Here is a 41,404-nt window from a genome sequence, read left to right as displayed (position 1 = left end):
CTGCACGGCGAGGCCGGGGCGGACGTGATCCGGGGCGGCATCGGCGATGACATGCTGAGCGGTGGCGCCGGGGCCGACCTGTTCATCTTTGCGGCCGGGCATGGCAGCGACAGGCTGACCGATTTTGCGCCGGGCCAGGACCGCATCCAGATCGACATTGCCGGTCAGGACTATGCCGGTCTGGTCATTGCCGACCGGGGCGCGGATACCTGGATCGACACGGGCGGCGGCACCATCCTGCTGCAGGGCCTGGACCCCGGCGCGCTGAGCGCCGGCGATTTCCTGTTTCTGTAAGGGCCCGGCCACGCAGAACCTGAACGGCGACACAAGGTGGCCGCAGGTTCGGCGGCAGGGGCGCGCGCGGCCGACGCCCTGCAAGCCTCGCAACGCGCCGCCCCGGCGGCCAGATGTCCGCAGTTGATTTTTGGGGCGCTCGATGGCGCCAGTCCTCCGTTCGACCGTGGTAATCCCGGCACATTCGGGGGCCGTCTCTGGAGGCGTCTTGTTCTCTTTCCAACTGAAGACTAAGTGCAGATCAGCGCGAGGCGGTTTGCCTCATGCAATGGAGATTTTATGCAAGAGTCCCGGGCCAACGCCCGTTCCTGACACCGCAAGTTTCAGGAATGCCAGACAAGATAGGGACACTCACGCGCGAGGCTGAGTGAGCCCGTTTCTGCACTCTCATGAAATCGAGACACTCCGTTGAATATCTCAAAACACGAACAGCGTGTTTTGCATGAGCTCGCTCGTGGTGGGGCTATCCACTACGAACGACAGGCAAACGGCAAGATACGCGACATCACATGTTACACGCGAGAGGGTCATGTTCTGACCGACTGCACGCTCGACGTGTTCCAGCGCCTTCGAAAACGGCGCTTCATCCATTCGCAAAACGGACATCCCTACCGCGCGTCGCGGTTGGGGATCAAATCCGTTCGCGCGCAACTCGATCAAAGATAAGAAAGCACAGGACAATGACAGACACCAACCCTTCTATCCGTCCCTATCGCGCCGATGATGTCGAACCCGTGATTGCCGTTTGGCAGAAAGCGAACGCGCTTGCGCATCCATTTCTCGCGCCAGAGTTCGTGGCCGAAGTGCATCAGGCGATGCGCGACATATATCTTTGCAACGCGGAGACATACGTGTTGGAAAAAGATGGTGCCGTGGCCGGTTTCATCGCATTGCTTGGCAATGAAATCGGTGGCCTGTTCCTCGACCCATCGCTGCATGGGAAAGGGTACGGCAGGGTGCTCGTGGATCACGCATGCGCGCTCAAGGGGCCGTTGAAGGTTGACGTCTTCCGCGACAATGTTGTCGGGCGTCCGTTTTATGAACGCTACGGCTTTGAATTTGTCGCGGACGAACTTCACGAGCCTTCCGGACAAATGAACCGGAAGATGGCAATGCCCGGGGCATAAATCCAACAGACCGCCTCGCCTCAATTGGGGACGGTCACCTTATGCTATGCCGTGCGGTTGCGGATATCCCCATGTTTTCACATAACATGGATTACAGCGCGGTTTTTTGTGCGCGCAAAGTTAAAGTGTCCCACATCTGCAAAGTAGAAGTGTCACACTCTGCCCCAATGAGAACAGGCCGGGGGATCGTGCTGAGGCCTGGGCGCGATCCGATCTGGCACCCGCAAAGGCAAAAAGGCCGGACCCTGCAAGGTCCGGCCTGAATTCCGGTTCGCCCGGCCGCCCGGTCTTAGTTGGTCGAGGTGGTGGTGCTGGTGTTATCATCGTCGTTGGCAATCATGACACCCGCGATAATCACGAAAGCGGCGATCGCGCCTGCAGTGGCGGCGGTCAGGCCGCTGCCGGCCAGAGCCGCGGGAACCGACGCCGACTGTGCGCGGGCCGGCGTCATGGTCGTGGACAGGGCCATTGTGCCGAGGATCAGCGCTGCAATCGTCTTTTTCATGGTTCAGAACCCTTGCTGGTTGAGTCATTGAATGGAGTCTTGCCCGATACGTACCGCAGTTTTCGCAGCGTTTCAATCACGCAGACGGGCCTGTTGTGCGTTGTCACCACTTTTTTTGTCGCAATTGCAACAGTTTTTCCCGGGCGGAGGGGCGCGCCCCGGGTGATTCTACCCATGCGGGAAACCCGCTATTTCGTAACCTGCCGCAGACGCAGATAGCCGATATGCGGGCCGGCCCATTGCCGCGATTGCCAGATCAGTTGCGCGCGCGGATCGATCCAGTAATCGTTGGTGACCGTGCCGCCGGCCCCGTCGCAGCGTTCCTGCAGATGCCGTGTTGCCAGGGTCAGGCCGATGATCTCTATGGTTGTGGACCCCCGGTCGGTGACGGTGCAGGCCAGGGCCAGTCTGACCTGCTTGTTATCGGCATTGGCCACGTGCAGCACGCGCTGGCCCGAGGCCGGCCCCAGCCCGCCGGGCGCGATCCGCAGCTCGGTGGACAAGAGATCGCCGCCCAGACCGCGGGTGGCGATCAGCACCCCGCCGCGCACGGTCACGGTCTCGTTGGTCTCGGTGCGCCAGACGGTGATCCCGCCGGCGGCATTGTCGCGCCGCTGCAGGCTGGGATAGAGGAACGCGGTCAACGCGTCGCGCTCGCGCGTGACCTCAAGGAACGCGCCGTCCAGCGTGTCCAGCACCGCCCGGGTCAGCGGCGGGCGCTCGGGTTTGGGGGCGGTGCGTGCGGTGACCGCCTCGCGGGCGGCCTCGATCACCTGCAGCTGCAGGGTGGGCGCGTCGGTGCCGCCGCTGCAGGCGGCCAGGCCCAGCAGCGGGATCAGAACCGCCAGCCGGCGCAAAAGGCCGATCATTCCCATACCCTCGCCCATTGACCGGTCAGTGCTGCCTGATGCGCCGTGCGCACCTGGCCATACAGCCGTCCCGGCACGTTGACTTTCTGCCCGCCATCGCGCTGGACCGGGCGGATGGTGGTGCCAAAGGCCTGGCGGCTGGGCTTGCCCAGGAACCAGGCGATCGGGATCCGGAACCTGATGCCCTTGTCGAAGGAACCTTCGCCGAAATCCTCGGCCGAGACATCGGTCTTGGTAAAGAACGCCCCCACCGACCAGCCATTGTCAAACACCCGGTCCAGGCTGAAGGTGGCGCCGATATCGCCGGCCAGATAGCGGCCGATATCGACCTGTCCCAGATAGCCACCGCCGAAATCGTAATAGGCCGAGGCATGGCCGGTGACGACATCGTAATCCTGGAACCCGAACAGCTGGTCGAAATCGCGCTTTTTCACGTAATTCGCCTCGACCCCCAGCGCCAGCGGGCTGCCGACCGGTTTCCACAGCACTTCGCCGGACAGACCGCCATACATGGTTTCCAGATAGCCGCCGGTGACGCGGGCATAGAGATCGCGCCCGGGGCGCCACTGTCTGGCGGCGAACAGGTTGTTCAGCGTGGTGTCATATTGCGCATATTCGACCTGGTCGGTGCGCACATGCGGCAGCACCGAATTCGAAGCCCGCCCGTCCTTGACGTTGCCGGCGATGCGCTGGCGGATACTGCCCGAGATGATCCAGCCCGGCGCCGGCTGATAGCTGCCGCGCAGCGCCAGCCCGACATCCAGCCGGAACGGCCGGTCCGGGTCGAAATAGGCCGGGCTGAAATAGGGCGCCAGCGACCAGCTGGCATCGGGATAGAGATCGGCCGCCGGCATCGCCGCCGTGGCCAGTGGCGGGGCGTCTGAAAAGGCGGTGACCGCCAGCAGCGCGTCGGTGGCGTTGCCGTCAAATTCCAGCGCCTCCAGGTCCGAGCGGCGGATCGTCGTCGCCGACAGCGCCATGCCGTTTGACAGGGGCACCAGCCGCAAGGTCTCGACCGAGGCCGGCATCACCCGCGCCAGCGCCCGCGCCGCGCGCCCGACCGCGTTGGCATAGGACATGTATTGCAGGTTGCGAAAGCGCAGCTCGGCGGTATCGGCGCTGACCGTCAGGCTTTCCAGCACCAGCCCGTCGGCGCGCAGCACCGGGTCCAGGATGTCGCGCAACTGCTGTTTCACGCTCTGGCTGGCGGTCCAGCCGGTGTCCCAGAGACCCGGGTTGGTGTCGCGCGCCGGGCGCTGGGGCACCGGTTGCGGGGCCTTGACACGCATCGGGGTCGCCGGTTGTTTCGGGTTCAGCTGCACCTGCAGGTTCACCCCCAGCTCGCTGCCGTAAAGATAATAGGCCCCCAGCCGCGTGCGCTGGCTGGCCTGGTATTCGATGCCGAAATTGAACGGCGATTTCTTCTGGAACACCGAGGTGGTCTGGGTTTCGGTCACATAGTCGTCGCTGGAATATTCCAGCTTCAGCCCCAGCTTGTCATTGGGCCGCCATTCCAGCCCGGCAAAGGGCGCATAGGGGCCGCGGAACCACTGGTCATAGGCGGGCTCGCCGCCCCGGCCGTTCGGGTCATAGGGCGGGCGGGAGCCGGTGCTGCCGATGCTGCCATGGCTGCCCAGCCGCCCCCAGCCGAGGCCGGCGGTCAGCTTCAGCTGCCCGTCCTGACCGGCGCGCGCACCCCAGCCCGGGGTGGCGAATGTCTTTGTGGCGACGATATATTCACCGGCATAGATCCCGGTGCCGGCGAAATCCTGCAGGCCCAGGGCGACCCCCGGAACGTAGCGGCCTTCCTGCAGCAGCCGGAACCGCACGTCGAAACTGCGGTCGTAATAGGTGCCAAAGCCCCCCATGTTCCAGTTCTGGATGCTGTTGTAGCGAAAGCTGGCCGACATCCAGGGGGTGGCCTGGAAGGTCAGATTGAACCGGGTCTGGCCGCCGAAATAGGAGATGCCGGTGACGAATTGCCCGTCCGGCAGCATCTCGGCCGAGGGCATGTCGACCCCGCCGGGCGAGCCATAGAAATTCAGGCTGGGGGCGGGCAGCGGCAGCAGGCCGGGTTCCGCGGCGATCCCGGGCTGCGCGCCGACTCCGGTTTCGGCCCCCGCCCCGGTTTCGGCCCCCGCCCCGGATCCGTTCAGCAGCAGGCCGCAAGCCAGCGCCGCCGCCAGGGACATGCCGGCCCGACCGGGGGGAAGCCCGCGCCGGATCGACACGCGAAGAATCACGGGAAAAATCACGGGAGGGTCGCCTTTTGCCTGCTTTGACTGCCGAAAGTGCTGCCGGAATTCCTGCCTGCTTAGATCACAAAGCGGTCCGGGTGATCAATGACTGCTGCCGGCGCGGCGCTGTTTCGGCGGGATCGCGGTCTTGCGGCAACAAGCCCCCGCCCCGGCGCGGGTCCTGCGGGTCCCGTCACGAGCTTTTGCGCCCGGCCTCGCTGGGCGCATAGCCCTCGACCCAGCGGGTGATGACGCCGCGCGCGGCCTCTTCGTCGCTGGCCACCAGCGCCTGGCGCAATCCGCGCAGCACCCCGGCCACCTCGATCTCGCTCAGGTAATCCTCGCGGGCGCAGAATATCTTTTGATAGCGCGTGCCGATCAGGTCCGGGTTCAGGGTCAGCTCTTCCTCGATCTTCTCGCCCGGGCGCAGCCCGATGATCTCGATCTCGATGTCGCCCTCGGGATTGTCTGCATCGCGCACCGTGTAACCGGCGCTTTCGATCACCTGACGGGCCAGTTTCATGATCGGCATCGGTATTCCCATGTCCAGCACGAAAACCTCGCCGCCGCGGGCCTCGGCCCCGGCCTTCAGGACCAGCTGCACCGCTTCGCGGATGGTCATGAAATAGCGTTTGACCCGGATGTCGGTCACCGTGACCGGGCCGCCGCGGCTGATCTGGTCCTGAAACAGCGGCACCACCGAACCGGATGAGCCCAGCACGTTGCCGAACCGCACCATGGTGAACACGGTGTCGACATGGCGCGTGGCCAGATCCTGCACCACCAGTTCCGCCAGCCGTTTGGAGGCCCCCATCACGTTGGTCGGGCGCACCGCCTTGTCCGAGCTGATCAGGATGAACCGCTCGACCCCGACCTCGGCGGCCTCGCGCGCCAGGGTCTGGGTGCCAAAGACGTTGTTGGCCAGCCCGGCCAGGGGGTTGGCCTCGACCAGTGGTACGTGTTTATAGGCGGCGGCATGCAGCACCACCTGCACGGCGTGGTCCTGCAGCACCTTTCTGACCTGGCGCGGATCGGTAACCGAACCCAGCACCGGCACCAGCTCGATGCCGGTGCCCTCGGTCAGCTGGATCAGTTCCTGATGCACGGTATAAAGCGCCAGTTCGCTGAGTTCATAAAGCACCACCCGCGCCGGCTGGCAGGCCAGCACCTGGCGGCACAGTTCCGAGCCGATCGAGCCGCCCGCGCCCGACACCAGCACCGCGCGCCCGACATAGCTGTCACAGGCCGTGCCCAGCCCCTCGGCGCGATGTTCGCGGCCCAGGAAGTTTTGCGGCGAGACCGGGGTCAGCTTGTCGATCAGCGCCTCTTCGCCGATCAGCTGGGCGAAACTGGGCAGGGCCTGCACCTCCAGCCCCATCTTTTGCAGCCGCCGGGCGATCTGGGCCTGTTTCGGCTGGCTGAGCGAGGGCATCGCCAGCAGCACCCGGTGGATCTGGCGCTGTTGCACCAGTTCGGCGATGCGCGCCGGCGGAAACACCGGCAGGCTGACCAGCCGCATGCCCTGCAGCGAGGTGTTGTCATCGACAAAGGCCACCGGGTCGATGCCCTCGTGGGCGCGCAGCGCCGAGGCCAGCTGGGTGCCGGTGGTGCCGGCGCCATAGATCAGCACCCGGCAGCGCGGCTCGGCCCGGCGATAGATCACGGTCACCACCTGGTACAGCATCACCCGGCAGGTCACCAGGATCATGAAATAGCTGATGCCAAAGATCACATGGGTGCCCGGCGGCTGGTGCAGCCCGGCGAATTCCGTCAGCGCCGCCGCCGCCCCGGCCAGCCCCACCGACAGGATCGCGGTCAGCCGGACCGCATGGCCCTCAAAGGCTTTCAGCTGAACGTTCGGCAGGCCCAGCCACAGTGCCAGCACCGCGGTCAGCGCCAGCAGATAGGGCAGGATGGGCAGGGTCTGCAGCAATGTTTCGACAGCCGAACCCGGCAGCGCCTGCACCGCATAGGTGAACAGCAGCGCGACCGGCACCAGAACCAGATCGATGCCCAGGAAGACATAGCCCTTCTGTTTGCGCGTCAAAGACCGGATCAAGTTCAACATTCAGTCGCTGTCCCCACGACGGTGTCGGTATGGCGCGGTGTCCGGGCCCCGTCTGCCGTGACGCCGGTTCTGTGACGGGGCCGGTGGCGCGAATGCGGGTCACCAGGCCATCGCCCGGAAGGTTGGGATGCATTATGACATATGTACAGGGTTTCAAAATCCCTTTTGGCGACAAATCGCTGAAACCCCGTACCAAAACCGGCGGACGTGGCGGAAATGCCGAAAAATACGCCGATCCGCGGGCGCCGGTTCAGCGCCGCCGCGCAAACAGGTTGCCGATGGTCTGGAACACCAGGTCGAAATCGTAGCACATGTTCTGGTTGCGCTGATAGATCAGGTCCAGCCGTGCCTTTGCCGGCACACAGATGCGGCCATAGACGGCGTCGGTCTCTTCGGGGGTCGCGCAGCGCGACAGCAGCGCGTCCTCGTGCCGGTGATAGACGATGCTGGCCAGCCCGGTGACCCCGGGGCGCGATTTCAGCACCTTTGCATAGATCTCGGGATGGGCCTCGACATACTGGCGCAGGGGCGGGCGCGGGCCGACAAAGCTGAGATCGCCCCTGAGGATGTTCCAGAGCTGCGGGAACTCGTCCAGCCGGCGGGCCCGCAGCCAGGCTCCGGCGGGGGTGATCCGCGCCGTCTTGTCCCCGCCGGACACGCCGGAATCCGTGTCCACCACCGTCATGGTGCGCAGCTTCCACAGCATAAAGGGCCGGTCCACCCCCTTCATCCGCTCGGCGACATAGAACAGCGGCCGGCCCTGGCGGATCAGCAGCCACAGCAGCAGCCCGATCAGCACCGGGCCCAGGATCACCACCAGCAGGCTGGCAAAGAACAGGTCGAAGATGCGTTTGCGCCAGGTCATTCCGTTTCCGCCCGTCCCCTGTCGGTTCCGTCCGGATCGGACGTCAGCCGCCGCCATTCGGCCACCATCGCCGCCGCGGTGCTGTCGGCGGGGGCAAAGCGGGTGAACCGCTGCAGCCGGTCGGTGCACAGCCGCACGTCGGGGATGGCGGTATCCGGTGCCGGGCGCGGCGTCCAGTCCAGATCGGCGGCCTGCAGCAGGGCGCCCATCCGGATCGCGCCCGGGGCGGCGATATTCAGCACATCCGGCAGGTCCGCGGCGGCCAGCAGCTCGCCCAGCACCCGGGCCAGCGTGATCGCGCCGATATAGCTGCGCCGGGGCGTCGTGCCGTCGGCAAAGCGGTCCAGCTGAAACCCGGGGGCCCAGCCGCCCAGGATCGCGTCGACCCCGGCGACATTGCCGATGCGCAGCGATGTGACCGGCACGCCCAGTTCGCGCCCCAGCGCGGCGGCGCGGGCCTCCATCGCCGCCTTGGCGCGGCCGTAATCCGAGACCGGCGCCAGCGCCATGTCTTCGTGCAGCAGGCCCGGTGCGGCGCCATAGACCGCCGCGGACGAGGCCAGGAACACCCGCGATGGCGCCCCGCCCTGCCCCGCCGCCGCCCCGGCGCGCAGGGCGGCCTCGGCCAGGGCGATATTGTCCCGCGGATCCGCCGTCTGCCCCCGGCCCGGCACCACCCCGGCCAGGCACAGAATCGCCTGGCATCCGGACGCGGCCCGTGCCAGCGCGGCGGGGTCGCGCAGCGGGTCCAGCACGATCCAGCCCGGTCCGGGGCGCGGCGTGCGGCTTTGCCACAGGGGGCCCTGTGGCCCTTGCGGCCAGCATTTGCGCAGGATCGTGCCAATGCGACCTGTTGCGCCCAGAACCAGAACCTTGGGAAACTGCATCTGACCCCTGTGCTGTTGACCCGGTCCCTTGTAACAGTATTTTGCCGACCGAATTCCGCCCACCCCTATACAGGCCAACAGCGCGATGCACATCCTTTTCAAGACTCTGGTGATGGTGGGCCTGCTGGGCGGGCTGAGCAGTTGCGGCCGCCTGCCCGGCGGCGCCCCGGCCAGCGAGGAAATCCTGAAGGAAGCCGACAGCGAGACCGCCGATTTCGCGCTCTATCAGGTGACCCGGGCCTTCCTGCCGACAGTGGCGCACTGGCCCGCCACCGGCAAACAGGAGCAACTGCGCTGGATCCCCGCCAGCCCGGGCGCGCGCACATCGATCATCCAGCCCGGCGACACGCTGAACGTGCGGATCTGGGACAGTTCCGACAATTCGCTGCTGACCTCGGTCGAGCAGAAGGAAATCCAGCTTTCGGATGTCGAGGTGGCGTCCAACGGGTCGATCTTCATGCCCTATGTCGGCAATGTCAGCGTCATCGGCCTGACCCCGGACCTGGCCCGCGAGGAACTGCAAAGCGCGTTCGAGGTGATCGTGCCCTCGGCCCAGGTGCAGCTGAGCATGACCGAGGGGCGCAACAATTCGGTCGATCTGGTCAGCGGCGTGCTGCAGCCGGGCACCTATCCGATGCCGGACCGCAACTACACCGTGCTGGGGCTGATCTCGGCCGGCGGCGGTATCAGCGCCAACCTGAACAACCCGCAGATCCGGCTGATGCGGGGCGGGCGGATCTATGGCACCTCGGTGGACAAGCTCTTGAACGATCCCCGGCTGGACACGCTGCTGCGCGGCGGCGACCGGGTCTTTCTGGAAGAGGACGAGCGCTATTTCCTGTCCTTTGGCGCCACTGGCGAAGAGGATCTGCACATCTTTTCCAAGGACGAGATGTCGGCGATGGACGCGGTGTCGATCATGGGCGGGTTTCAGGACAACAAGGCCGATCCCAAGGGGCTGTTGATCCTGCGCGAATACCCCGCCTCGGCCACCCGCGCCGGGGTGCGCGGCCCGCGCCAGACCCGGGTGGTGTTCACGCTGGACCTGACCACCGCGGACGGGCTGTTTTCGGCCCGGACATTCCGGATCAACCCGGACGATCTGGTCATGGCCACGGAATCGCCGATCAACGACGCCCTGACCGTCAGCAATGTCATCGGCAACTTCTTTGGCGTCTTCAGCCGCGCCGGCGCGATCTAAGCGCCGGGAAAGGCCCGGTCCGGTGGTGCAATGGCGCCTGCGGGGCGGATTTGTCGTTACAAGGGCAACACACAACCGGAACGATACGATTCCTTTTGCACCCGGACCCGCGATCACTATAGTGGCGCCGGTTTTCACCCCCCCGCAGAGGTTCAGCGTTTTTTGTTAAAGAATATCGTGACGTTCATGGTGTCCGCCCTGGTGTCGGTCCTGCTGGCCGAGGCGGTGGTGCGCATCGCCTTTGATCCGGTGGACTATCTGGCGATCGAGACCGAGGCCGATCCGGTGCTCAATCACCGCATTGCCCCCGGGGCCGGCGGCCATGACGATTGGGGTTATCGCAACCCGCAGGTGCCGGAAACCGCCGAGGTGCTGGCCATCGGCGATTCCATGACCTACGGCATCATGGCGAAATCCCGCGAAGCCTGGCCGGCGCAGATGCAGCAGGCGACCGGGACCGGCGTCTATAACGCAGCGCTTGGCGGCTATGGGCCGCTGCACTACCTGCATATCCTGAAAACCCGCGCGCCGGCGCTGGACCCGGCGCAGGTGATCGTCATGATCTATCTCGGCAACGATCTGATGGACACTTACAACCTGGCCTATTCGAACGCGCATTGGCGGGACTATCGGCTGAACCCCGCGGCCGAGGAGCTGGATGCGGGCCTGTTTCTGGCCGCGCCGCGCCGCGAGTCGCCGACCAAGCGGCTGCGGAACTGGCTGGCGGGCCATTCGGTGCTGTACCGGATGATCACGCAGACCCCGCTGTTTGACAGTATCCGCGAGCGCGAGCGCCTGGCGGGATCGGGCACCGCCTTTGCCTATGACCATCTGGGGGCACAGATCGTGCTGGACCCGCTGCAGAAGCTGACATTCGTCGATGCCGACGATCCGCGCATCCGCGAGGCGCTGCAGATCACGCAACGGGCGCTGACCGAAATGGCCGATTATTGCGCCGAACAGGGGATTGCGCTGCATGTCGCGGTCATGCCGGTGCGCGAACATGTGTTCGCGGGGATCGCCGCGGCGGATCTGACGCCCGCCCAGCAACAGGACATGCGGAAACTTGCCGGTAACCTTGAGGCCATAGAGATGGAGCTTGCGGCTATTCTGGATGCGGCCGGAATCGCCCGCACCGATCTGCGGCCGGTTCTGGAACAGGCCCTGCAAACCGGCAACATCTATCCGCCGACGGATGGTCATCCGAATGCGGCGGGCTACAAGGTGATTGCGGAGGCCCTGGCCCCCGTGATCGAAAATTAAGGAGCGCGCGGCATGTCCGACGTGAATGCACATACCGAAGTCGAAATGGGGTCGAACCGGTCCTTTGGCCTGGTGTTCGCCGCTGTCTTTGCGCTGATCGCGTTCTGGCCGGTCCTGGGCGGCGGGCCGGTCCGGATCTGGGCGCTGATCATCGCGGCGGTCTTTCTGGCGCTGTCGTTTCTGGCGCCGGATGTGCTGCGGCCCCTGAACCGCCTGTGGTTTCAGTTTGGCATGCTGCTGAGCAAGATCGTCTCGCCGATCGTCATGGGGATCATCTTTTTCGTGACGGTCACGCCGATCGGCCTGATCCGCCGGATCCGGCACCCGGATCCGCTGAACCAGACGTTCGATCCGGCGGCCGAAAGCTATTGGATCGACCGGGACAAGGCCGACCTCGCCCCGACCTCGATGCGCAAGCAATTCTGAATAACGAAACATCCGTCAGGTAAGGGAGCTTGCCAATGTCTTTTGTCGCCGAACTCTGGGATTTTCTGAGAGCCCGCAAGAAATTCTGGCTGCTGCCGATCCTCTTGATGATGGTCCTGCTGGGCGGGCTGATCGTGCTGACGCAGGGCTCGGCGATCGCGCCCTTCATCTATACCGTGTTCTGAGACCCGGGCGGGCCCCGGCCCGCGCGCGGTACTTTTCCCAACTTGAAGGTGGACGCCCATGACAGCCATCCTTGGTCTTTCCTCGTTCTATCATGACAGCGCGGCCGCGCTGCTGGTGGACGGGCAGGTCGTGGCAGCCGCGCAGGAAGAACGCTTTACCCGGAAAAAGCACGATGCGGGCTTTCCCCGCAAGGCGATCGAATACGTGCTGGAAGAAGGCGGCCTCAAGCTGGCCGACCTGGATCATGTGGCGTTTTACGACAAGCCGTTCCTCAAGTTCGAGCGCCTGCTGGAAACCTATCTGGCCAATGCGCCGCGGGGGTTCCGGTCTTTCCAGATGGCGATCCCGGTCTGGATCCGCGAAAAGCTGTTTCAAAAGGACCTGATCCTGAAAGAGCTGCGCGGGATCGATCCCAAGGCGCAGTTCCGCGACAAGCTGCTATTTGCCGAACACCACATGAGCCATGCGGCCAGCGCCTTTTACCCCTCGCCCTTTGACGAGGCCGTGGTGCTGACGCTGGACGGTGTCGGCGAATGGGCCACGACCACCGTCGCCATCGGCCGCGGCAAATCCCTGGAGATGAAAAAGGAAATCCATTTTCCGCATTCCCTGGGCCTGCTCTATTCCGCGGTCACCTATTATACCGGCTTCAAGGTCAACAGCGGCGAATACAAGGTCATGGGCCTGGCGCCCTATGGCGAGCCCCGTTTCAAGGATCTGATCCTGAAGGAACTGGTCGATCTCAAGCCCGACGGCTCGTTCCGGCTGAACCAGCGCTATTTCAACTATGCCACCGGGCTGACGATGACCAATGCGCGGTTTTCCGAACTGTTCGGCCGGCCGGTGCGCAAACCCGACAGCGAGCTTCTGGAACAGTTCCACATGGACATGGCGGCCTCGGTCCAGGCGGTCACCGAGGAAATCGTTCTGACCATGGCGCGGCATCTGGCGGCGGAATACGGCATTCCCAATCTCTGCATGGCCGGCGGCGTGGCGCTGAATTGCGTGGCCAATGGCAAGATCCTGCGCGACGGCGCTTTCAAGGACATCTGGATCCAGCCCGCGGCGGGCGATGCCGGCGGCGCGCTCGGTGCCGCCTGCGCGGCCTGGCATCAGGAACTGGACCAGGACCGGGTCCTGGACCGCAGCCAGCGCGACGGCATGCGCGGCAGCTATCTGGGTCCGGTCTTTGCACAGCCCGAGATCGAGCGCCGCCTGGGCGCGATCGGCGCGAAATTCGAGACGCTGGATGAGGCCGAAATGATCGACCACGCGGCCCAGGCCCTGGCCGATGGCAAGGCGGTCGGCTGGTTCAACGGGCGCATGGAGTTCGGACCCCGCGCCCTTGGCGGGCGCTCGATTCTGGGCGATCCGCGCTCGGAAAGCATGCAGAAGACCCTGAATCTCAAGGTCAAGTTCCGCGAAAGCTTTCGCCCCTTTGCCCCGTCGGTTCTGCGCGAGGACATGGCGCAGTGGTTCAACCTGGACCATGACAGCCCCTATATGCTGCTGGTGGACCATCTGCGTCAGGACCGTTGCCGGACCATGACCGCCGAAGAGGAGGGGCTGTTCGGCATCGAGAAACTGAATGTCAAACGCTCGGAATTGCCGGCGATCACCCATGTGGATTATTCCGCCCGCATCCAGACGGTGCATGCGGACACCAACCCGCTGTATCATCGGCTGATCACGGCGTTTCGCGATCTGACCGGCTGTCCGGTCGTGGTGAACACCTCGTTCAACGTGCGCGGCGAACCCATCGTCTGCACGCCCGAGGACGCGTTCCGCTGTTTCATGGGCACGGATATGGACGTTCTGGTCGTGGGCAACACGGTGCTGAAGAAAGAAGACCAGGATCCGGCGCTGCGCGAAGACTACAAGAACAAATACGAGCTGGATTGACGCGCGGCTCCCGCGTCCGGTCATGAACGACCGGGCCCGGCATGCCGAAAAGGCCAGCGAGTGACATGCGGGACAGGATGACAGGACGGTGCAGAACAGGTCGGGACAGGCAATGGCGCAAGGCGGTTCTGAGAACCAGGGCCGCGGCTCGGTGATCCCGGAGCGTCTGCGCGGTCTCATGGGGGGCGACGGTCTGCGTGCCCGGGCGCTGCGCGGCACCGCCTTTACCTTTCTCGGTTTTGGTACGCAGCAGTTTCTGCGTCTGCTGTCCAACCTGGTGCTGACGCGGCTGCTGTTTCCCGAGGCCTTTGGTCTGATGGCGCTGGTAATGGTGGTGCTGACCGGGCTCGAGATGTTCTCGGACACCGGCATAAACACCGCGATCGTGCAGAACCGGCGCGGCGACGATCCGGCCTTTCTCAACACCGCCTGGAGCCTGCAGATCGGACGCGGGATCCTGCTGTGGCTGCTGACACTGGCCCTGGCCCTGCCGATGGCCCAGTTCTACGATCAGCCGCAACTGGCCGCGCTGCTGCCGGTGGCGGGGTTCAACATGGTCATTCTGGGGTTCCAGTCGATGCGGCTGGCGGTGGCCAACCGGCATATTGCCCTGGGCCGCCTGACGGCGCTGGAACTGAGCAGCCAGGTGGCCGGCATCGTCGTGATGGTGCTGCTGGCCTGGGTGACGCAATCGGTCTGGGCGCTGCTGCTGGGCACGCTGGTTGGCAGTACGGCCAAGACCGTGCTGTCGCATCGGCTGCTGCCCGGTCCCCGGGATCGTCTGGCCTGGGATCGCGCGGCCTTTTCAGAACTGTTCCATTTCGGCAAATACATTTTCATCGGGTCGATGGCCGGGTTCCTGATCAACAATGCCGACCGCGCGGTTCTGGGCAAGTTCATCACCATCGGGGAACTGGGCGTCTATAATATCGGCTTTTTCATGGCCTCGGTGCCGCTGATGGTCGGTTTCCAGCTCGGCAGCCGGGTGCTGATGCCGGTCTATGCCAAGGCGCCGCCGGGCGCGGATCCGGGAAATCTGCGCAAGATTCGCCTGGCGCGGGGGGGGCTGGGGGCCGCGCTGGTCGGGCTCGGGCTGACCTTTGCCCTGACCGGGGACTGGCTGATCGGCGTGCTCTATGAGGCGGAATATGCTCTGGCCGGCCCGATCATGGTGCTGCTGAGCCTGACCTATCTGCCGACACTGGTCCTGAACGCCTATAGCGTTCTGTTCCTGGCGGTGGGCAAGTCGCGGATTTTCACCATCTATCTGGTCGTTCTGGGCAGCTTGCAGCTGGCGCTGCTGATCCTGCTGGTCGCGGAATTCGGCATATTGGGCGCCACCGTCGCCCCCGGACTGGCCATCCTGCTGGTCTATCCGCTGACCGCCTGGTTCGCGCAGCGCGAAGGCGGTTGGGACCCGCTGCTGGATCTGGGTTTCCTGATTGTCATCGTGCTGGGGGCTGCGGGCGTTTTGGGCCTGCATGACACCGCGGTTGCCGAGGTGCTGCGCGGGTTGGGCGGCTGAGCCTCACTTGTATTCGATCAGACGCGCCCGGGCACCGATCAGGCGGCGCCAGCCATAGGTCAGGGCACCCTGGGTCTCGGGGAACTTGCCCAGGGTCAGAAACAGCGCCTGCGCCCAGGGCAGGCCGCGCCGGCGCAGCCGCAGCACCTGCAGCGGATAGATCAGAAAGCCGGCCAGCATCCAGGGGGTCAGGGCGATGGCGGCAAACAAGAGGGCCAGCGGCAGACCCAGCCCCCAGGTCAAAGCGCTGGCAAGTTCACGCCGCTTGTAGCGTTCCGGGCTGCGGCCATACATGGCGACGCCCTCGGCATAGGTATAGCCGGCCCGCCGCGCCCGCTGCCACCATTGGTTGAACCGGGTCATTGCCGCGTCGTGCAGTGTCATCTCGGCATCGATGCGCCAGATGTCCCAGCCTTTTGCACGCAGCCGCAGGCACAGTTCCGGTTCTTCGCCGGCGATCAGGTCCGGGTTGAACCCGTCGACCTGGTTCAGTGCGGTCATCCGCCCCAGCACGTCGCCACCACAGGCGCTGACCTGGCCATGGGGCGTATCCCATTCTGCGTCGATGAGATGGTTGTAGACCGAGGCTTGTGGAAAGCGTTCCCGCCGGCGGCCGCAGACCATCGCCGCTTGGGGTGTGTCGCGCAGGAAATCCGTTGCGGTTTTGATCCAGTCGGGTTGCAGAACGCAATCCCCATCGATGAACTGCACGAAGTCCGGCTTGTCGTCCCTGCCGTTCAGCCGCTCCAGCCCGGCATTGCGCGCCCGTGCGGCGGTGAAGGGCTGGCTGGTGTCCAGATGCACCACCTCGATCCCGGCGGCCTGCGCCGCCTCGATACTGCCATCGGTCGAGCCGCTGTCGACATAGATGACATTCGAGAACCGATCGCCCAGCGAGGCCAGACAGGCGTGAAACCGTTCCCCCTCGTTACGCCCGATGATGATTGCCGCCGGTTTCATGTCAACCTGTTCTGCCAAGGGGGCGGGCGGGAATGCCGCCGACGGTGAGGCCGGGGGGGACATCTTTCACCACCACGGCATTGGCCCCGATCCGGGCGCCGTCGCCGATCTCGATTGCACCCACGATCACCGCACCGGCTCCGATATCGACATGATCGCCGATGATCGGCCGGGCCTGGTCTTCGCTGGATCGGGCAATGCCGAATGTGGTGTTCTGCCGGATGGTCACGTCATTGCCGATGGTGTGGGCGACAAGGATCATGCCGCCGAAATGATCCAGCCGGACCCGCCGGCCGACCCGAACGGTATAGGGCAGCATGATCCCGCAAAACCATTGGCAAAGCTTGTACATGATACCGTAGATCACGGTGAGCGGTATTCGCAGAAGACGTGGGCGCACCGACATGCGCCAGTTGCCGAAACGGTGCCAGAACAGTGCCCAGAAACCTTGCGAGAACGGATCGCCGTCATTGGTGCGCAAATCCTCGGCCACCAACGCCCAGAATCCGATATCCGAAGGATTGTCGTTCCGGGTTCCGGGATTGGGAGCGAAACGTTCTGTCCGGTCAGCGGGTGTCATCGCGACGTTCCGTTTCCTGCAAGCGGCGACCGGCCGGCCAGAAGCGGCCGCGCGGCACTCTGCCAGAAATCGGCGAGGAAATTTCCGGGCAGCCCGGGGATCTTGCCCCGCAGGCGGGCCAAAAGAAAATGCAGCACCGCGGCGCCCAACACGCAGATCGCCAAAGCAGCCGCACGGATGCGGCCCTGGGAGGTGTGAAAGTAATGCGCCCAGGACTGGTACCAATAGGCCGGGCGCGGCGGGGTTCGGGCCTCACCGCTGCGGACCCCGGTTGCCGCACCTTCGACATGGACCACCCGGGCCTCGGGAACATACCAGGTCTGCTGACCCTTTTCTGCCGCCCGGCGCATCAGATCGACCTCTTCGAAATAGAGAAAATAGGCGGGGTCAAAAAAACCGAATGCCTGCAACATGTCGAAACGGGCCATCACCGCCGCCCCCGCGACCCAACCCACGGGTCCGCGCGGGTGATCATGTGACAGTGGAACCTGATAATGCCGAAACAGGCGCGTGACGGGACCAAAGCCCAGGGTCTGCACGCATTCCGACACAAAGCCCGGCAGGCGGAACGCGGCGGTGACCGGTCCGGTTTCGGGTTTGGAGATCCCGGCGCCGGCAAAGCCGGCCTCGGGCGTGGCATCCAGAAAATCGGCGAGAATGGCAATGGCATCGTTTTCGAGCCGGGCGTCAGGATTGAGCAGAAAGACATAGCGGGGCGGGGTCGGCCGTGCCGCCAGGGCCTGCAGGGCCCGGTTGTTGCCCCGGCCGAACCCGTGATTGACCTCTTCGGGATAGAAGATGACCCGGTCTTGCCAGGCCGGCTTCTGCATCCGGGCCGACAGGATATCGCGGTCCGGCCCCGGTGACGCGTTGTCGACCAGGTGGATATCGACGGTTCGCCCGGCATGGTCGCGCTGCAGCACGCTGTCGACCGCGGCCCCGGCCAGATCCGCCGTGCCGTAATTGACGATGATGACCGAGATTTCCGCCGGTTGCGCCATGCTTTTCTTCTCATCCATGTTCAGTTTCCCGCTTTCGCTGGCGTTCGTGCCGCGATCGCTGCCGCGTATACTGGCTGGGGCGGTCCGGTCGGGCCTCGTCGGTCTCGTTGCGCGGTGGCGCCGACCGACTGTATTCCGGGCGGGTGCGCCCGCCCGGCCCGGCGGCCGGTTCCGGTTGCGTCTTTGCGGCGATCCGGCCCAGTTCCAATCGCCCCCAGAGCGCGCCGGCGATCATCCAGGTCAGGGGCGTTGCGCTGGCGTTGGGCAACATGTCGATCAGATTGCCGGCCAGCATCAGGGCCAGGATCGAGCTTTCCATGCCGATCTCGTAGCGGCGGCAATGCACCAGCAACAAGAGCAAGGGCACGCAGAGCAGCCCGAATTCGAACAGGTACCGGACCCAGCCGCCGACGCCCAGCACGATGATCCAGTAGCCGTCGGCAATCGTGATATCGGCCCCGGTGGTCGGGTCCAGAACCCGGGATCTGCCCCAGCCGCCCCAGCCGAACCAGGGGCGCTGCTGCGCCTTGGCCAGCATCATGTCTTCGTTCTGGGTGCGGGTTGCAAAGGAAGAGGCCCGCTGCGGGTCGATCTGTTCCACCTGATGCCGGATCTGCTCGACGGGGATGAAACCGCCCGAGCGGGCGACCGGATAGCTCAGCACAAGGCAGGCGATCGTGCTGGCGGCGATCAACTGGCCGCGCACCCCCAGAAACAACGCGATCGGCAGCAGCAGGATCCCGATGATCAGGGCGCCGAACGACTTGGACAGGATCAGCGTGAGAAAGAGCCAGGCCGTGGCCGCCAGAAAGACACGGCGCTTTTTGCCGTCAAGGCGCGACAATCCGGCGGCGGCCAGCATGACCATGAAGAAAAAGATCGACAGGACCAGCCCATGGCTCAGGAACACGATCGGGCGCCAGCCCCCGGCCCGGTAATGCTGTGCAAAACTGTGCGGGAAAAAGCCATAGATCCATTGGTTGAGCTGCGGAGACATCCGCACTTCGATCAGGGCCAGAAGCGAATATCCAAGCCCGGCGAAGCACAGAACCTGCAACAGCAGGATATGGGTTTCGGGCCGCGCCAGGAATTTGCGCGCCAGCAACATCGGCAACAACAGAATGAACGCGCTGAGGATTTGCGACAGCCCGTCATAGAGGCGCATGCCGGGCAGAAAGACCACCCCGAAATGGATCAGATCGCCATTCGTGACCACGGTGAGCAGCGCGCCCACGGCCATCCCCAGACTGGCGATCCAGACGAACAGGCTTTGCGGCAGCAGCGAATTATCCTCACCGGCCCGGCTCGGCCGGAACAGGGTGATCAGCAGCAGGACCGCCAGAGCCGGCATCGAATGCTTGGTCAGGGCCGGCAGCATCGGCAGGTCGAATTCGGTGTTTTCGGGCAGCAGCAGAAACCCCGCCAGAATGGCCAGGACGAATGCCAGGGCGGGGGCAAATTTTTTCGCCAGAACCAGTACGACCAGCGGCCAGGAAAACAGGGCAAGAAGGGGCGGCATGAGCAGCGGTCAACCTTGGGGTCAGTGGCGGAGTCAATAATGGGCAGACCTTAACATGCAGGACAACATCGCCATCCCAAATTCAAGCAAATTTTTGCCAAATACATGAAACGACGTGGTTTCTTTCTCGAAAACCGGCAACGTTCTCTCCATCCGAGAAAATTTAACCAACATGACAGAGCCTGCTCATCGTCTGAATTTGCACCGTGCAGACTGCAATATCCCGGAACAAAAAACCGGTGCATCGCAATTGCAGCCAGACTGAGGAGAGTCCCATGTCCGATACGTTTGCCGATGACCAGAGCGGCGCCGAAAGCCCTGGCGCGGCACCGCCCTTTTTTGTGGTGTCGGTGTCCGGCCTTACCGCCAACCCGGTCTATGGCCAGACGGCGCAGATCGGCACCCCGCTTTATGCATCCGCGCATGATTTTTCCGAAACCGCGCCGGCCTCGGTGGGCTGGCAGTGGCGTGACAGCAACGGCGATCTCGCCGGCGCGACCGATGCCGCATACACGCCGGTGATCGGGGACAACCTGGAAACCCTTCACCCCGTGGCGACTCCGGTGGGCGATTATGCGCCCCGGAGCGGCCCGGCCCATACCGTCCGCTTCGCGCCGCCCGTGGCGACCGGGGTTCTGCCCGATGTCAGCTATTCCAGGAATACCGGTGACAAGACGGTGGCCACGGCGGGCACTTTCACCGGCAGCGACCTGAGTTATCTGGCCAGCACCAGCCTGGCCGGGGTGACGATCGACAGCAGCACCGGGATCATCACCATCCCGACCGCAGCGGATGCCAACGGCACGATCACGGTCACGGCCCGCAACAGCGGTGGCTCGGCGCAGCGCGCGTTCAATGTGTCGGTTGCGATGGCGGCCACCGCTCCGGCGGCGATGTCGGCCCCGACCGTCAGCCCGGCCGGCGCAACCTCGTTGCGGGTCGATCTGGCGCCGGCACCGGATGATGGCGGCAGCCCGATCACCTCTTATGATCTGCGCTGGCGCGAAAGCGGCGGCAATTGGAAGACCATCAAGAACATCTCGGACCCGGAGACCCTGAGCGGTCTGACTTCGGACGTGCTCCATCAGATCAGAACGCGGGCGGTCAATGCCATCGGCATGGGCGCCTGGTCGACCATCGGGTCGGGCACGCCGACCGCCCTGCCCCGTATTGCCGCCAATGCCGGGGATACCGTCGATCTGATCGTGGGCGACGGCACGTTCTCGGTCACGGTTTCGGGGGCGGCGCATGCGCATCACAACGGCACGCATGGTCCCTTTGCCTCTGCAGATCTGGATGCCGGACCGGTCATGGTGGTTGCCCCGGTCATCGCCGGCAGCGCCGGCACCGGCGAGACCCTGACGGCCGCCCCCGGCCTGTGGGTACATGATACCGGCAGCGGCTCCACGACCGTCGTGGCCAGTTGGCAGCGCGACACCGAGGTCATTTCCGGTGAAACCGGCGCGACCTATGCCACGACCACGACCGATGAAGGCAAGGCTCTCGAATATCGCGAAACCGCCAGCAACGCCGCCGGCACGCGCATCGCCGCCAGCAACGACATCGCCATTCCGGAAGCGCCGACAAGCGTGTCGTTCCATGACACGTTCGACGGATATGCCGATGGCACCAAGCTGGACACGCTGACGGATTACACACGCGAAAGCGGGTGGGCCTCGGCCGTGGTCAATGCCGGCGTGGCAGAAATGCCCGAAAGCGAGCAGAACCTGACCTATAGCGGCACGATTTCGACGGATCACTATGCCGAGGCGACACTGGCGACACTCAGCGGGTCCTGGGAATCGGCTGCATTCGTGTTCGGGCGCTACATCGACAAGCAGAACCACTATCGCGTGCAGAACGTGGATGGCGGTCTGACCCTGGTAAAGATTGTCGGAGGGGTCTTTGTCAGCCTCGGTGCCTATAACGGCGCCCCGGCAGTCAACGACAAGATCCGGATCGAATGCCAGGGAACGGTGATCCGCTTGCTGGTCAACGGTGTTGTCGAGATAACTGCGGATAACGAGGCGGACCTTTCGGCCGGCAAACCGGGTTTCGGGTTCCAGTTGATCGGCGCCCCGACGGCGACACCGTCCTTTGATGATTTTGGCTGCGGAGATCTGTGATGTATACATTGAACCTTTCCGGTTTTACGACGGGCGACAGCCTGTCCATTGCCGTCACCCAGGATGGCCAGACGGCCGGACCGCTGACCGTGCCGGCCTGGGCGCGGGACGATTCCGGGGGCACGATCGGGATCAACGTGGACCGGACGACGCAGAAAGTCGCGCCGGACAGCGTGCGGTTCTCGGTCGATCTGTCGGCGGCGGTTTTCGACACGGCGGGTCCGGCCGCCGGCGAACATTATGACGCGCGGATGCACGACCTGATCTATCTCTGGGATTTCGGCGATACCGGAGACTGGTCCGCCCCGGTCAATGTGCTGGCCGAATGGAAAAAGCGCGGCGTCGCAAAGGGGCCGTGGGTCAGCCACATGTACCGCCAGCCCGGCACCTATAACGCCTCTGTTCTGGTGATCGAGCCGAGTACGGGAAAGAACGCCACGGCCAGTATCAGTGTCGTCGTGGAAGACCCGGACGTCGCCTATGCCGCATCCAACACCATCTGCGTCAATCCCGTCGGCGACGGCGATTTCGCCGGCGCCCCGCCGGGAGCACGGAAGATCGGCGTGGATGCGTTGCTGACAACCTCTCCGGAATGGCTCAACGAACGGGGCGGCAATGCAAAGCGCTGGCTGTTCAAGAGGGGCGCGACCTTTGACGTCAACCTGTTCCTGACCTCGATGGACACGCAGGGGATCACCTTTGGGTCCTATGGTACCGCCGGGCAAAAACCGGTCCTCAATGCCATCGGGCAGACCGCCACGGACAAGAGTCCGTTTTTCTGGAATGGCGGCTATCCGAGCCATCCACAGAACCTGCCCCCGGACATCCGCTTTTTCGGGCTGGATATCAGGGGAAATTTCGACCCGGCGACCATGCGCAGCGACCGGGATGCGACCGGCATGGCAGGCACCGCCATTGCGGCGTTTGGCAACACCGACATGATCGTGTCGGAATGCAATTTCTCGGGGTTCCTGGCCAGTACGATCTATTTCGGTCCAGGCGATCGGGTATTTGCCGCCAGAATGCATCTGGACGATTGCACGTTCAGCGATTTTGGCGGGCAATATCCGATTTTCTGCGCCCCGAGCGTAACACCGGACAGTGCGGTCTCGCTGACCGGTTGCCGGATCGCCCAGAACCCGAACGCCGTCGACACCGATGCCAACACGCAGGGATCGTCGCGCGCCCCCATCCGGATCGAGCATTCGCAGCATACGCATGTGCGGGGATGCGATTTCTTTCACACGGACCGGGCGCAACACCACATCAAGACGCCGGAAACGCCCTGGTCGGACGGGATGGTCGTCAACATCCACTCGACGGCGTTTGAGGGCGGGTTCGGGGCCGTGGTCCTGGGCGGCAACACCACCACGCCGACGCCGGGCAACGGGCTGCGCCGGTCCAGCGTGCAGAACGTCATTCTGGACGGGCTGATCTATGTCGGCAATCACAGTTCGAACCAGCCGTTCAGGTCCTTTGTGACCGGTGTGACGATCCGGAATTCGATGGTCAGCATCCCGGCGATCCCGACCTATATGTGGTCGGCGGACAGCTTTATCGTGCTGCAGTCGCATGGAACCTTCGATCCGACCGTCGTCGGTGCCGCTCCGATCCGGATCTACAACAACACCTTCCGGATGGATCGCACCTCCGCGCAGAATAACGGCCATGTTCCGCCCCTGGTGAATGACACATATGCCAACGGGCTGTTCACCAATGTCAAAACGGACAACAATGTCATCCACATGCCCAATCTGGACACGCCGCTGACCGCCGCCGCGCCCGTGTCGGACACGGTTCTGTGGACGCCGCGCGGCCTTGGGCGGCGCGACCCCGATACCCTGGTTCTGGACAGCGCCTATGCGTTGCCGGCCGATGCGGTCAAGGCCACCAGACCCTTGCCCGGCTCGGCCGCGCTGGGGGCAGCGCTGAGCGGCGAGGTGTCCTATATGGACATCCTGCTGAAAGACCGGCCCGAACCGCCCTCGCAGGGCGCCTGGGAGGCCGATTGAGCGATCGGCCGGATAGGGGAAATCTCTCGCTTATCCGGCCGTTAGGGCTTTTGCCAGTTAGAGCTTTACCTGCGCGGTGCGCTCCGGGATAACGGGGCGACCGCGTTTGAAAGTTTCTGTGCCGGATGAGTCCCTCCCGAAAAAACCTGCCGCGCCTGGCCTATCTGACATCGCTTTATCCGGCCGTGTCGCACACGTTCATCCAGCGCGAGATCGCCGGCCTGCGCGCTTTGGGGTTTCAGGTCACCACCTGTTCGATGCGCCGGCCCGATGCCGATCACCTGACCGGCCCCGAGGAACGCGCCGCCACGGATACGAGTTTTTACATCGTCGAGACCGGCAAATCCCCCCGGGCCGCGCTTGGGGCACTGGCGGCGGCGCTGGCCAGGCCGGGGCGGCTGGCCCGCACGCTGGCGCTGGCCTGGCGCACGGCACCTCCGGGGGCAAGGGGGGGGCTGAAACAGCTGTTCTACCTGGCCGAGGCAATGATCCTCGCGCGGCACCTGCGGGCGCAGCATATCGACCATCTGCACAATCATTTCGCCGATCCCAGCACCAATGTGGCGATGCTGACCGCAGCGCTTTCGGGCATTCCCTTCAGCTATACGCTGCACGGGCCGGCGGAACTGTATGAACCCGAGAAATGGCAGTTGCGGGAAAAGACCGCCCGCGCCGCCTTTGTCGCCTGCATCAGCCATTTCGCCCGCTCGCAGGCGATGTATTTTTCCGACCCCGCCCATTGGCACAAGCTGCGCATCGTGCATTGCGGCGTGGATCCGGCCCGCTATGACCGCCCCCCCACACCGGATCGCGCCGGGCTGCACCTGGTCTTTGTCGGGCGGATCACCCCGATCAAGGGGCTGCGGGTGCTGATGGCGGCGCTGCGCCGCGTGCGCGAAACCCATCCCGGCGTGACCCTGACCCTGGTCGGCGATGGCGAGGACCGGGCCTATCTGCAGACCCTGGCCCGGCCGATGGGGGATGCGGTGCGCTTTGCCGGGTTCCAGTCCCAGGAGGGCGTGGCCGAGGCGGTGGCGGCGGCCGACGCGCTGGTGCTGCCCAGCTTTGCCGAGGGCCTGCCGGTGGTGCTGATGGAGGCGCTGGCCGCGGGCAAGCCGGTGATCGCCACCCAGGTCGCAGGCGTCGGCGAGCTGGTGACAAACGGCGTCTCGGGCCATCTGGTGGCGGCGGGCGATGCCGAGGCGCTGACCGACGCCATCACGACCCTGGCCGACACCCCGCCCGAACAGCGCGCCGAAATGGGCGCAGCGGGGCGCGCCAGGGTGCGCGCCGAATTTGACGCCGGCATCGAGGCCGCCCGCATCGGCGCGCTGTTTGCCGGCGCCGGCGGCGATGATCCCCGCCCTGTCCCGCTGACGATCGAGAGGCCGGGCTGATGTGCGGGATCACCGGATTTCTCGCCCCCCCCGCGCCGGGGGCCGAGGCGATCGTCACCGCGATGATGCGGGCGATCGCCCATCGCGGCCCGGATTCCCAGGGCCACTGGTGCGATGCGGCGGCCGGGATCGCGCTTGGCCATCTGCGTCTGGCCATCGTCGATCTGACCCCCACGGGGCATCAGCCGATGGTCTCGCCCTCGGGCCGCTACATGCTGACCTTCAACGGCGAGATTTACAATCACCGCCGCCTGCGCGCCGAACTTGAGGACCAGGGCCGCGCCCCGGCCTGGCGCGGCACATCCGATACCGAAGCCCTGCTGGCCGGGATCGACGCCTGGGGTCTGGAAGACACTCTGGCAAGAACCGTCGGCATGTTCGCCTTTGGCCTCTGGGACCGGGAGACCCGGACCCTGCGCCTGGTGCGCGACCGGCTGGGGGAAAAACCGCTCTATTACGGCTGGCAGGGCACGGGCCCGGACCGCGCCTTTCTTTTCGGTTCGGAACTCAAGGCGCTGCGGCAGCATCCCGCCTTTGCCGGCGAGATCGCAAAAAGCAGCCTGATCGAGGTGCTGCGCCACGGCAATGTCGGCGAGGACCGCTCGATCTATGCCGGCATCGCCAAGGCGCGCCCGGGCGAGATCGTCACCGTCTCGCTGAAGCGTCCCGAGCCGCAGCGCGCCCGCTATTGGGACGGCGCAGCAATCGCGGCGGCGGAAAAACCGCCCCGCATGTCGGATACCCAGACCGTCGATGCGCTGGAAACCCTGCTGCTGGACGCGGTCGGCCAGCAGATGATGTCGGATGTGCCCCTGGGCGCCTTTCTGTCGGGCGGCATCGACAGTTCGACCGTGGTGGCGCTGATGCAGCACCTGTCGGACCGGCCGGTGCACACCTTTTCGATCGGCTTTCACGAGGCGCGCTATAACGAGGCCGAGTTCGCCCGCGGCGTGGCGGATCATCTGGGCACCCATCACACCGATCTCTATGTGTCCGACCAGGAGCTGCGCGACGTGATCCCGCGCCTGCCGCGGATTTACGACGAACCCTTTGCCGACAGCTCGCAGATTCCCACCTATCTGGTCGCCGAACTGGCGCGGCGGCATGTCACCGTCTCGCTGTCGGGCGATGGCGGGGACGAGCTGTTTTGCGGCTATGGCCGCTATGGCCACGCGCTGAAACTGCGCCGCGCGCTCAGCCGGATGCCGGCACCGCTGCGCAGCCTGGGGGCCGGGGCCGTCCGCGCCCTGCCCGCCGGCCTGCTGACCCGGGCGCTGGCACCGCTGATCCCGACGCCCCAGGGCAAAGAGCCGATCGGCCAGCGCCTGCACCGGCTGGCCAATTACGCGCGCCAGCCCGATCTGGCGGCGCTGCACCGCACCATGGTCTCGGTCTGGCGCTTTCCCGAGGCGGCGGTGCCCGGTGCCGCGACCCCGCCGAGCCTGCTGGCCGATCATCTGCCGCCGCGGGGAGCGTTGGGCGATCTCGAACGGATGATGCAGCTGGACATGCTGACCTATATGGTCGACGACATCCTGGCCAAGGTCGACCGCGCCACCATGGCGGTGGCGCTGGAAAGCCGCGCGCCGCTGCTGGATCACCGGGTGGCCGAATTCGCCTGGGCCCTGCCGCAGGACATGAAGCTGCGCGGTAACGTGCAGAAATGGGCGCTGCGCCAGGTGCTCTATCGCCATGTCCCCAAACATCTGATCGAACGGCCCAAGATGGGGTTCGAAGTGCCCATCGGCCTGTGGCTGAGGGGCGGGCTGAAAGACTGGGCCGCCGCCCTGCTGGACCCCGCGCGCCTGACCCGCGAAGGCCATTTCGACCCACAGGTGATCGAGAGCATGTGGCAACAGCACCTGTCGGGGCGCTTCAACTGGGGTGCCCAGCTGTGGAGCGTGCTGATGGTGCAGGCCTGGCTGGAGGAGACGAACGGATGATCGGATTTCGCCATATCGCAGGACCGTATCGGGGGTTTGGTCTTTCGGCATCCCGCGGCGCGGAGAGAACGGCATGAATGCGCCGGGGCTCCCCTCTGCATTCGCGCGGTTTTCGCGTCGGGGCCGGCGCCGTCTGGCCCGATCGCCACTTGGCGGTGCGCTGGCCAGGGTTCATGCCCGGGTGTCGGAGCATCCCATGCGTCATGTTCTGCTCGTGAGCGACGGCATCGCCTATACCAGCGAGCAGCAATTCGCCCCACTGCTGCGCCATCGCCGTCAGATCGCCTCACAGACCGGGATCGTCTTTTCCTTCATGAATGCCGAAGACGCCTGGAAACTGACCCCGGCCCAGCTGCAAAAGACACATGCCGTCGGATTGAAACTGGCCTTTTCCACCCCGGCCGCCGAGGCCGCGGCGCTTGCGTCCCACGTCTTTGGAGGCGCGAAAAAGGCAGGCATACCGACCCTGTTTTTCGATGGGGACGATGATTTGTCCGTACTCTGGCCCAAAGTGCTGGCAGCCTGTGACCATTACATCAAGAAACATCATTTCACGGACCCGCAGGCCTATACGGCAATTCTGACGGGCAAATCCAATCTGACCGACTATGTTCACCGGATCAGCGGCCGGTCCTTTGCCGATGACATCATTCCGGTATCCGGCGGTCTGGGCGCGGCCGATATCGAGAAGATCGCTCTGGGCTGGAACATCGCGCTTGATGACAAGATCACGGATCTGGCGCGGGACCTGCCCGCCGATTCGGGGATCGAGCGGGATATCGATCTTCTCTGCCGTGCCAGTGTCCCCGAAGAGTTCTGGACCTTTCCCATGCGGGACGCGGCCGTGCAGGCCATCCGGTCTCTTGAGAGCCAATACCGCATCAACGCCCCGACCGACCGTGTTCCGCCGGCGGAATACTACCGCGAAATGCTGCGAAGCCGGCTTTGTGTCAGCCCTTTCGGTTTTGGCGAAATATGCTGGCGGGATTTCGAGGCCATGCTTTGCGGATGTCTCCTGGTGAAACCGGACATGTCGCATGTCACGACCTTGCCGGATCTCTTTGTGCCGCATGAAACCTATGTTCCGGTGTCCTGGGACTATTCCGATTTCAGCGCCGCTTGCGCGCCCTACCTTGCCGATGAAGGCGCACGGCGGCGTGTTGCAGAGACCGCCCGGACCCGCCTGCAGGCGGCATTGACGGCGGAGTGGTTCTTGGCAAGGTTTGAAACCACCATGCAAAAGGCGGGCATCCTCCCTCCGAAACGGCAAGAAGAATAGCCTGTTGTCCCCGATGAGAGCCACTGCAGAAACCGGCCACGCAACCTATCTCGCCACGCGCCATTTCGGCAGCCTGGACGGGTTGCGGTTCCTGTGCATTTCGGCGGTGATCTGGCATCACACGCTCGGCTCTGCAGACCTGATCGACCGCTCGATCCTGTTCGTGCGCGGCCATGTCGGAGTGGATTTCTTTTTCGTGCTCAGCGGCTTTCTGATCACCACCCTGCTCTTGCGCGAAGAGGCGGCCAAAGGGCGGTTCAGCCTGCGCGGCTTTTACTGGCGCCGCGCCCTGCGCATCCTGCCGGTCTATTACCTGGTCGTCGGATTGGCGGCGTTCAACGAGATCGTGCTGAAAGGTCAGACAGAGTCCCTCTCTCTCGTCCCCTATTACATCTTCTTCCTGTCCAACTTCCTGACCGAACATATCGGTTTTCTCGACCCGACCTGGTCGCTGTCGGTCGAAGAGCAGTATTACCTGATCTGGCCGGCGCTGCTGTTGCTGCTGCCGCGGCGCTGGATCCCGGCCCTGCTGCTGGCCCTGATCGGGCTGCATTTGCTCGTGTTCCTGGGCGTCTTTGACCGGCTCGGGATCACCGCGATCCCCGCCGGCCCGCTGCTGATCGGCCTGGGCGATGCGACCGAGGCCATCCTGATGGGCTCGCTCGCCGCGCTGGTGCTAAACAGCCCCACGGGCTTTGCCCGGCTGGCGCCGCTGTTTCGTCCCAGGGCGATGCCCTGGCTGTGCCTCGGGTTGCTGATCCTTGCGCTGGCGGCCTTTCCCGGCGCATTGCGCGGATGGCCCAACCTGCTGGTGCACGGGCTGATGACCGCGACGCTGATCAGCCTGGTGGTGCGCGAGGATAACGGCATGGCCGGCCTGCTGAAACTGCGCCCCATCGTGCGCATCGGACAGGTCAGCTATGGCATCTATCTCTACCACCTCTTTGCCCATGGGGTGATGCTGGCGGTGTTTACCCGTTTCGGGCTGACCGGTCCGGGCCTGTTCTTTTTCAGCTATTACGCGCTGACCTTCGTGATCGCCGAGATCAGCTTCCGCAGCTTTGAGGCCTGGTTCCAGAACCTGCGCCACAAGCCCCTGCGCCGGGTTGCCGCCGGATAGCGCCGTGCCTATCCGGCGCTGCGGATCGGGATCTCATAGAAATCATGCACAAAGGAGGTGCCGCCAAAGCCCTCCTTCTGGGCGATCAGCCCGTCATTCAGAACCGTGCCGCCCTCTTCGGTCGAGATCCCGAAGCTGAAATAGCGCTTGTCCGCATATTCGCTGCGGATCAGCCCGTCCAGCAGCAGGTCCAGCGCGCCGATCGCGCGGCCCGTATCCGAGGCCGCCAGATATTGCGTATGCGCGACCTCGGGGGTCACGAACAGGATCGACCCCGCGACCAGGGTATCGTCCAGATAGGCGCCATACAGCCTGATATTGTCGGGAAACCGCCCCATCAGCAGCTCCAGTTCCGCCAGGCTGTGCACGGGCGTGGCATCATGGCGGGCCAGAACGTCGCTGAGGATCGCGTGATAGGCCGCCAGGTCCGGCGAGGCGCGCAGCATCACACCGGCCTTTTCAGCCTTTTTGATATTGCCCTTCTTGCCGGATCGGACCGGCAGCCGCGCCCCGGGCACGACGGCGGTCGCGATGTCGCGGCGGATCAGCCGGGCGTCGCTGCGAAACAGCGCATAGAGATCCTCGTCCGACGGCAAGCGGTGATAGATCCCCGGCACGGCCTTATAGATCACCCGGTCGATCGTGCCGAGATCGGCCAGATAGTCGGTCATCGCCGCGAATACCTCGAGCATCGCGCCGGCGCGCATCTTGTCGCCACAGATCCAGCCGCCATAGGTCAGCCCCTGATGCGACCACAGCGTGTCACCGTCCCGGTTGGCGGGCAGCACCGCCAGCAGTTTCCCCGCCGACATCGCCATCAGGGAATGATCGGCAAAGCGGTCGGCGTGATAATCCATATAGCCGCGGCGAAACAGAAAGGTGCCGTTGCGGGCGCGGTCTATGAACCTGTCCCAGTCGCTTGCATGCTCGGGGCCATAGCGCAGAATTTCCATAGGCAGGATCCGTCCGTCAGCCGCGTCAGAGCAGCGTTTTTGTCAATATGACTGCCGCGCCCTCGCGGCGGTCCAGGTGAAAGCCGAGCTTTTCATAAAGCCCGCGTGCCCGGGCGTTCCGGTCCCAGACCCGCAGCCACAGCCGCTGCAGGCCGGCCTCGCGCGCCCGCGCCTCGACAAACCCGACCATCCCGGTTCCGACCCCCCTGCCCCAGCAGGATTTCTCGCCGATATAGCCCCAGTATTCGCCGGCGCCATCGGCGATCCCCTTCAGACCGCAGGCGCCCACCGGCTGGCCGGCAAACCGCACGCCCCAGATCAGATAATCGCGCCGCCCCGGCAGGCTGGCGAACCAATTGGCCTGCGCCTCTTGGCTGAAATCCGGCGTCATCGTCAGCGCCTTGATCTCGGGATCGCTCAGCCAGGCCCGGGACAGGGTCAGAAACGAGGCATCATAGGGTACGAATTCGATGTCTTGCTGCACGTCGCCTGCCCGTTTCCTTGCCCGCGGGTGATTTTGCCCGGGGGATCGGGCGCAGGACTTCGGTAACACGGGCGGTCCTGTCAACCGGTAAATGCCGCGCCGCCGGACGCCGCGGCCCCGGTTTGCTGTCGGATAGGTTGCAAGCCCTTGAAAAAATACATCCTGACACGTCGTTCCGTCTCTTGTTAGATTGGCCATCAGACGGATTTTGATTTGTTTATTTGTTAAGGGATAGCGATGTTGCGTTTTCTTCTTTTGGCCGGGCTTTTGTGCGGGCTGTTTTCCACCCCGGCGGATGCCAGAACGATCCGCTATGAATTCGATGTCGTCGGCTCGGCGATCGACTACAAAAGTCTCAGCAAACTTCCCGCCGATCCCAATGCCGATACGACGATCAGTACAGCAGAATATGACGCCTTTGTCGCCGCGTTCCATCCGCTGGGGCATTTGCTGGGACAGATCGGGTCCGTCGCCTTTGAAATCCAGGAAAGCGCCACCGGGCACCCGTTCAGTGACAACCTGACCTGTTTCTCGGGTTTTCTCTGCTCTGATTTTCGCCTGAACGGATATGTAAACTTCCATCCGACCGGGTTCCTGACCGCCGCCTCGGGCGGCGGCGGGCGGGAATGGTCCCTGACCGCCGGCCTCGCGGGCAGCGGCACGTTCCGCTTTCTGGAGGATGGCGCGATCTCGGGCTCTGGCACCATGGGCACGGACAGTTATTTCTGGTGGGTCCCCCAGGCCCGGTTCGACCTGGCCAATCTGACCATCACCGAGGTTACCTCGGTACCGCTGCCCGCCGGGGCGCCGCTGTTGGCGGGGGCGTTGCTGACCTTTGCCGCCGGGGCGCGGCGGCGCGCCCGGAAAGACTGTGAAAAGGGCCGAAATACGGGCTGAACCCCCTTTAAACCTTGACCACCCGCGCCATCGGCAACCCGCGCCGGGCGATGGCGTTTCTGGTGTCGATCACCGGGCAGGCCAGTTCCAGCAGCGCGGCATAATCCACCGCGTCATGGTCCGTTGCAATCAGCACCGCGTCGAACTGGCCCGGGGCCAGCGTTGCCGGGTCCAGCGCGGGGCGCGCGGTGAACTGGCGGTATTCGCGCATCGGCGGGATCTCGGGCACATGCGGATCGATGTAATCCACCCCGGCCCCGGCCTGATCCAGCAGTTCCAGCAGCCGCATCGCCGGGCTTTCGCGCATGTCGGCAACGTTCTTTTTATAGGCGATGCCCACCAGCAGGATGCGCGCCCGGCTCAGCCCCTTGCCAACCTCGCGGTCGACGATCTCGCGCAGCCGGTCGATCACATGGGTCGGCATCGCGGTGTTGATCTCGCCCGCCAGTTCGATGAACCGTGTCGGCACCTCGTATTCGCGCGCCTTCCAGGTCAGATAGAACGGATCGATCGGGATGCAGTGCCCGCCCAGCCCGGGACCGGGATAAAACGGCATGAAACCGAACGGCTTGGTGGCGGCGCCGTCGATCACCTCCCAGACATCGATGCCCATGCGGTCATAGACCAGTTTCAACTCGTTGACCAAAGCGATGTTGACGGCGCGAAAGATGTTCTCGGTGATCTTCACCGCCTCGGCGGTCTGCGTGGTCGAGACCCGCACCACTTGATCGACGATGCCTGCATAAAGCGATTCGATCAGGTCGCCGGCCATCTCGCCCGCACCGGCGACAATCTTGGGGATCGTGCCGGTATTGTAGCGCGCATTGCCCGGATCCTCGCGCTCGGGCGAAAAGCCCAGAAAGATATCCTGACCCGGTGTCAGCCCCGTTTCGGCCAGGATCGGCGCCAGCACCTCGTCGGTGGTGCCGGGATAGGTGGTGGATTCCAGCACCACCAGAGTGCCGGGACGGATATGGCGGGCAATCTCGCGGGCGGTGGCGGTGACAAAGCTGAGATCCGGTTCGCGCTGCTTCGTCAGCGGTGTCGGCACGCAGATCAGGATCGCCTGACATGTCGCAAGACGGGCGAAATCGGTGGTCCAGTCAAACCGCCCGGTCCCGGCCAACGCCGCCAGCGCATCATCCGGAACCGCATCGATATAGCTGTCCTGTGCGGCCAGCCGGTCCATCTTGGCCGGGTCGATGTCAAAGCCGGTGACGTGAAACCCGCGCTGTGCGGCCGTCACCGCCAGCGGCAGCCCGACATAGCCCAGACCGATGACCCCGATCCGGGCGGAGCGGTCCAGAAAGGCGCGTTTCAGGGACACCGCTCAGGCCGTGGCCATGGTCCGGCTGGCGGTCTCGTAAAGACGCGCCCGGTCGGCAAGGGTGAAATCATGGGTCGACTGCACTGCGATGGCGCAATGCTTGGGTACCAGGTGGCTGCGCAGAGCGTCGAAATCCACCGCGCCGGTTTCCTCGGACGGCCAGTAGGAATTGCAGAACGAGACCTCTTCGGCGGCCAGTTCCGCGGCCTCGGGACAGAGATCCGCGAAAATCCCATAGACGTAATATTCCGACATGGTCTCGGCGGAAAACAGGATGTCCTGCAACGGTTTACCCTGCGCCTCCTGCATGCGGTCGACCATGGCGCGGGCGACCGCGCGGCTCCACAGCACGCAGTTCTCGATGTAATGCACGTCATGGCGCGCCGGCGGCGAAATTCCGAGAAAGCGGCAGGACCCCGCGACCCAGGCGTCATGCATCGGATTGATGGGCTTGCCCTCAACCCGAAAGAACCGCACGCGGTCCCCGGCAAAGGCATCCTCGGGTGCCAGGCGGCGGAAAAAGGCGACATCGCTGTCCACATGCATGACCGCCGCCGCCTCGATCCGGCGGCTCATCTCGATCTTGAGGAACTGCTGCAGCATCCAGCCGCGCACCACCGAACGGTCCGGGCGCAGATAGATCGGCCGGCGCAGGCCGGCCTGCAGGAAGGAAAAATGGCGCAGCCAGGCGGGCAGCTTGCGCAGCCGCTCGGGCAGGACATCCTCTTGCGCGACGATCTCGCGCCGGTCATTGGCAAAGGCGCGAAAGCGCGGCAGATCCGCCGCCGGCACCACCACGTGATGCATGATGCGCGGATCGACATGGTCGTCGACCGAGCGCGCCAGCAGTTCGAACAGCGGCAGATCCGTCGCCATCGAACAGGTCAGCAGGCCGAGGCCGCCATTCTCGATCGTTGCTTTGGGGGATGCGTCGTTCTGGTCGGTCATGTAGGTTGCGCGGCCGGACGGATAAACTTGGATCTATGAAACGGGGCGGGCAGGGCTTGCCTGCATCAGCCATATCGAACATAGCTTCGGCATGAAAGATGCTATTTCCGATCGCGCCTACGTTGTCATCTCTCCGGGCCGCAACGAGGCGGAATTCATGCGCCGCACGCTGGACAGCATGGTGGCCCAGACCGAACGCCCGACCCTGTGGCTGATCGTCGATGACGGCTCGACCGACGCCACCCCGCAGATCCTGGCCGAATATGCCGCACAGCATGACTGGATCCGGGTGCTCACCAAACCCGACCGCGGTCACCGCGCCGTCGGACCCGGCGTGATCGAGGCCTTTTATTACGGGCTGGACACGATCGAGATGTCGGATTTCGCCTATCTGTGCAAGCTCGACCTCGATCTCGACCTGCCGCCGCGCTATTTCGAGATCCTGATGGACCGGATGCAGGCCGATCCGCGCATCGGCACCTGCTCGGGCAAGGCCTATTTCCGCGACGCCACCGGCGCGCTGGTCTCGGAACGCATCGGCGACGAGATGTCCCTGGGCATGACCAAGTTCTTTTCGGTCGACTGCTTCACCCGGATCGGCGGCTTTGTGCGCGAGGTGATGTGGGACGGTATCGACTGCCACAAGGCACGCCAGCTGGGCTGGGCCCCGGTCAGCTGGGACGATCCCGAGCTGCGGTTCGAACATCTGCGCCCGATGGGATCGAGCCAGACCTCGATCCATACCGGCCGCCGCCGCCACGGGTTCGGCCAGTATTACATGGGCACGCACCCGCTGTTCCTGATCGCCTCGGCGATCAACAAGATGCGCCAGCCGCCCTATCTGCTGGGCGGTCTGGCGATGCTGCAGGGCTATTTCGGCGCCTGGCTGCGCCGTGCGCCGCGGCAGAGCGACACCGAACTCATTGCCTTTATCCGCGCCTATCAGCTGCGCGCCCTGCGTGTCGGCAAGGCCCGCGCGGTGGCCGAGATCGAGGCCGAACGCGCCGGTCTGTTCCCGCCCCCCGGGACCGCCTGACCCCGGCACCGGGCGACAGCGCCCAAGGGCGCGGCGGTCAGGCCCGCGCCGTTCAAATTTCGATCAGGATTGCCGCAGCGCAATAGAACTTCAACGAATGATGTGCCACTGTGCCCCCCGATCCCGGATGTCATCGTGCCGACACGGTCCGGGGCGGTGATGCGATTGGCGCCAAAGAGGTTGTTTTGATGTCCGTACCCAGTTCCGATGTTGCCGCGCCCCCGGGGTTGGCCGCCTTTGCCCATTGGGGCATCTTCTGGCTGCTGGCCGCCACCATGGCGGCGGGCGTGTTCTTTGCCAACGGCATCGACGCGCTGCTTTATGCCTGGCAACTGCCGGAATACAGCCACGGGCCGCTGATCCCGGTGCTGTCGGCCCTGCTGTTCCTGCGCCAGCTCAAGGACTTTCCACCGCAGCCGGGGCCGAAACCCGACCGCTGGCCCGGCGTCGCGCTGGTGGCGGTCTCGCTGGTCTTCGGAGCGCTGGGGATTCTGGCCAATATCGACGATATCGTCGCCTATGCGCTGATCCTGTGGGTCGGCGGCCTGCTGCTGGTCAGTTTCGGCTGGCGGACCGGGCGGCATTTCTGGCCGCCGGTGCTGCATCTGGTCTATATGCTGCCGCTGCCCGGGGTGATCTATTACAAGGTCTCGACCTCGCTGCAGTTCCTGTCCTCGGAAATGGGCGTCTGGTTCCTGCAGATCCTGTCGGTGCCGGTGTTCCTGGACGGCAATATCATCGATCTCGGGGTGACCAAGCTGCACGTGGCCGAGGCCTGTTCCGGGCTGCGCTACATGTTCCCGATCCTCAGCTTTTCCTACATCTTTGCGGTGCTCTACCGGGGGCCGATGTGGCAAAAGGCGGTGCTGCTGATCTCGGCGGTGCCGATCGCCATCCTGATGAACTCGATCCGCATCGCGGTGGCCGGGATCATCGTGCAACATTACGGGCTGGACTGGCTGGAAGGGTTCACCCATTTCTTCGAGGGATGGGTGATTTTCCTGTCCTGCATCGCCATCCTGTTCTTTCTGGCCTGGCTGATGTTGTTTTTGCATCCCGAGAAACCCAGCCTGGCCAATGCGCTGGATCTCGAGATTTCCGGCCTGGGGCCGCAGCTGATGCGGCTGCAATATGTGCGCCCCTCGGCGGCGCTGATCACCGCCGCCCTGATGGCGCTGGCGGCGGCGGCGGCGATCCTGACCCTGCCCGACCGCGGCGGGCGGGCCCCGGCGCGCGAAAACTTTGCCCTGTTCCCGCGCCAGATCGGCGACTGGCAACAGCAGGGCAGCCGGCAATACCTGTCCGCCCAGGTCGCCGAGGTGCTGGCGGCCGACGATTATCACCAGGTCGATCTGGTCAAGCCGGGCGAGGCCACCCCGGTCGGCCTGTTCATGGCCTGGTATGACGACCAGAGCGACGGCGGCGTGCACAGCCCCGAGATCTGCCTGCCCGGCTCGGGCTGGGAAATCGCCTGGCTGGAACGCAGCGACATCACCGCGGCAACCGGGTCAGACAGCCCGTTCCTGATCAACCGCGCGATCATCCAGAAGGGCGAGACGCGGATGATGGTGTTTTACTGGTTCCAGCAAAAGCACCGCCGCCTGGCCTGGGATTTCGCCGCGAAATACTGGCTGATGGTGGATGGCATCATGACCGGCCGCACCGATGGCGCCATCGTGCGCCTGACCACGATGATCGGCCCCAGCGAGCCCGACGCCGTGGCCGAGGCACGGCTGATGGAGGTACTGCAGGGCCTGCAGCACCCCCTGCCCCGGTTCATCCCGAACGAGTGAGACATGGGGGGGCGGCGCGGACATCCTGTTTCCGCCCCCGCCCCCCGGGCTTTGAAAGGTGCCCCGTTTTTCAGGCCGGCAAGGCCGCAGCCCAAGCGAGTTCCCCGACCTCATGAACATCACCTTTCTTCTGCCCTTTAACAGCATCAACGGCGGGCCCCGCGTGGTTGCGACCTATGCCCGCAAGCTGACCGAACGCGGGCATGTGGTGACGGTGCTCTCGCAGCCCTTTGACGGCCGGGTTCCGCCCAAAGACCGGCTCAAGCGCCTGCTGGGCCGCGCCACGATCGAGCGGGTCCAGCCCCCCCGCTCGCCCTTTCTGGACTTTCTCGGCGACCGGCACCGGGTGCTGGACCGGCCGGGTCCGCCGCGCCCCTCCGATGTGCCCGATGCCGACGTGATCATCGCCACCTGGTGGGAAACCGCGGAATGGGTCGCGGCCCTGCCGGCCGCCAAGGGGCGGAAATTCTATCTGATCCAGGGCTACGAGGTCTTTTCGCCACAGACCGCCGCGCGCGTCATCGCCACCTACGATCTGCCCCTGCGGAAAATCGCCGTGTCCGACTATGTGCGCGGCGAGATCGTGGCCCGGCACGGGATCGAGGATATCGCTGTCGTGCCCAATGCCATCGACACCGAACAGTTCCGGACGCCGCCGCGCTCCCGAAATGACGACCTGACGGTCGGGTTCCTCTATTCCGGTGCCCCGGTCAAACGCGCCTGGCTGGCCATCGAGGCGCTGACCCGGGCCAAGGCGCGGCTGCCGGGCCTGCGGGCCTCGATGTTCGGCGCCGACCCGGTGACCCCGGACCTGCCCCTGCCCGACTGGGTGCGGTATGAACAATCCCCCGCGCAAAACCGCATTCCCGCGCTCTACGCCGCCTGCGATCTCTGGCTTTTCACCAGCGACAACGAGGGGTTCGGCCTGCCGATCCTTGAGGCCATGGCCTGCCGCACCCCGGTGCTGGCCACACGCGCCGGCGCGGCGCCGCAGATCATCGATGGCAGCAACGGTGTCCTGCTGCCCGCCGAGGCCGGCGCCTTTGCCGACGAGATCGCCCGCTTTGCGCAGATGCCGGATGCGCAATGGCAGGCCTGGTCCGCCGCCGCCCACCGGACCGCCACGGGTTATACCTGGGACGACGCCACCGACCGGTTGCTGGCACTGCTGCAGGCCGATCCTGCCGCTAGCCGAACGGATCCCGGTAGATCCCCAGCTTCTGCTTGAGCACCGCCCACAGAAAGGGCGGTTCGTGGATCACATAGCGGTGAAAGCGCGCACGGGGTTCCTTGATCAGGCGATAGAGCCACTCAAACCCCCATTCGGTGATCCAGGCGGGCGGGCGGTCGAACGTGCCGCTTTCGTAATCGATGGTGCCGCCCAGGGGCAGCCACAGTTTCACCCCGGGCATCCGGTCGCGGTATTTCATGATGAATTTTTCCTGGCGCCCGCCGCCCAGACCGACCAGGCAGACACTGGCGCCCGAGGCGTTGATCGCCGCGATCATCCGGTCGACCTCGCCGGGCTTGCTTTCGAAATCAAACGCCGGCGCGTCGGTGCCGACGATCATCTCGCGCCCGACCTTGGCGTTGATGTTTTCCGCCGCCAGATCGGCGATGCCCGGCTTGCCGCCGCACAGGAACACCGTCATCGACGGATCATCCGCATAGCGGGTGTAAAAGCGCGGAAAATAGTCGCTGCCCGAGACCCGCTCGCAGACCGGGGTACCCAGCCATTTGGTGGCGAAATACATGATCTGGCTGTCGCAGGTGATCACGTCGAACTGCCCGAGCAGGTCATAGAATTCGCGGTCCTGCTGCAGCTTCATGATCATGTCCACATGCAGCGTCAGCATCACGCCCTCGCGGAAATGCTCGACGATGTCGTCCATGCTGACATCATGCACCCAGGCGTTCAGCATCGGTACGCGCACCCGTTCGCCCAGCCCCGTCCGGGGGGTCATGCCACCGCCATCGGCCATCATGCAGGCTCCTCTATCTGCGCATCGCCGCCCATATACCTGTCCATCAGCGCCTTGGTGCCGCGGATATTGGCCGCCGACGAGGCGCCAAAGACGATCGATTCGACCCCGGGCAGTTCCGAAATCCAGTGGATCGCCTCATCCGCCGGGATCGCGCCGCTGGCATAGACCGACATCGCCACCGCCCGCACCCGGCCGGATTTCAGCGCCTCCAGATAGGCGTCAAAACCGCCGGACATGCGAAAGCCGATCTTGTTGATGTTGGAACAGATGATCGGGCGGGTGATGCCCTCGCGCTCCAGCGCATCCAGCAGCATCGGCATGTTCATGGTGATATAGGCCGGCTCGGCACCGTATTTCTCGCGCACGTGATCGTCAAAGATGCGAAAGGCGCGGGTGAATCCCATGCCCAGCAACAGGTCGGTAAAGACGTTCTGGATGAACACCACCGGCGCCTTTACCCCGGCGAACATCTTCATCTCCATGTCGATCAGCACCTTGGCGATGCCGTCCACCTCCTTGGTGGCCAGCGCCTTGCCGCCGGCCAGTGCGGTGGACAGGAACCCCTCATCGGGCATGAAATTGCGGATCGCCCCCACCATGCCGTGATCGGTCACCGCATTGGCGTATTTATGGGCATAGGGCATGCAGGGATAGAACCTGAAATCGCCATAGCGCCCGGGATCGGCGCGCACCCGGTCGGCGATCGCCGAAATGCGGTCATGGGTGGTGCACATAAAGGTGCGGATGCCGGCGTCATAGGCCACGTCCAGCACATCCATGATCGCGTCGGTCTGCTGGAACCGCATGGCCTGGGCGCGGGCCTTTTCCTCGGACATGTGATTGATGCCAAAGAACTGGTTGTCGCCGAACAGCAGCTTGTCCATGATGTCTTCCCTTTCTTCCGCGCAATCCGGCCCAGAACCGGGGCCGCCCTTTCGGGTTGCCTGCCCCCCTATCGTGCGAACCAGCGCCGGCGCGCCGGTTTCTCGGCCTGCCGCACCGGGGCCGCGCCCACCGCCGTGCCGGTCTCGGCATTTTCGATGATCATCGCCAGGGTCCGGTCGGTTTCGGTCGCGCTGGCAAAGCTGTTTTCCCGCGCCGTGTCCGCGCCGTCGCGAATCGCCCGCACAAACTCGTCGATCTGCGCGGAATATTCCTCGCCGCGCAGATAGAACCAGCGGTCCTCGGTCAGTTCGGTGGTGTATTTCACCGTCCAGCCGGTGCCGTAATCGGGCAGGCCCGCCACCGGCGCCCGCAGATAGGCCTGGCATTCCTGCCGGTCGGCATAGAGCCGGCCATTGGTGCCGATCAGGCTGATCTTGGTGGACATCTTGCGGTGGCTTTCATCCGACCAGTTCACCGACAGCTGCGCGGTGGGGCCATCGTCCCAGCGCAGGGTCGAGAACACCTCGTCGTCGATCCCCTCGGAAAACACCGATCCCAGCACCGAGCCGGTCACCTGCGCCGGCGCGCCGAAGAACCAGTTGAGCAGGTTCAGCGGATGCGCGGCATAATCATAGAGACAGCCGCCGCCTTCGGATTTCTTGCTGCGCCAGGTCTGACGCTTTTCGCGCAGAACCACCGGGCCATAGGCTTCGGCCAGCACATGGGTGATGCGCCCGAGGGCGCCGGCGGCAATCAGGCGCTTCATTTCCTGAAAGGCGCCGACATAGCGGTAATGATAGCCGACCTGCGCCACCAGCCCCTTGTCCGCGGCCAGCTGCGTCAGCGCCGCGCTGTCCTGCCAATCCAGACAAAAGGGCTTTTCGCAGAACACATGCGCGCCGGCCTCAAGGGCCGTGCGCACCATCGGCGCATGCAGCCGCGAGGGCGTGGCGATCACCACCGCCTGCGGCGTCTCGCGGCGCATCATCTCGTCGAAATCGCGATAGACCGGCGCCGCGGTGTTCCGGCTCAGCATATCGACCATAAAGCCGGACCCATCGCAGGCCACGGCGGTCACATCCGGATGCGCGTTAACCATTGCGTAATGAGACAGGCCCATCTTGCCCAGACCGACGACGGCCAGTTTCAACTTGTGATGTTCAGACATGCCCCGAAATTCGTCTACCCAAATTAACCCGTTCTGCGCCGCCGCGGATACGTCCCAGACGTATCGGGCATTCGTCTCATGCTTGCAACCGCATTGGGGCCAGATTGAGACCGAAGCAAAGCGCCCATCGGGCAATCGGCCGCCGGCGGGCGAAATCGCCGCGAATTCGGGTCCTCCGGGGGGCCGGTCGGCAAAAAATCGCGGAAAAACAAAAAAAGTGACCGCAGGCCATTTCGGTAACGGGTCACACCGCCTAAAAGGCCGGCGTGGTGCGTCCTGCGCCGCAGACCACTCACGAGGACAGGCAGAACATGACCAGAGCAGGCAGGCGCTCCTGCGGCCCCACCACGCTTGGAGGCAGGCTGACAAGCTAAATTCACCACGGCCATTTTTAGACAGTAAAATCAGTCGTTTGCAATCGCAGACGGTACAGTTTCGTAGGCCGGTCCACATGGAACACACAAGAAAAACGGCGCCGCCCGGATAGGCCGAGCGGACACCTTGGGAAACACACATGTCTACGAACACCCCCCAATTCTCTTCCTGGAAGGATACTTTTTCCTGGGCCTACGTGCCCTCCTGGCAGGACACATGGAACGCCCCGGAACAGGGTGACTCGACCGGATCGGTGGGGGA

At 64.6% G+C, this 41,404-nt stretch carries 35 protein-coding genes and 1 pseudogene; 19 read left to right on the top strand and 17 right to left on the bottom strand.

Annotated features, from left to right (window positions below; translation table 11 throughout):
* The 3 genes and pseudogenes from ACFMPD_RS15170 to ACFMPD_RS15160 form a co-directional block, all read left to right on the top strand.
* Positions 1 to 294 (top strand): annotated as a pseudogene (locus ACFMPD_RS15170) (calcium-binding protein); the annotation flags it as partial.
* 408 nt (positions 295 to 702) lie between these two features.
* Positions 703 to 960, top strand: a complete 258-nt coding sequence (locus ACFMPD_RS15165; RefSeq protein ID WP_380996181.1) for a YjhX family toxin — start codon at positions 703 to 705, stop codon at positions 958 to 960.
* Between the two features lie 14 nt (positions 961 to 974).
* On the top strand, positions 975 to 1,421 hold the full coding sequence (locus ACFMPD_RS15160; RefSeq protein WP_380996179.1) for a GNAT family N-acetyltransferase: 447 nt from the start codon (positions 975 to 977) through the stop codon (positions 1,419 to 1,421).
* Positions 1,422 to 1,710: 289 nt separating this feature from the next.
* On the opposite strand, the gene ACFMPD_RS15155 is transcribed toward ACFMPD_RS15160, so the two are convergent.
* The 6 genes from ACFMPD_RS15155 to ACFMPD_RS15130 form a co-directional block, all read right to left on the bottom strand.
* Complete coding sequence (locus tag ACFMPD_RS15155; protein WP_380996176.1) at positions 1,711 to 1,926, bottom strand: hypothetical protein; 216 nt, start codon at positions 1,924 to 1,926, stop codon at positions 1,711 to 1,713.
* A gap of 188 nt (positions 1,927 to 2,114) precedes the next feature.
* Positions 2,115 to 2,795 carry a YjbF family lipoprotein gene (locus ACFMPD_RS15150; protein ID WP_380996173.1) on the bottom strand — a complete coding sequence of 227 codons (681 nt, stop codon included), beginning with the start codon at positions 2,793 to 2,795 and terminating at the stop codon, positions 2,115 to 2,117.
* Complete coding sequence (locus ACFMPD_RS15145) at positions 2,792 to 5,050, bottom strand: YjbH domain-containing protein (protein ID WP_380996170.1); 2,259 nt, start codon at positions 5,048 to 5,050, stop codon at positions 2,792 to 2,794. The genes ACFMPD_RS15150 and ACFMPD_RS15145 overlap by 4 nt, the downstream gene beginning before the upstream one ends.
* A 175-nt stretch (positions 5,051 to 5,225) precedes the next feature.
* A complete protein-coding gene (locus ACFMPD_RS15140) occupies positions 5,226 to 7,100 on the bottom strand; it encodes a polysaccharide biosynthesis protein (RefSeq protein WP_380996167.1) in 1,875 nt (624 codons plus the stop codon).
* A gap of 250 nt (positions 7,101 to 7,350) precedes the next feature.
* Entirely contained in the window at positions 7,351 to 7,965 is a 615-nt protein-coding gene (locus ACFMPD_RS15135; protein WP_380996164.1) for a sugar transferase, read from the bottom strand.
* A complete protein-coding gene (locus tag ACFMPD_RS15130; RefSeq protein ID WP_380996161.1) occupies positions 7,962 to 8,852 on the bottom strand; it encodes an NAD-dependent epimerase/dehydratase family protein in 891 nt (296 codons plus the stop codon). Before ACFMPD_RS15130 ends, ACFMPD_RS15135 begins: the two co-directional genes overlap by 4 nt.
* An 85-nt stretch (positions 8,853 to 8,937) precedes the next feature.
* Here ACFMPD_RS15130 and ACFMPD_RS15125 point away from each other — a divergent pair, with 85 nt between their 5' ends.
* The 6 genes from ACFMPD_RS15125 to ACFMPD_RS15100 all read left to right on the top strand — a co-directional run bounded on the left by ACFMPD_RS15125 (position 8,938) and on the right by ACFMPD_RS15100 (position 15,355).
* On the top strand, positions 8,938 to 10,053 hold the full coding sequence (locus tag ACFMPD_RS15125; protein WP_380996158.1) for a polysaccharide biosynthesis/export family protein: 1,116 nt from the start codon (positions 8,938 to 8,940) through the stop codon (positions 10,051 to 10,053).
* 162 nt (positions 10,054 to 10,215) lie between these two features.
* Positions 10,216 to 11,316: an SGNH/GDSL hydrolase family protein gene (locus ACFMPD_RS15120; protein ID WP_380996155.1), complete on the top strand. Its 1,101-nt coding sequence runs from the start codon at positions 10,216 to 10,218 to the stop codon at positions 11,314 to 11,316.
* Positions 11,317 to 11,328: 12 nt separating this feature from the next.
* On the top strand, positions 11,329 to 11,742 hold the full coding sequence (locus tag ACFMPD_RS15115) for an SxtJ family membrane protein (protein WP_380996152.1): 414 nt from the start codon (positions 11,329 to 11,331) through the stop codon (positions 11,740 to 11,742).
* 35 nt (positions 11,743 to 11,777) lie between these two features.
* Positions 11,778 to 11,927, top strand: a complete 150-nt coding sequence (locus ACFMPD_RS15110; RefSeq protein WP_380996149.1) for a DUF5989 family protein — start codon at positions 11,778 to 11,780, stop codon at positions 11,925 to 11,927.
* A gap of 58 nt (positions 11,928 to 11,985) precedes the next feature.
* Positions 11,986 to 13,830, top strand: coding sequence for a carbamoyltransferase family protein (locus ACFMPD_RS15105; RefSeq protein WP_380996146.1), 1,845 nt, complete (start codon positions 11,986 to 11,988; stop codon positions 13,828 to 13,830).
* A gap of 88 nt (positions 13,831 to 13,918) precedes the next feature.
* Entirely contained in the window at positions 13,919 to 15,355 is a 1,437-nt protein-coding gene (locus ACFMPD_RS15100; protein ID WP_380996143.1) for an oligosaccharide flippase family protein, read from the top strand.
* 3 nt (positions 15,356 to 15,358) lie between these two features.
* On the opposite strand, the gene ACFMPD_RS15095 is transcribed toward ACFMPD_RS15100, so the two are convergent.
* Genes ACFMPD_RS15095 through ACFMPD_RS15080 form a run of 4 tightly spaced genes read right to left on the bottom strand, consistent with a single transcriptional unit; the run spans position 15,359 to position 19,415 of the window.
* A complete protein-coding gene (locus ACFMPD_RS15095; RefSeq protein WP_380996140.1) occupies positions 15,359 to 16,315 on the bottom strand; it encodes a glycosyltransferase family 2 protein in 957 nt (318 codons plus the stop codon).
* Between the two features lies 1 nt (position 16,316).
* Complete coding sequence (locus ACFMPD_RS15090; protein ID WP_380996136.1) at positions 16,317 to 16,895, bottom strand: serine O-acetyltransferase; 579 nt, start codon at positions 16,893 to 16,895, stop codon at positions 16,317 to 16,319.
* Positions 16,892 to 17,914: a glycosyltransferase family 2 protein gene (locus ACFMPD_RS15085; RefSeq protein WP_380996133.1), complete on the bottom strand. Its 1,023-nt coding sequence runs from the start codon at positions 17,912 to 17,914 to the stop codon at positions 16,892 to 16,894. Before ACFMPD_RS15085 ends, ACFMPD_RS15090 begins: the two co-directional genes overlap by 4 nt.
* Positions 17,907 to 19,415, bottom strand: coding sequence for a hypothetical protein (locus tag ACFMPD_RS15080; protein WP_380996130.1), 1,509 nt, complete (start codon positions 19,413 to 19,415; stop codon positions 17,907 to 17,909). Before ACFMPD_RS15080 ends, ACFMPD_RS15085 begins: the two co-directional genes overlap by 8 nt.
* Positions 19,416 to 19,690: 275 nt before the next feature.
* Here ACFMPD_RS15080 and ACFMPD_RS15075 point away from each other — a divergent pair, with 275 nt between their 5' ends.
* The 6 genes from ACFMPD_RS15075 to ACFMPD_RS15050 all read left to right on the top strand — a co-directional run bounded on the left by ACFMPD_RS15075 (position 19,691) and on the right by ACFMPD_RS15050 (position 29,292).
* Complete coding sequence (locus tag ACFMPD_RS15075; RefSeq protein ID WP_380996127.1) at positions 19,691 to 21,541, top strand: fibronectin type III domain-containing protein; 1,851 nt, start codon at positions 19,691 to 19,693, stop codon at positions 21,539 to 21,541.
* A complete protein-coding gene (locus ACFMPD_RS15070) occupies positions 21,541 to 23,553 on the top strand; it encodes a PKD domain-containing protein (protein WP_380996124.1) in 2,013 nt (670 codons plus the stop codon). Before ACFMPD_RS15075 ends, ACFMPD_RS15070 begins: the two co-directional genes overlap by 1 nt.
* 125 nt (positions 23,554 to 23,678) lie before the next feature.
* On the top strand, positions 23,679 to 24,950 hold the full coding sequence (locus ACFMPD_RS15065) for a glycosyltransferase family 4 protein (RefSeq protein ID WP_380996121.1): 1,272 nt from the start codon (positions 23,679 to 23,681) through the stop codon (positions 24,948 to 24,950).
* Positions 24,950 to 26,893: an asparagine synthase (glutamine-hydrolyzing) gene (asnB, locus tag ACFMPD_RS15060; protein ID WP_380996119.1), complete on the top strand. Its 1,944-nt coding sequence runs from the start codon at positions 24,950 to 24,952 to the stop codon at positions 26,891 to 26,893. The genes ACFMPD_RS15065 and asnB overlap by 1 nt, the downstream gene beginning before the upstream one ends.
* Positions 26,894 to 27,089: 196 nt before the next feature.
* On the top strand, positions 27,090 to 28,172 hold the full coding sequence (locus ACFMPD_RS15055; RefSeq protein ID WP_380996116.1) for a glycosyltransferase: 1,083 nt from the start codon (positions 27,090 to 27,092) through the stop codon (positions 28,170 to 28,172).
* Between the two features lie 13 nt (positions 28,173 to 28,185).
* Entirely contained in the window at positions 28,186 to 29,292 is a 1,107-nt protein-coding gene (locus tag ACFMPD_RS15050) for an acyltransferase family protein (RefSeq protein ID WP_380996113.1), read from the top strand.
* An 8-nt stretch (positions 29,293 to 29,300) separates the two neighbouring features.
* Here ACFMPD_RS15050 and ACFMPD_RS15045 read toward each other — a convergent pair whose 3' ends face one another.
* A complete protein-coding gene (locus ACFMPD_RS15045; RefSeq protein ID WP_380996110.1) occupies positions 29,301 to 30,245 on the bottom strand; it encodes a GNAT family N-acetyltransferase in 945 nt (314 codons plus the stop codon).
* Between the two features lie 25 nt (positions 30,246 to 30,270).
* Entirely contained in the window at positions 30,271 to 30,729 is a 459-nt protein-coding gene (locus ACFMPD_RS15040; protein ID WP_380996107.1) for a GNAT family N-acetyltransferase, read from the bottom strand.
* A 237-nt stretch (positions 30,730 to 30,966) separates the two neighbouring features.
* On the opposite strand from ACFMPD_RS15040, the gene ACFMPD_RS15035 reads away from it, so the two are divergent.
* Entirely contained in the window at positions 30,967 to 31,626 is a 660-nt protein-coding gene (locus ACFMPD_RS15035; protein ID WP_380996104.1) for a hypothetical protein, read from the top strand.
* A 7-nt stretch (positions 31,627 to 31,633) separates the two neighbouring features.
* Here ACFMPD_RS15035 and ACFMPD_RS15030 read toward each other — a convergent pair whose 3' ends face one another.
* Entirely contained in the window at positions 31,634 to 32,953 is a 1,320-nt protein-coding gene (locus ACFMPD_RS15030; RefSeq protein ID WP_380996101.1) for a nucleotide sugar dehydrogenase, read from the bottom strand.
* 3 nt (positions 32,954 to 32,956) lie between these two features.
* Entirely contained in the window at positions 32,957 to 33,901 is a 945-nt protein-coding gene (locus tag ACFMPD_RS15025; protein WP_380996098.1) for a DUF6492 family protein, read from the bottom strand.
* A gap of 91 nt (positions 33,902 to 33,992) precedes the next feature.
* Here ACFMPD_RS15025 and ACFMPD_RS15020 point away from each other — a divergent pair, with 91 nt between their 5' ends.
* The 3 genes from ACFMPD_RS15020 (at position 33,993) to ACFMPD_RS15010 (ending at position 37,958) form a co-directional block, all read left to right on the top strand.
* The gene (locus ACFMPD_RS15020) at positions 33,993 to 34,937 is read left to right on the top strand and encodes a glycosyltransferase family 2 protein (RefSeq protein ID WP_380996095.1); all 945 of its coding nucleotides are present in this window, start codon (positions 33,993 to 33,995) and stop codon (positions 34,935 to 34,937) included.
* Positions 34,938 to 35,125: 188 nt separating this feature from the next.
* Positions 35,126 to 36,730, top strand: a complete 1,605-nt coding sequence (gene xrtD / locus ACFMPD_RS15015; protein ID WP_380996092.1) for a VPLPA-CTERM-specific exosortase XrtD — start codon at positions 35,126 to 35,128, stop codon at positions 36,728 to 36,730.
* 112 nt (positions 36,731 to 36,842) lie between these two features.
* Positions 36,843 to 37,958 (top strand): glycosyltransferase family 4 protein, encoded by a 1,116-nt coding sequence (locus tag ACFMPD_RS15010; RefSeq protein ID WP_380996089.1) that lies wholly within the window; start codon positions 36,843 to 36,845, stop codon positions 37,956 to 37,958.
* Here the strand turns inward: ACFMPD_RS15010 and ACFMPD_RS15005 are convergent.
* The 3 genes from ACFMPD_RS15005 to ACFMPD_RS14995 form a co-directional block, all read right to left on the bottom strand.
* Positions 37,918 to 38,715: a WecB/TagA/CpsF family glycosyltransferase gene (locus ACFMPD_RS15005; protein ID WP_380996086.1), complete on the bottom strand. Its 798-nt coding sequence runs from the start codon at positions 38,713 to 38,715 to the stop codon at positions 37,918 to 37,920. The two genes, ACFMPD_RS15010 and ACFMPD_RS15005, sit on opposite strands and share 41 nt — an antisense overlap.
* Positions 38,712 to 39,599 (bottom strand): hypothetical protein, encoded by an 888-nt coding sequence (locus tag ACFMPD_RS15000; protein ID WP_380996083.1) that lies wholly within the window; start codon positions 39,597 to 39,599, stop codon positions 38,712 to 38,714. The genes ACFMPD_RS15005 and ACFMPD_RS15000 overlap by 4 nt, the downstream gene beginning before the upstream one ends.
* Positions 39,600 to 39,667: 68 nt before the next feature.
* Positions 39,668 to 40,768 carry a Gfo/Idh/MocA family protein gene (locus ACFMPD_RS14995; protein WP_380996080.1) on the bottom strand — a complete coding sequence of 367 codons (1,101 nt, stop codon included), beginning with the start codon at positions 40,766 to 40,768 and terminating at the stop codon, positions 39,668 to 39,670.
* Positions 40,769 to 41,404 lie beyond the last annotated feature (636 nt).

Source organism: Sedimentitalea sediminis (genome assembly GCF_042687825.1).
Lineage (GTDB): Bacteria > Pseudomonadota > Alphaproteobacteria > Rhodobacterales > Rhodobacteraceae > Sedimentitalea.
The sequence above is the reverse complement of the archived record's forward strand: the minus strand, read 5'-3'. Positions and strand labels throughout refer to the sequence as shown.

What these genes read in the sequence shown, in the direction of transcription:
- ACFMPD_RS14995 (WP_380996080.1), bottom strand. Translation starts at nt 40,768, where the DNA reads ATGTCTGAACATCACAAGTTGAAACTGGCCGTCGTCGGTCTGGGCAAG.
- ACFMPD_RS15140 (WP_380996167.1), bottom strand. Translation starts at nt 7,100, where the DNA reads ATGTTGAACTTGATCCGGTCTTTGACGCGCAAACAGAAGGGCTATGTC.
- ACFMPD_RS15055 (WP_380996116.1), top strand. Translation starts at nt 27,090, where the DNA reads ATGCGTCATGTTCTGCTCGTGAGCGACGGCATCGCCTATACCAGCGAG.
- ACFMPD_RS15045 (WP_380996110.1), bottom strand. Translation starts at nt 30,245, where the DNA reads ATGGAAATTCTGCGCTATGGCCCCGAGCATGCAAGCGACTGGGACAGG.
- ACFMPD_RS15105 (WP_380996146.1), top strand. Translation starts at nt 11,986, where the DNA reads ATGACAGCCATCCTTGGTCTTTCCTCGTTCTATCATGACAGCGCGGCC.
- ACFMPD_RS15125 (WP_380996158.1), top strand. Translation starts at nt 8,938, where the DNA reads ATGCACATCCTTTTCAAGACTCTGGTGATGGTGGGCCTGCTGGGCGGG.
- ACFMPD_RS15095 (WP_380996140.1), bottom strand. Translation starts at nt 16,315, where the DNA reads ATGAAACCGGCGGCAATCATCATCGGGCGTAACGAGGGGGAACGGTTT.
- ACFMPD_RS15050 (WP_380996113.1), top strand. Translation starts at nt 28,186, where the DNA reads ATGAGAGCCACTGCAGAAACCGGCCACGCAACCTATCTCGCCACGCGC.
- ACFMPD_RS15000 (WP_380996083.1), bottom strand. Translation starts at nt 39,599, where the DNA reads ATGGACAAGCTGCTGTTCGGCGACAACCAGTTCTTTGGCATCAATCAC.
- ACFMPD_RS15085 (WP_380996133.1), bottom strand. Translation starts at nt 17,914, where the DNA reads ATGGATGAGAAGAAAAGCATGGCGCAACCGGCGGAAATCTCGGTCATC.
- ACFMPD_RS15155 (WP_380996176.1), bottom strand. Translation starts at nt 1,926, where the DNA reads ATGAAAAAGACGATTGCAGCGCTGATCCTCGGCACAATGGCCCTGTCC.
- ACFMPD_RS15090 (WP_380996136.1), bottom strand. Translation starts at nt 16,895, where the DNA reads ATGACACCCGCTGACCGGACAGAACGTTTCGCTCCCAATCCCGGAACC.
- ACFMPD_RS15035 (WP_380996104.1), top strand. Translation starts at nt 30,967, where the DNA reads ATGTTGCGTTTTCTTCTTTTGGCCGGGCTTTTGTGCGGGCTGTTTTCC.
- ACFMPD_RS15135 (WP_380996164.1), bottom strand. Translation starts at nt 7,965, where the DNA reads ATGACCTGGCGCAAACGCATCTTCGACCTGTTCTTTGCCAGCCTGCTG.
- ACFMPD_RS15025 (WP_380996098.1), bottom strand. Translation starts at nt 33,901, where the DNA reads ATGACCGACCAGAACGACGCATCCCCCAAAGCAACGATCGAGAATGGC.
- ACFMPD_RS15160 (WP_380996179.1), top strand. Translation starts at nt 975, where the DNA reads ATGACAGACACCAACCCTTCTATCCGTCCCTATCGCGCCGATGATGTC.
- ACFMPD_RS15075 (WP_380996127.1), top strand. Translation starts at nt 19,691, where the DNA reads ATGTCCGATACGTTTGCCGATGACCAGAGCGGCGCCGAAAGCCCTGGC.
- ACFMPD_RS15110 (WP_380996149.1), top strand. Translation starts at nt 11,778, where the DNA reads ATGTCTTTTGTCGCCGAACTCTGGGATTTTCTGAGAGCCCGCAAGAAA.
- asnB (WP_380996119.1), top strand. Translation starts at nt 24,950, where the DNA reads ATGTGCGGGATCACCGGATTTCTCGCCCCCCCCGCGCCGGGGGCCGAG.
- ACFMPD_RS15065 (WP_380996121.1), top strand. Translation starts at nt 23,679, where the DNA reads ATGAGTCCCTCCCGAAAAAACCTGCCGCGCCTGGCCTATCTGACATCG.
- ACFMPD_RS15020 (WP_380996095.1), top strand. Translation starts at nt 33,993, where the DNA reads ATGAAAGATGCTATTTCCGATCGCGCCTACGTTGTCATCTCTCCGGGC.
- ACFMPD_RS15150 (WP_380996173.1), bottom strand. Translation starts at nt 2,795, where the DNA reads ATGATCGGCCTTTTGCGCCGGCTGGCGGTTCTGATCCCGCTGCTGGGC.
- ACFMPD_RS15070 (WP_380996124.1), top strand. Translation starts at nt 21,541, where the DNA reads ATGTATACATTGAACCTTTCCGGTTTTACGACGGGCGACAGCCTGTCC.
- ACFMPD_RS15005 (WP_380996086.1), bottom strand. Translation starts at nt 38,715, where the DNA reads ATGATGGCCGATGGCGGTGGCATGACCCCCCGGACGGGGCTGGGCGAA.
- ACFMPD_RS15115 (WP_380996152.1), top strand. Translation starts at nt 11,329, where the DNA reads ATGTCCGACGTGAATGCACATACCGAAGTCGAAATGGGGTCGAACCGG.
- ACFMPD_RS15010 (WP_380996089.1), top strand. Translation starts at nt 36,843, where the DNA reads ATGAACATCACCTTTCTTCTGCCCTTTAACAGCATCAACGGCGGGCCC.
- ACFMPD_RS15130 (WP_380996161.1), bottom strand. Translation starts at nt 8,852, where the DNA reads ATGCAGTTTCCCAAGGTTCTGGTTCTGGGCGCAACAGGTCGCATTGGC.
- ACFMPD_RS15080 (WP_380996130.1), bottom strand. Translation starts at nt 19,415, where the DNA reads ATGCCGCCCCTTCTTGCCCTGTTTTCCTGGCCGCTGGTCGTACTGGTT.
- xrtD (WP_380996092.1), top strand. Translation starts at nt 35,126, where the DNA reads ATGTCCGTACCCAGTTCCGATGTTGCCGCGCCCCCGGGGTTGGCCGCC.